Origin of the sequence: Oryzisolibacter propanilivorax, from assembly GCF_900103645.1 — a bacterium.
Classification (GTDB): Bacteria; Pseudomonadota; Gammaproteobacteria; order Burkholderiales; family Burkholderiaceae_C; genus Melaminivora; species Melaminivora propanilivorax.
Genome location: NZ_FNHP01000014.1, coordinates 1 through 54,465 on the forward strand (window position 1 = coordinate 1; position 54,465 = coordinate 54,465).

52 protein-coding genes and 2 pseudogenes are annotated in these 54,465 nt (G+C 69.9%); 23 read left to right on the forward strand and 31 right to left on the reverse strand.

Annotated elements, in window-relative coordinates; all coding sequences use genetic code 11:
• A pseudogene (locus tag BLQ61_RS16315) lies at window positions 1-417 on the forward strand (methyl-accepting chemotaxis protein); the annotation flags it as partial.
• Here the strand turns inward: BLQ61_RS16315 and gph are convergent.
• Window positions 414-1,175, reverse strand: a complete 762-nt coding sequence (gene gph / locus BLQ61_RS16320) for a phosphoglycolate phosphatase (protein ID WP_091572791.1) — start codon at window positions 1,173-1,175, stop codon at window positions 414-416. The pseudogene BLQ61_RS16315 and the gene gph overlap by 4 nt on opposite strands.
• A gap of 199 nt (window positions 1,176-1,374) precedes the next feature.
• On the opposite strand from gph, the gene BLQ61_RS16325 reads away from it, so the two are divergent.
• Window positions 1,375-1,770, forward strand: a complete 396-nt coding sequence (locus tag BLQ61_RS16325) for a hypothetical protein (RefSeq protein WP_091572793.1) — start codon at window positions 1,375-1,377, stop codon at window positions 1,768-1,770.
• 16 nt (window positions 1,771-1,786) lie between these two features.
• On the opposite strand, the gene rpe is transcribed toward BLQ61_RS16325, so the two are convergent.
• Window positions 1,787-2,470 (reverse strand): ribulose-phosphate 3-epimerase, encoded by a 684-nt coding sequence (gene rpe, locus BLQ61_RS16330; RefSeq protein ID WP_091572796.1) that lies wholly within the window; start codon window positions 2,468-2,470, stop codon window positions 1,787-1,789.
• 93 nt (window positions 2,471-2,563) lie between these two features.
• On the opposite strand from rpe, the gene apaG reads away from it, so the two are divergent.
• The 7 genes from apaG to BLQ61_RS16365 all read left to right on the forward strand — a co-directional run bounded on the left by apaG (window position 2,564) and on the right by BLQ61_RS16365 (window position 9,888).
• The gene (gene apaG, locus BLQ61_RS16335; protein ID WP_091572798.1) at window positions 2,564-2,980 is read left to right on the forward strand and encodes a Co2+/Mg2+ efflux protein ApaG; all 417 of its coding nucleotides are present in this window, start codon (window positions 2,564-2,566) and stop codon (window positions 2,978-2,980) included.
• Window positions 2,977-4,962, forward strand: coding sequence for a site-specific recombinase (locus BLQ61_RS16340; RefSeq protein WP_091572801.1), 1,986 nt, complete (start codon window positions 2,977-2,979; stop codon window positions 4,960-4,962). Before apaG ends, BLQ61_RS16340 begins: the two co-directional genes overlap by 4 nt.
• A gap of 232 nt (window positions 4,963-5,194) precedes the next feature.
• Window positions 5,195-6,463, forward strand: coding sequence for a cation:proton antiporter (locus BLQ61_RS16345; protein WP_091572804.1), 1,269 nt, complete (start codon window positions 5,195-5,197; stop codon window positions 6,461-6,463).
• The gene (locus BLQ61_RS16350) at window positions 6,460-7,581 is read left to right on the forward strand and encodes a YbdK family carboxylate-amine ligase (RefSeq protein ID WP_091572806.1); all 1,122 of its coding nucleotides are present in this window, start codon (window positions 6,460-6,462) and stop codon (window positions 7,579-7,581) included. The genes BLQ61_RS16345 and BLQ61_RS16350 overlap by 4 nt, the downstream gene beginning before the upstream one ends.
• Before the next feature lie 226 nt (window positions 7,582-7,807).
• Window positions 7,808-8,785 carry a thiamine-phosphate kinase gene (gene thiL / locus BLQ61_RS16355; RefSeq protein ID WP_091572809.1) on the forward strand — a complete coding sequence of 326 codons (978 nt, stop codon included), beginning with the start codon at window positions 7,808-7,810 and terminating at the stop codon, window positions 8,783-8,785.
• 42 nt (window positions 8,786-8,827) lie between these two features.
• Window positions 8,828-9,340, forward strand: coding sequence for a phosphatidylglycerophosphatase A family protein (locus BLQ61_RS16360; protein WP_091572812.1), 513 nt, complete (start codon window positions 8,828-8,830; stop codon window positions 9,338-9,340).
• 92 nt (window positions 9,341-9,432) lie between these two features.
• The gene (locus tag BLQ61_RS16365) at window positions 9,433-9,888 is read left to right on the forward strand and encodes a CinA family protein (protein WP_245704112.1); all 456 of its coding nucleotides are present in this window, start codon (window positions 9,433-9,435) and stop codon (window positions 9,886-9,888) included.
• Here the strand turns inward: BLQ61_RS16365 and BLQ61_RS16370 are convergent.
• Window positions 9,866-10,681 (reverse strand): YecA/YgfB family protein, encoded by an 816-nt coding sequence (locus tag BLQ61_RS16370; RefSeq protein WP_091572938.1) that lies wholly within the window; start codon window positions 10,679-10,681, stop codon window positions 9,866-9,868. The genes BLQ61_RS16365 and BLQ61_RS16370 overlap by 23 nt on opposite strands.
• Window positions 10,682-10,741: 60 nt before the next feature.
• Here BLQ61_RS16370 and BLQ61_RS16375 point away from each other — a divergent pair, with 60 nt between their 5' ends.
• Window positions 10,742-11,569, forward strand: coding sequence for a BUD32 family EKC/KEOPS complex subunit (locus BLQ61_RS16375; RefSeq protein WP_091572817.1), 828 nt, complete (start codon window positions 10,742-10,744; stop codon window positions 11,567-11,569).
• Between the two features lie 50 nt (window positions 11,570-11,619).
• Here the strand turns inward: BLQ61_RS16375 and BLQ61_RS16380 are convergent, their stop codons facing one another.
• Entirely contained in the window at window positions 11,620-12,921 is a 1,302-nt protein-coding gene (locus tag BLQ61_RS16380) for a UDP-N-acetylglucosamine 1-carboxyvinyltransferase (RefSeq protein WP_091572940.1), read from the reverse strand.
• A 329-nt stretch (window positions 12,922-13,250) separates the two neighbouring features.
• Here BLQ61_RS16380 and BLQ61_RS16385 point away from each other — a divergent pair, with 329 nt between their 5' ends.
• Complete coding sequence (locus BLQ61_RS16385) at window positions 13,251-15,176, forward strand: ABC transporter ATP-binding protein/permease (protein WP_091572820.1); 1,926 nt, start codon at window positions 13,251-13,253, stop codon at window positions 15,174-15,176.
• Between the two features lie 104 nt (window positions 15,177-15,280).
• Here the strand turns inward: BLQ61_RS16385 and BLQ61_RS16390 are convergent, their stop codons facing one another.
• Together BLQ61_RS16390 and BLQ61_RS16395 are read right to left on the reverse strand one after the other, a co-directional pair.
• Window positions 15,281-15,691 (reverse strand): PIN domain-containing protein, encoded by a 411-nt coding sequence (locus tag BLQ61_RS16390; protein ID WP_245704113.1) that lies wholly within the window; start codon window positions 15,689-15,691, stop codon window positions 15,281-15,283.
• A 76-nt stretch (window positions 15,692-15,767) separates the two neighbouring features.
• Complete coding sequence (locus tag BLQ61_RS16395) at window positions 15,768-17,054, reverse strand: THUMP domain-containing class I SAM-dependent RNA methyltransferase (RefSeq protein ID WP_091572822.1); 1,287 nt, start codon at window positions 17,052-17,054, stop codon at window positions 15,768-15,770.
• Window positions 17,055-17,165: 111 nt separating this feature from the next.
• Here BLQ61_RS16395 and BLQ61_RS16400 point away from each other — a divergent pair, with 111 nt between their 5' ends.
• On the forward strand, window positions 17,166-18,989 hold the full coding sequence (locus BLQ61_RS16400; protein WP_091572825.1) for a methyl-accepting chemotaxis protein: 1,824 nt from the start codon (window positions 17,166-17,168) through the stop codon (window positions 18,987-18,989).
• Between the two features lies 1 nt (window position 18,990).
• Here the strand turns inward: BLQ61_RS16400 and BLQ61_RS16405 are convergent, their stop codons facing one another.
• The 7 genes from BLQ61_RS16405 to argS all read right to left on the reverse strand — a co-directional run bounded on the left by BLQ61_RS16405 (window position 18,991) and on the right by argS (window position 25,704).
• Window positions 18,991-19,434 carry an acyl-CoA thioesterase gene (locus tag BLQ61_RS16405; protein ID WP_091572828.1) on the reverse strand — a complete coding sequence of 148 codons (444 nt, stop codon included), beginning with the start codon at window positions 19,432-19,434 and terminating at the stop codon, window positions 18,991-18,993.
• A 36-nt stretch (window positions 19,435-19,470) separates the two neighbouring features.
• On the reverse strand, window positions 19,471-21,003 hold the full coding sequence (locus tag BLQ61_RS16410; RefSeq protein ID WP_091572829.1) for an RNA polymerase factor sigma-54: 1,533 nt from the start codon (window positions 21,001-21,003) through the stop codon (window positions 19,471-19,473).
• Window positions 21,004-21,042: 39 nt separating this feature from the next.
• Window positions 21,043-21,822 carry an LPS export ABC transporter ATP-binding protein gene (lptB, locus tag BLQ61_RS16415; RefSeq protein WP_091572832.1) on the reverse strand — a complete coding sequence of 260 codons (780 nt, stop codon included), beginning with the start codon at window positions 21,820-21,822 and terminating at the stop codon, window positions 21,043-21,045.
• A complete protein-coding gene (lptA, locus tag BLQ61_RS16420) occupies window positions 21,819-22,451 on the reverse strand; it encodes a lipopolysaccharide transport periplasmic protein LptA (protein ID WP_091572834.1) in 633 nt (210 codons plus the stop codon). The genes lptB and lptA overlap by 4 nt, the downstream gene beginning before the upstream one ends.
• Window positions 22,452-22,556: 105 nt before the next feature.
• A complete protein-coding gene (locus BLQ61_RS16425; RefSeq protein WP_091572836.1) occupies window positions 22,557-23,225 on the reverse strand; it encodes a thiol:disulfide interchange protein DsbA/DsbL in 669 nt (222 codons plus the stop codon).
• Between the two features lie 101 nt (window positions 23,226-23,326).
• A complete protein-coding gene (locus BLQ61_RS16430; protein WP_091572839.1) occupies window positions 23,327-24,001 on the reverse strand; it encodes an SPOR domain-containing protein in 675 nt (224 codons plus the stop codon).
• A 23-nt stretch (window positions 24,002-24,024) separates the two neighbouring features.
• On the reverse strand, window positions 24,025-25,704 hold the full coding sequence (argS, locus tag BLQ61_RS16435) for an arginine--tRNA ligase (protein WP_091572842.1): 1,680 nt from the start codon (window positions 25,702-25,704) through the stop codon (window positions 24,025-24,027).
• A 129-nt stretch (window positions 25,705-25,833) separates the two neighbouring features.
• On the opposite strand from argS, the gene BLQ61_RS16440 reads away from it, so the two are divergent.
• On the forward strand, window positions 25,834-26,163 hold the full coding sequence (locus BLQ61_RS16440; RefSeq protein ID WP_245704114.1) for a PsiF family protein: 330 nt from the start codon (window positions 25,834-25,836) through the stop codon (window positions 26,161-26,163).
• A gap of 58 nt (window positions 26,164-26,221) precedes the next feature.
• Here BLQ61_RS16440 and BLQ61_RS16445 read toward each other — a convergent pair whose 3' ends face one another.
• The gene (locus BLQ61_RS16445; protein ID WP_091572847.1) at window positions 26,222-26,677 is read right to left on the reverse strand and encodes a DUF2214 family protein; all 456 of its coding nucleotides are present in this window, start codon (window positions 26,675-26,677) and stop codon (window positions 26,222-26,224) included.
• A 42-nt stretch (window positions 26,678-26,719) separates the two neighbouring features.
• On the reverse strand, window positions 26,720-27,652 hold the full coding sequence (locus BLQ61_RS16450) for a LysR family transcriptional regulator (RefSeq protein WP_091572850.1): 933 nt from the start codon (window positions 27,650-27,652) through the stop codon (window positions 26,720-26,722).
• Window positions 27,653-27,951: 299 nt separating this feature from the next.
• On the opposite strand from BLQ61_RS16450, the gene BLQ61_RS16455 reads away from it, so the two are divergent.
• The 4 genes from BLQ61_RS16455 to BLQ61_RS16470 all read left to right on the forward strand — a co-directional run bounded on the left by BLQ61_RS16455 (window position 27,952) and on the right by BLQ61_RS16470 (window position 31,551).
• Window positions 27,952-30,156: a malate synthase G gene (locus tag BLQ61_RS16455; protein ID WP_091572947.1), complete on the forward strand. Its 2,205-nt coding sequence runs from the start codon at window positions 27,952-27,954 to the stop codon at window positions 30,154-30,156.
• A gap of 120 nt (window positions 30,157-30,276) precedes the next feature.
• Window positions 30,277-30,525 carry a cysteine-rich CWC family protein gene (locus tag BLQ61_RS16460; protein ID WP_091572852.1) on the forward strand — a complete coding sequence of 83 codons (249 nt, stop codon included), beginning with the start codon at window positions 30,277-30,279 and terminating at the stop codon, window positions 30,523-30,525.
• 16 nt (window positions 30,526-30,541) lie between these two features.
• The gene (locus tag BLQ61_RS16465) at window positions 30,542-30,730 is read left to right on the forward strand and encodes a 4-oxalocrotonate tautomerase (protein ID WP_091572855.1); all 189 of its coding nucleotides are present in this window, start codon (window positions 30,542-30,544) and stop codon (window positions 30,728-30,730) included.
• A 44-nt stretch (window positions 30,731-30,774) separates the two neighbouring features.
• Window positions 30,775-31,551, forward strand: coding sequence for a class II glutamine amidotransferase (locus BLQ61_RS16470; RefSeq protein ID WP_091572858.1), 777 nt, complete (start codon window positions 30,775-30,777; stop codon window positions 31,549-31,551).
• Between the two features lie 83 nt (window positions 31,552-31,634).
• On the opposite strand, the gene BLQ61_RS16475 is transcribed toward BLQ61_RS16470, so the two are convergent.
• The gene (locus BLQ61_RS16475) at window positions 31,635-32,390 is read right to left on the reverse strand and encodes a DUF4142 domain-containing protein (RefSeq protein WP_091572861.1); all 756 of its coding nucleotides are present in this window, start codon (window positions 32,388-32,390) and stop codon (window positions 31,635-31,637) included.
• Between the two features lie 311 nt (window positions 32,391-32,701).
• Here BLQ61_RS16475 and BLQ61_RS16480 point away from each other — a divergent pair, with 311 nt between their 5' ends.
• The 3 genes from BLQ61_RS16480 to BLQ61_RS16490 are packed head-to-tail and all read left to right on the forward strand — an operon-like array spanning window position 32,702 to window position 34,839.
• Window positions 32,702-33,307, forward strand: coding sequence for a LemA family protein (locus BLQ61_RS16480; protein WP_091572863.1), 606 nt, complete (start codon window positions 32,702-32,704; stop codon window positions 33,305-33,307).
• An 18-nt stretch (window positions 33,308-33,325) separates the two neighbouring features.
• A complete protein-coding gene (locus BLQ61_RS16485) occupies window positions 33,326-34,234 on the forward strand; it encodes a TPM domain-containing protein (RefSeq protein WP_091572866.1) in 909 nt (302 codons plus the stop codon).
• Between the two features lie 26 nt (window positions 34,235-34,260).
• Window positions 34,261-34,839, forward strand: a complete 579-nt coding sequence (locus BLQ61_RS16490) for a TPM domain-containing protein (protein ID WP_091572869.1) — start codon at window positions 34,261-34,263, stop codon at window positions 34,837-34,839.
• Window positions 34,840-35,031: 192 nt separating this feature from the next.
• Here BLQ61_RS16490 and pdeM read toward each other — a convergent pair whose 3' ends face one another.
• The 13 genes and pseudogenes from pdeM to BLQ61_RS16555 form a co-directional block, all read right to left on the reverse strand.
• Window positions 35,032-35,715 carry a ligase-associated DNA damage response endonuclease PdeM gene (gene pdeM / locus BLQ61_RS16495; RefSeq protein ID WP_425415630.1) on the reverse strand — a complete coding sequence of 228 codons (684 nt, stop codon included), beginning with the start codon at window positions 35,713-35,715 and terminating at the stop codon, window positions 35,032-35,034.
• A gap of 309 nt (window positions 35,716-36,024) precedes the next feature.
• Window positions 36,025-39,186, reverse strand: a complete 3,162-nt coding sequence (locus BLQ61_RS16500) for a ligase-associated DNA damage response DEXH box helicase (RefSeq protein ID WP_139182770.1) — start codon at window positions 39,184-39,186, stop codon at window positions 36,025-36,027.
• Window positions 39,187-39,309: 123 nt separating this feature from the next.
• The gene (locus tag BLQ61_RS16505; protein ID WP_091572875.1) at window positions 39,310-41,106 is read right to left on the reverse strand and encodes an ATP-dependent DNA ligase; all 1,797 of its coding nucleotides are present in this window, start codon (window positions 41,104-41,106) and stop codon (window positions 39,310-39,312) included.
• A 356-nt stretch (window positions 41,107-41,462) separates the two neighbouring features.
• A pseudogene (locus tag BLQ61_RS16510) lies at window positions 41,463-42,473 on the reverse strand (ligase-associated DNA damage response exonuclease); the annotation flags it as partial.
• 410 nt (window positions 42,474-42,883) lie between these two features.
• Window positions 42,884-43,300 carry a F0F1 ATP synthase subunit epsilon gene (locus BLQ61_RS16515; protein WP_091572878.1) on the reverse strand — a complete coding sequence of 139 codons (417 nt, stop codon included), beginning with the start codon at window positions 43,298-43,300 and terminating at the stop codon, window positions 42,884-42,886.
• Between the two features lie 103 nt (window positions 43,301-43,403).
• Window positions 43,404-44,837 carry a F0F1 ATP synthase subunit beta gene (gene atpD / locus BLQ61_RS16520; RefSeq protein WP_175488327.1) on the reverse strand — a complete coding sequence of 478 codons (1,434 nt, stop codon included), beginning with the start codon at window positions 44,835-44,837 and terminating at the stop codon, window positions 43,404-43,406.
• Between the two features lie 46 nt (window positions 44,838-44,883).
• The gene (gene atpG, locus BLQ61_RS16525) at window positions 44,884-45,759 is read right to left on the reverse strand and encodes a F0F1 ATP synthase subunit gamma (protein WP_091572883.1); all 876 of its coding nucleotides are present in this window, start codon (window positions 45,757-45,759) and stop codon (window positions 44,884-44,886) included.
• Between the two features lie 18 nt (window positions 45,760-45,777).
• Window positions 45,778-47,337, reverse strand: a complete 1,560-nt coding sequence (gene atpA, locus BLQ61_RS16530; protein ID WP_091572885.1) for a F0F1 ATP synthase subunit alpha — start codon at window positions 47,335-47,337, stop codon at window positions 45,778-45,780.
• Between the two features lie 47 nt (window positions 47,338-47,384).
• Window positions 47,385-47,933: a F0F1 ATP synthase subunit delta gene (locus BLQ61_RS16535; RefSeq protein ID WP_091572888.1), complete on the reverse strand. Its 549-nt coding sequence runs from the start codon at window positions 47,931-47,933 to the stop codon at window positions 47,385-47,387.
• A 19-nt stretch (window positions 47,934-47,952) separates the two neighbouring features.
• A complete protein-coding gene (locus BLQ61_RS16540) occupies window positions 47,953-48,423 on the reverse strand; it encodes a F0F1 ATP synthase subunit B (protein ID WP_091572891.1) in 471 nt (156 codons plus the stop codon).
• 38 nt (window positions 48,424-48,461) lie between these two features.
• Window positions 48,462-48,710 (reverse strand): F0F1 ATP synthase subunit C, encoded by a 249-nt coding sequence (gene atpE, locus BLQ61_RS16545; RefSeq protein WP_011803767.1) that lies wholly within the window; start codon window positions 48,708-48,710, stop codon window positions 48,462-48,464.
• A gap of 63 nt (window positions 48,711-48,773) precedes the next feature.
• Window positions 48,774-49,637 (reverse strand): F0F1 ATP synthase subunit A, encoded by an 864-nt coding sequence (gene atpB / locus BLQ61_RS16550; RefSeq protein WP_091572893.1) that lies wholly within the window; start codon window positions 49,635-49,637, stop codon window positions 48,774-48,776.
• A 23-nt stretch (window positions 49,638-49,660) separates the two neighbouring features.
• A complete protein-coding gene (locus BLQ61_RS16555; RefSeq protein WP_091572896.1) occupies window positions 49,661-50,113 on the reverse strand; it encodes an ATP synthase subunit I in 453 nt (150 codons plus the stop codon).
• Window positions 50,114-50,278: 165 nt separating this feature from the next.
• Here BLQ61_RS16555 and BLQ61_RS16560 point away from each other — a divergent pair, with 165 nt between their 5' ends.
• Genes BLQ61_RS16560 through lipA form a run of 3 tightly spaced genes read left to right on the forward strand, consistent with a single transcriptional unit; the run spans window position 50,279 to window position 52,312 of the window.
• Complete coding sequence (locus BLQ61_RS16560; protein WP_091572898.1) at window positions 50,279-50,575, forward strand: YbeD family protein; 297 nt, start codon at window positions 50,279-50,281, stop codon at window positions 50,573-50,575.
• 7 nt (window positions 50,576-50,582) lie between these two features.
• Window positions 50,583-51,278, forward strand: a complete 696-nt coding sequence (lipB, locus tag BLQ61_RS16565; protein ID WP_091572901.1) for a lipoyl(octanoyl) transferase LipB — start codon at window positions 50,583-50,585, stop codon at window positions 51,276-51,278.
• 35 nt (window positions 51,279-51,313) lie between these two features.
• Entirely contained in the window at window positions 51,314-52,312 is a 999-nt protein-coding gene (gene lipA / locus BLQ61_RS16570; protein WP_091572904.1) for a lipoyl synthase, read from the forward strand.
• Window positions 52,313-52,396: 84 nt separating this feature from the next.
• On the opposite strand, the gene ptsP is transcribed toward lipA, so the two are convergent.
• Window positions 52,397-54,136, reverse strand: coding sequence for a phosphoenolpyruvate--protein phosphotransferase (gene ptsP, locus BLQ61_RS16575; RefSeq protein ID WP_091572906.1), 1,740 nt, complete (start codon window positions 54,134-54,136; stop codon window positions 52,397-52,399).
• A 34-nt stretch (window positions 54,137-54,170) separates the two neighbouring features.
• Window positions 54,171-54,440, reverse strand: coding sequence for an HPr family phosphocarrier protein (locus BLQ61_RS16580; RefSeq protein ID WP_091572909.1), 270 nt, complete (start codon window positions 54,438-54,440; stop codon window positions 54,171-54,173).
• Between the last annotated feature and the right edge of the window lie 25 nt (window positions 54,441-54,465).

The window sequence follows — 54,465 nt, forward strand, 5'->3', positions numbered from 1 at the left end:
CGCGTGAGCGACATCGTCGGCGAGATCAGCGCCGCCAGCCGCGAGCAAAGCGCCGGCGTGGCGCAGGTGGGCGAGGCGGTGACGCAGATGGACCAGGCTACGCAGCAAAATGCCGCGCTGGTCGAGGAGATGGCGGCGGCTGCCGGTGCGCTGCGCACCCAGGCCAACCAGCTGGTGCAGACGGTGGCGCAGTTCCATGTCAGCGGCGCTTCGGCCGCGCTGCCGGTGCCGCCGCCTGTCGCGGCACGGCCGGCCAGCGCGCCACCCCAGCCGGCACCGCTGGCGCGCACACCCGCCGCGCGCGCGGCTTCGGCTGCGCCGGCTGTCGCCAGCAGTAGCGCAGCCCGCGTCGCGCGGCCCGCACCTCCGGCGCTGCCGGCGAAGGTGGGCGGCGAGGACGACTGGGAGAGCTTCTAGCCGCCTGTGGCGATCGCGCGCGTGCCGGCCGCCAGCTCTGCCAGCGTATCGACATAGCCGTCCGCCGGCACTTCACGCACCGGTCGGCCGTGGTTGTAGCCGTAGCTGACCAGCACCACCGGGCAGCCGGCGGCGCGCGCCGCCTGCGCGTCGTTGCTGGAGTCGCCCAGCATCAGCGTGCGCTCCGGCCGGCTGCCCAGCGCCTCGCAGGTCTTCAGCAGCGGCAGCGGATCGGGCTTCTTGCGCTCGAAGGCATCGCCACCGAAGACCTGTTCGAAATATTCCTCCAGCCCCTTGGCGCGCAACAGCGGCACGGCGAAGGCGGTGGGCTTGTTGGTCAGGCAGGCCAGGCGCAGGCCGGCTTCGCGCAGCGCCTGCAGGCCCTCGCGCACGCCCGGGTAGACCTGCGCGAAACGGCCGTTGATGGCCAGGTAGTGGTGCTGGTAGCGCTCCCAGGCCCGGGGATAGCGGGCCTCCACATTAGCTATCAAATCAGTAGCTAAAAGTCCTGGTGAATCAAGGGCCAGAACCTCCTGGAGCACTGAACGCAGCAAATGCTCGGAACCCTTGCCGACCATGCGCTCGATGGCGCCGGGGGCAATGGCCGGCAGCTGCAGGTCGGCCAGCATCAGGTTCAGCGCCTGGGCAAAGTCGCCCAGGGTGTCGACCATGGTGCCGTCCAGGTCGACGATGGCCGCATCCACCCGCGCCAGCAGGTCGCGCAGATGGGGAGCAGTGGATTCAGGGAGGGTCTGCATGGCGTAACTCCGTGTCTGTGGAAGGCAATAGAAAGCAACGGCAAGGGCCAGGCGGCAGGTGACGGGCTGTGCGCGGCGTCCGACAGCACCCGGGGCCGGGAGCGGACAGCCAGGCCCGGCACTGCGCGCTTAGGCTGTCAGCGCGCATCTTGCCCAGGCGCCCGGCGCCGATTTCACCCAACACCCCAGGAGGATCACCATGGCCCTGCCCCGCTTCACCACCCTTGCCTGCTCCGCTGCCCTGCTGCTGTGCGGCGCCGCCCAGGCGGCCGGCAACAAATCCGGTGACATGCACCACTCGCGCAGTCACTGGCAACAACAGCGTGCGGCCTGTGCCAATCTGCCCGAGGCCAGCCGCGCGCCGTGCATGCGCGAGATGGGCGCCGCCGCGCAGGCGGCCCGTACCGGCGACCTGACCAGTCCGGGCGAGAACACCTACGAGCGCAACGCCATGGCGCGCTGCGAGGTATTCAAGACCCAGCAGGACCAGTCGGACTGCCGCGCGCGCCTGAGCGGCCAGCCGGTGTCGGGCTCGGTGCAAGGCGGCGGCGTGCTGCGCGAGGCGACCACCATGGTGCCGGCACCGCGCCAGTAAGCCGGGCCGCCATGCGTCAGGCCAGTTCGGCACGCATCGCGGCAATGACCGACGCATAGTCCGGCTGGCCGAAGATGGCGCTGCCAGCGACAAAGGTATCGGCGCCGGCATCGGCCACGCGGCGGATGTTGGCCGCCTTGATGCCGCCATCCACTTCCAGCCGGATGTCCTTGCCGCTGGCCTCGATGCGCTTGCGCACCAGTTCGATCTTGCGCAGTGTGCTGTCGATGAAGCTCTGCCCGCCAAAGCCCGGATTGACGCTCATCAGCAGGATCAGATCGAGGTCCTCGATCACCCAGTCCAGCACGTCCAGCGGCATGGCCGGGTTGAAGGTCAGCCCGGCCTTGCAGCCGTGCGCGCGGATGTTCTGGATGCTGCGGTGCACGTGCGCCGATGCGTCCGGGTGGAAGCTGATGTAGTTGGCCCCCGCCTTGGCGAAGGCGCTGGCCAGTTCGTCCACGGGCTGCACCATCAGGTGCACGTCGATAGGCACCGGCACCCCGCCCGGCGTGACCGCGTGGCGCTTGAGCGCCTGGCAGACCATGGGGCCGAAGGTCAGGTTGGGCACGTAATGGTTGTCCATCACATCGAAATGGATCCAGTCGGCGCCAGCGGCGATCACGTCGCGCACCTCCTCGCCCAGGCGGGCGAAGTCGGCCGAGAGAATCGAGGGGGCAATGCGGAAGGTGGGGGAAGTCATGGCGAAATTGTCGCAGCCCCGTCCGCGCCGCGCAGGCCGCCTCGGCTGCGGCCCCGACATCGGGTCGTCACAAGCAGGGTTTACCATCACGCGATGCCGCAATACCAGTTCCAGGCCGCCGTGCAGCCCGAGTACCTGCCCGAGCAATCGGCACCGGCGCAGGGCGTGCACAGCTTTGCCTACACCATCACCGTCACCAACACCGGCACTGTTGCCGCGCAGCTGATCGCGCGCCACTGGGTCATCGTCGACGCCAATGGCCATGTGCAGGAGGTCAAGGGCCTGGGCGTGATCGGCCAGCAGCCGCTGCTGCGGCCGGGCGAATCCTTCCAGTACACCAGCGGCTGCCGCCTGCGCACGCCCAGCGGCACCATGCATGGCAGCTACTTCATGGTGGCCGAGGACGGCGAGCGCTTTGAGTGCCCGGTGCCGCTGTTCGTGCTCGAGGCCAACGCCGGCGCGCCAGGCGGCGACGCCGCGCCCCCCGCCCCCGGCCGGGTGCTGCATTGAGCGCTACGCCGCCCACGCTGGGTCTGCTGCTGGAGAGCCTGGATCCGCACGCCGGCACCGCGCAGCGCCACCTGCAGCTGATCGCCCTGCTGGACTGGATCCGCGGCGACCGCCGCTCGGTCGAGGCGACCACCGCGCGCCTGGCGCTGCTGGTCGAGGCCGCCGAACGCTCTCCCGACCTGGCGGCGCGCGTCGTCGCCTGGTGGCAGGCGCTGACCCAGTCGCTGGACATCACCACGCTGCTGGCCGACTTCGGCTTCGCCCAACGCACCTCCATGGGCAGCGAGCTGATGGAGCGCCTGCGCTACAAGCTGCTGCCGTCCAGCCCGGACACGTTGGACGCCTCCGAGCTGTTCATGCTGGCGCTGCCCAGCGAGTTCGATGCGCGCTGGCTGGCGGCACTCGACGAGGACCTGCTGGCGCGGCTGCGCGCGGTGCTGGCGCCGGCCAGCCTGGAGGACGGCGGCGCCAACGCCTGGCAACTGGCGCTGCTGGACGCCATGACCTACTGCGCCGGGCAGATCCTGTCCACCGGCTTCGCCCCCGAGCTGCGCCTGCGCATGAGCGACGAAGCGCGCGAGGCCCAGCCTTTTCACGCCCTGATCCGCGACGTGGAAAGCCTGCGCGTGGAGGTGCTGCACGCGCTGCGCACCCCCGAGCGGCGCGACGAGGCGGTGCAGCGCCTGCGCGAGCGCCTGGACGCCTGCCGTGCCGCCGCCAGCACGGTGTATGCGCATTTTGAGGAAGGCGGTATCTCGGTGGGCCTGGTGTTCCGCCTGCGCCAGCTGCGCGAGCGCATCCTGCGCGTGCGCGACCTGCTGGACTGCCTGCTGACCCCGCGCCCCGCCGCCTCGGCAGTGCGGCTGCTGGCGCGGCTGGTGACCGTGGGGCGCGAGCGGCGCAGCGTGCGTGCGCTGTTCTCGGCCAGCTCGTCGCTGCTGGCGGCCAAGGTGGCCGAGCGCAATGCCGAGACCGGCGAGCACTACATCACCCGCACTACCGGCGAATACCTGGCGATGGTGCGCATGGCCGCCGGCGGCGGGCTGGTGATGGCCTTCACCACGCTCATCAAGCTGGGGCTGTACGCGCTGGCGCTGCCGGTGTTCTGGGGCGGCTTCATCGCTGGCATGAACTACGCCGCCAGCTTCGTGCTGATCCAGCTGCTGCACTTCACGGTGGCCACCAAGCAGCCGGCGATGACCGCACCGGCCATGGCCGCCAAGCTGGACGACCTGCACGACGACGCCAGCGTGCAGGCCTTCGTGGACAAGGTGACGCAGCTGGTGCGCTCGCAGGTCGCAGCCGTGCTGGGCAACGTGCTGCTGGTGTTCCCGGCGGCGCTGGCGCTGGCCTGGGGCATTGGCTGGCTGCGCGGCGAGCCGGCGCTGGACGCACCGCATGCCCGCCAGGTGCTGCAGTCGCTGCACCTGTTGGGGCCGTCGCTGCTGTTCGCCGCCTTCACCGGCGTGCTGCTGTTCGCCTCCAGCATCTTCGCCGGCTGGGTGGAGAACTGGTTCGTGCTGCGCCGGCTGGACTCGGCCATCGAGTTCAACCCGCGCATCACGCGCGCGCTGGGCCGGCCGCGCGCGGCGCGCTGGGCGCGCTACCTGCGCGAGCACATCTCCGGCTTCGCCGCCAACATCTCGCTGGGCTTCATGCTGGGCCTGACGCCGGCCTTCGCCGGCTTCTTCGGCCTGGGGCTGGAGGTGCGGCACGTCACCCTGACCGCCGGGCAGCTGGGCGCGGCAGCGGCCTCGCTGGGCTGGCAGGCGGTGCACGACAGCGCCTTCTGGTGGGCCATGGCGCTGATCCCGTTCAACGGCGCGCTGAACGTGCTGGTGAGCTTCTACCTGGCTTTCCGCGTCGCGCTGCGCGCGCACAACGTCAGCGGCGTGGACCGTTCGCGCATCTACCGCGCGCTGCGCGCCCGGCTGGCGCGTGCGCCGCTGAGCTTCTTCGTACCCTCGCGCCAGGGCGTCTGATAAGGTGCCTGCTGCGGCGTCCTACATGCCGCAGGCTGCGCCGGCCGATACATTCGGCAAGGAAACACACCTTCGCGCGCACGCCGCCCGCTCTGCAGCGGCGCGCATCCTGCGCGGCCCGTTGCCATGCGCGCCCGCCATCGGGCCGCAACGGCCCATGGGCAGACAACCGTCTCGCCGGATGCGACGGCGGATGCCGATGCCGGAGGGTTCCAATCGGAGATAGTGGTAGATGCATGATTTGATGAGTTTCTGGGCGCAATGGCTGCGCCCGTCGGCTGGTCTGCCGACGGTGCAGTGGTCGCTGTTGCTGGCCGTCGCGGCCCTGGTGGGCTACCTGGTGCAGCGCCATGTCGGCCTGCCCAAAGTGGTTGGCTACACGCTGGTGGGCACAGTCGCCGGGCTGGCCGGGTTTTCCGGGGCGCTGTGGCCGCTGCAGGGCACGGCGCTGTTCCTGGTCGAGCTGGCGGTGGCGGTGGTGCTGTTCGAGGCCGGCGGGCGCATTCCGCTGCGCTGGTTCCGGCACAACCCGATGGTGCTGGTGCAAAGCATTGCCGAGTCGGCGCTGACCTATGCCGCCGTGTACTGGACGCTGTCCTGGCTGGGCGTGCCCGAGCGCGCTAGCGCGCCGCTGGCGCTAGTGGCCATCGCCGCCTCGCCGACGGTGCTGATGCGTGTCGCCGCCGATACCCGTGCCGCCGGCCCGGTGACCGACCGGGCGCTGGTGCTGGCCACGCTGTCGTCGCTGTACGCGCTGGCGCTGGGCAGCGCGCAGGCCAGCGTGCTGCAGCAGCCCGCCGCCGACTGGCGCGAGGCGCTGTACCCGGCGGTGGTGGTGCTGGGCATCTCGATCGCCATGGGGGCGCTCTTGTCGCTGCTGGTGCGCCTGGCGCTGCGGGTGATGAGCCCGACCAGCGAGAACACCGTGATCGTGCTGCTGGCGCTGATCGCTGCCAGCGCCGCGCTGGCGGCGCACCTGGGCGGTTCGGCGCCGCTGGCAGCGCTGCTGGGCGGCATGCTGCTCAAGCAGCTGCATCCGCGCCCCTGGGCCTGGCCGCGCCAGTCCAGCTCGGCAGCGTCCATTTTGAGCATGCTGATGTTCGTGCTGGTCTCCACCGTGGCCGCGCAGGCCGACTGGAGCCTGCTGGTGGCCTGGCTGGTGCTGGCGCTGATCGCCGCGCGCCTGGTGGCCAAGGCACTGGGCGTGGGGCTGGGCAACATCGGCAGCGGCGCCAGCTGGCGCCAGGCGGTGTGGGTCAGCTGCGCCATGGCGCCGATGTCGGCCATCGCCCTGCTGGTGGCCTCGCAGATCGTCGCCGCCGATGCCATCACCGGCCCGCTGATCGCCAGCATCGCCCTGCCCGCCATCTTGCTGATGGAGGTGGGCGGCGCGGTCGTCGCCACCCTGGCGCTGTTTCGCGCCGGCGAGAGCTCGCGCCCCCAGACCGGCGCCGCGGCCGCGCCGCCCGGCAGCGCCGGCAACAAGAAAGATCTGCCATGAGCCTCGAAGCCTTTCAACACTCCGAGCCGCTGACGCTGGGCGTCGAGCTGGAGCTGCAGCTGGTCAACACCCACGACTACGACCTGGCGCCCTACGCCGAGGACATGCTGCGCCTGATGCTCAAGACCCCGCTACCCGGCAGCGTGGTGCCGGAGATGACCACCGGCATGATCGAGGTCTCCACCGGCGTGTGCCACAGCTCCAGCGAAGTGCTGGGTCAGCTGACGCAGATCCGCGACGCGCTGGTGAAAAGCGCCGACAAGCTGAACATCGCCGTGGTCGGCGGCGGCACGCACCCTTTTCAGCAGTGGCACGAGCGGCGCATCTACGACAAACCGCGCTTCCAGGAGCTGTCGCAGCTGTACGGCTACCTGTCCAAGCAGTTCACTATCTTTGGCCAGCACGTGCACGTGGGCTGCCCGAGCGCCGACGAGGCGCTGGTCATGCTGCACCGCATGAGCCGCTATATCCCGCACTTCATCGCGCTGTCGGCATCGAGCCCGTACGTGCAGGCGCACGACACGGCGTTCGACTCGGCGCGGCTGAACTCGGTGTTCGCCTTCCCTTTGTCGGGCCGCGCGCCGTGCGTGCTGACCTGGGAGCAGTTCGGGCAGTACTTCGACAAGATGACGCGCACCGGCGTGGTCAAGAGCATGAAGGACTTCTACTGGGACATCCGCCCCAAGCCCGAATTCGGCACCATCGAGATCCGCGTGTTCGACACGCCGCTGACCATCGAGCGCGCCGCCGCGCTGGCCGGCTTCGTGCAATCGCTGGCGGCCTGGTTCCTGGCCGAGCAGCCCTTCACCCCGGCCGAGGACGATTACCTGGTCTACACCTACAACCGCTTCCAGGCCTGCCGCTTCGGCATGGACGCGGTGTATGTCGACCCGGCCAGCGGCGAGCACATGCCGCTGCGCGAGCACATCGTGCGCACCATCGACCACATCGCGCGCCACGCCACCGGCCTGGGCGCCTCGGGTGCGCTGCACATGCTGCGCGGCGAGGCCACGGCCGGTCAGAACGACGCGCGCTGGCTGCGCGGCAGGATGCAGGACGAGCAGCTGCTGGCCGAGGTCAGCCGGCAGGCGGCGCTGCGCTTTCGCGGGGGAACTTGACCACCCTTCAGTCGCCTGCGGCGCCTTCCCCCAGGGGACGCCGCCCGTGGACAGGCGCAGCCTGATCCACGGCGGCCGCTGGCCTGAGACGCGCCGGTTTTCAGGCGACCACTGCTTTTGACAGCGCCGGGCTGCAACAGCGGGATATGGGCGAGCCATCGAACGCCAGCACGTGTAACCCCTGGGCGCACCCGCCGGTCGGGACGCATCGCGCACAATCGTCCCCATGGGTGAATTCGATCTGATCGCACGCTACTTCGCGCGTCCCGCGCGGCGCTCGCCCCTGGGCGTGGGCGACGACTGCGCACTGCTGGCGCCCCGGCCGGGCATGCAGCTGGCGGTCTCCAGCGACATGCTGGTCGAGGGCCGGCACTTCTTTCCCGACGTTTATCCCGCGCACCTAGGTCACAAGGCGCTGGCGGTGAACCTGTCGGACTTGGCGGCCTGCGGCGCGCGGCCGCTGGCGTTCACCCTGGCGCTGGCGCTGCCGCGCGTGGACGCGGTCTGGCTGGAGGGCTTCTCGCAAGGCCTGCTGGCGCTGGCGGACGCGCACGGCTGCGAGCTGGTGGGCGGCGACACCACGCAGGGGCCGCTGAACATTTGCATCACCGTCTTCGGCGAGGTACCCGCCAGCGCCGCCCTGCTGCGCAGCGGCGCGCGCCCGGGCGACGACGTGTGGCTCAGCGGGCGCACTGGCCAGGCGCGCCTGGCGCTGGATGCGCTGCGCGGGCAGATCCACGCCGATGACGCCCTGCTGACCCTGCTGCGCCAGCGCCTGGAGCGCCCCATGCCGCGCCTGGCGCTGGGTCAGCGCCTGGTGGGGCTGGCCAGCAGCGCCATCGACGTCAGTGACGGCCTGCTAGGCGACTTCTCGCACATTTTGTCGGCTTCGCGCGTGGGCGCCCGCATCGATATCGACGTTGCTACCGATTTGCTAGCTGGATGCCAGCGATTGCAAAGGGCCGGAGGCGGATTTGACCGTGGACTGCTGATGCGCTGCGCGCTGGCGGGCGGCGACGATTACGAGCTGGTGTTCACCGCCCACCCCGACCGCCGCGACGCCGTCGAGGCCGCTGGCGCGGACAGCGGCACGCGCGTGACGCGCATCGGCAGCATCGAGGCGCAGCCTGGCCTGCGGCTGGTGGACCGCACCGGCGCAGCGCTGAACGGGCGCTTTCCATCGTTCGATCACTTCGCGTCCTGACGGCCACTCTCGTTCCTGCCATCCTCCCCGCATCTGCCCTGCATGCCCACCATCACCCCGCGTCCGCCACACCGTTTCCTGCTCGCCCACCCCGCTCACTTCCTCGCCCTGGGCGCCGGCAGCGGCCTGTCCCCCATGGCCCCCGGCACGGTGGGCACGCTGTGGGGCTGGCTGGCCTTTCTGGTGCTGCAGCTGTGGCTGTCCCCTGGCGCCTTGGGACTGCTGATCGCCGTGGCGCTGCCCGTCGGCTGGTGGGCCTGCACGGTGACGGCGCGGCATCTGGACGTGGCCGACCCCGGTGCCATCGTCTGGGACGAGATCGTCGCCATCTGGCTGATCCTGTGGCTGGCCATGCCGATGGGCTTTGTCGGCCAGCTGGCGGCGTTCGCGCTGTTTCGCTACTTCGACGCCGCCAAGCCCGGGCCGGTGGCCTGGGCCGACCAATTGTTCAAGGGTTTCGGCTGGCGCGGCGGGCTGGGCATCATGCTCGACGACCTGGTGGCGGCGGGCTGCACACTGCTGGTTATCGCGCTGTGGCGGCACTTCCTGCCATGACGCTATCGAAACAGGAGCTGGATGTCGTGACAAACAATGGGCCACAGGCCGATTTGACCCATATCTCGGAAGCGCTGCTGGCGCACGGCTGGATGCTGGTCACGGCCGAGAGCTGCACCGGCGGAATGATCGCCTCCGCCTGCACCGACCGCGCCGGCTCCAGCCAATGGTTCGAGCGCGGCTTCGTCAGCTACTCCAATGCCGCCAAGACCGAGCTGCTGGGCGTGGACGCGGCGCTGATCGCGCGCCACGGCGCCGTGAGCGAGCCGGTGGCGCGCGCCATGGCCGAGGGGGCGCTCGCGCGGTCGCATGCCCAGGTCAGCGTCGCCGTGACCGGCGTGGCCGGCCCGTCGGGCGGCAGCGCGGACAAGCCGGTGGGCACCGTGTGGCTGGCCTGGTGCGTGGCTGGGCGCACGCACAGCGAACTGCGCCATTTCGACGGCGACCGCGCCGCCGTGCGCCAGGCGACGCTGGCGCACGCGCTGGCGCGGCTGGCGCGGCTGCTGGATCAGGCGGCGGAGCCTGTCACGCCCCGCAGCACTTCTTGAACTTCTTGCCGCTGCCGCACGGGCAAGGGTCGTTGCGCCCGGGCTGGCCGGCGCTGATGCGCTGCTCGACGCGCGGGCCCAGGCTGTGCCAGATGCGGTACAGGTCATAGACCGCCCAGATGGCCTCGCCGAAGGTCTCCAGGCGTTCCTGGCTGGTGCTGGGCGGGCCGTCCTCGTCGTACATGCACAGCACCGGCTCGCCCTTGTCGTCTTCGGCCAGGTCCTCGATGGTCTGCAGCGAGTCGGCGATCCATTCAGCCGTGTCCTTGTCGCGCGGCGGCTCCCAATCGTCGGACCAGCCATCGGCGACGAACAGAAAGCCCGCCGCCCAGATCTGGCCGAACGCCGGCACCTCCTCTCCTTCCATCTCGGCGCGCTCCTCCTCGGGCAGGCCGGCGATGGCGCCGCGCATGTCGATGACCTCGGGCTGAAAGGCGTCGTCGGCGTCCAGCGCCTCGGGCTCTTCGGCCAGCTGCGCCTGCACCTGGTCCCAGCGCTGCTGCCACAGCTGCACGAAGCGCTGCTGCTGCGCCAGGTCCTGGAAGGGGGGCAGCAGCGGCAGCGGCTCGTCGGGCGCCAGCACCGCGTCGGTGTCGGCGATCAGCACCGGCAGCCATTCGTGCGGCCCGATGGGGCGGCGCGAGCACACCAGCGCGGTCAGCGCACCGTCGCAGAACTCCCAGTGCGGCACCAGCTCGTCGCGCGTGCGCAGGTCGTCCAGCAGGGCGTCGAGCTCGTCGAGCTCGGCCGGGCCGAAGGTGGAGGAAGAGGGGGTGGAGGCGGCTTCGGTCATGGCGCGCAGGGTGTGGCTGAGCAGGGCCGGGCAGTGTAGCGCCTGGCCCATACTCGGCGCATGTCCGACCGCCCTGCCCCTGGCCCCCTGCGCGACCCCGCCGCCTTCCTGGCGCAGCAACTGCCGCTGCAGCGCCAGACCGTCGCGCGCCATGTGCTGGAAGGCGGCGCGGTGGTGTGGCTCAAGCGCGCCGGGCCGCGCCGCTCGCGCACCGGCTACCGCGCGCTGGCCTTGGCGGCGCGCGTGCTGCGCCTGCCGGTGCTGACCCCCGTGCCCACCCCCGGCGGGCGCGCGGCCATCGCCACCGAGGTGCGCCGCCTGCACGAGCTGCAGGCGCGCGGCGTGCGCGTGCCGCAGGTGCTGGCCGCCGCCGAGGACGGCTTCCTGATGGCCGACCTGGGCGCGCCGGGGCAGGACACGCCGTCGCTGGCCAAGGAGCTGAACCACGCCCTGCCCGCCGGGGGGGGCGCCGTGCTGGCGCTGTGGACGCAGGGCCTGGCCACCCTCGCCGACGTGCACGCGCGCGGCGCCTGCCTGAGCCAGGCCTTCGCGCGCAACCTGGTGCGCTGCCCGGACGGGCGCATCGCCTGCATCGACTTCGAGGACGACCCGGCCGCCGTGCTGCCGCCCGCGCTGTGCCAGTGGCGCGACGCGCTGTGCTATGCGCACTCGACGGCGCTGCACCTGGCGCAGGCCGGCGTGCTGCCCGAGGCGCGCGCCGCCTGGCAGCGCTGGCAGGCGCAGCCGCCCTACGGGCCTGAACTGCAGGCGCTGGCGCGGCAGACCGCGGCGCGCCTGGCCTGGCTGCGCCACCTGCCCGCCGACCGCCGCTGGGGACGCGACGCGCAGCGCGTGCGCGCGGCGTGGGAGCTGCTGTCGTCGCTATGAAAACAGCAGCTAAAGGCCCTTGATATATATGGGCTGGAGGCGCTTTTCGCTCACTCTTCGCAGGTCCACTCCACCTGCGCGCCCAGGCTGCGCAGGTTCTCCACGAAGCGCGGGTGCGCGCGCCGGATCGGCAGGGCATTGCGGATCTCCGAGCGCCCCGGGATGCTGGCCGCGACCATGAACAGCGCGATGGCCACGCGGATGATGTAGGGGCTCTCGACCACCGCCGGCGTCAGCTGGCCGCCGCCGAAGGTGACGATGCGGTGCGGGTCGGACGAGAAGACATGCGCGCCGAACTTGGACAGCTCGCTGGTCCAGCCCAGGGCGCCGTCGTAGACCTTGTTCCAGAACATGGCGTTGCCCTGCGCGCGCACGCCCAGGGCGATGAAGATCGGCAGCAGGTCGACGGGGAAGTACGGCCAGGGCGCGGCCTCGACCTTGGTCAGCACGTTGGCGGTGAACGGCGTCTGCACCGTCAAAGGGCCGGCCACGCGTGCGCACGACCAGCCGCCTTCGTGCTCGACGCGCACGCCGAATTTCTCGAACGTGCGGTCGATCAGCGGGAAGTTCTCCGGCGCGCTGTTCTTCACGCGCACGTCGCCGCCGGTGATCGCGCCCAGCGCCAGGAAGGTGGTGATCTCGTGGAAATCCTCGTCGAAGCGGAACTCGCCGCCGCCCAGTTCGCCGCCGCCGTGCACCACCAGGCGCGAGGTGCCGATGCCCTCGATCCTCACACCCAGCAGCTGCATGAAGCGGCAGAACTCCTGCACGTGCGGCTCGGACGCGGCGTTGGTCAGCGTCGAGGTGCCCGGCGCGCCCGCGGCGCACAGCACGAAGTTCTCGGTGGTGGTGACCGAGGCGTAGTCCAGCCAGTGCTGCACGGGCTGCAGTGCCCCGGTGCGGCGCACCAGCAGCGAGCCCTCGGTGCGCTCGACCTCGGCGCCGAAGTGGCGAAACACCTCGACGTGCGGGTCGATTTCGCGCACGCCCAGGGTGCAGCCCTTGATGTTGTCCTCCAGCCGCGCCACGCCGAAGCGCGCCAGCAGCGGCGGCACCAGCATGATGGACGAGCGCATCTCCTCGGGCAGGCGGTGCTGCGAGGCGTCGAAGTGCGTGTGCTCGTGGTGCAGCGTCAGCACGCCGGCCGCCTCGTCCAAGTGCACCTGGCTGCCCAGGGCGCGGAAGATGTCCAGGATCTTGCGCACGTCGGTGATGTCGGGCACGCCCACCAGGCGCAGCGGCGCGCGTGTCAGCAGCGTGGCGCACAGCACCGGCAGCACGGCGTTCTTGTTGGCGGAAGGGGTGATGCGCCCGCGAAGCGGCGCGCCGCCGTGCACGATGAGATTGGACATGGGAAAGGGAAGCGAAAAAGACGCGGCCGCGCGGGCCGAAAACAGCCCGGCACTGTAGCGCCAACGCATGCGCAGACTGTTGCGGCGGGTTTTTTCCATGGGGCGCGCGGCATGGCCCCGCGGCAGGCGGCACCGGCTGCCGCGTGTCGCGCCAGCCGCCGGTGCCGGGCTGGCGCGGCGTCCGACAGTCCTGTAGCGGCCACCGGGCCTATCGTGGCTGCGCGTTGATGCAGCCATGACGTTTGGTTGCAGCCACGCGGCTTTTGCGTTTTTTCGGGTTTGCCCGCTCTCTTTTTTGGCACCGCGCCGCAGTTTTCGGCCTTCGCAGCATGGCTACCCGCTCTTCTGATACCCCATCCCCGGCCCAGCCGCCGGTGGCGCCCGCTGGCGCCGACGATTCGCTGGAAGTCTCCACCCCCGCACTGACCCTGGCCGGCTGGCGCCAGTTCGCCGCCGTCGCCGGCCCGTACTGGAAGGGCGAGCAGCGGATGGCGGCCTGGACGCGCCTGGGCCTGCTGATCCTGCTGATGCTGTGCGAGACCCAGCTGGCGGTGCTGCTGGTCGAGCGCACCGGCGAGATCACCTCGGCGCTGGCCGCGCGCGAGCGTGAGCGCTTTTGGTCCGAGGTCATCGGCTGCCTGATCGTGCTGGGCTTCGCGGTGCCGGTGTATGCCTTCTACTACTACATGCGCGATGCCTTCGCCAACCACTGGCGGCGCTGGCTTACGCACCGCTTCCTGGACGGCTACCTGGGCGGGCGGCGCTACTACGAGCTGGCCGCGCAGGGCGGCATCGACAACCCGGACCAGCGCATCAGCGAGGACATCAACACCTTCACCGGGCGCTCGACGCACTTCCTGCTGATCTTTTTGGGCGCGTTCATGCAGCTGGTGGCCTTCAGCGCCGTGCTGTGGTCGATTTCGCGCTTGCTGGTGGCTTTTTTGGCGGTGTACGCGCTGGCCGGCACCGTGATCGCGCTGTGGGTCTACGGCGCGCCGCTGATCCGGCTGAACTTCTGGCAGCTGCGGCGCGAGGCGGACTTCCGCTTCGCGCTGATGCGCCTGCGCGAGAACGCCGAGTCGATTGCCTTCTACCGCGGCGAGGCGCAGGAGCGCGCGCTGCTGGACACACGCTTCGACGCGGCGTTCCACAACTTCGCGCAGCTGATCCGGCGCCAGCGCTCGCTGAACCTGTTCCAGCGCGGCTTCAGCCAGCTCACCGTGGTCATCCCGGCGGTGATCCTGGCGGACGCCGTGCTGTCGGGCGAGATGGAGGTCGGCCGCGCCATCCAGGCCGGCGGCGCGTTTGCCGCCATCCTGGCCTCGGTGTCGCTGATCGTGGACAACTTCGAGAGCCTGAGCCGCTTCGTCGCCGGCATCGGGCGGCTGCACACGCTGGCGCAGGCGCTGCTGGGCGCGCCGGCCGAGCACGAGCCGCACGAGCCCGCCGCCACGCGCGCCGAACGCCGCGACGAGCGCCGCCGGCGCCGCCAGCTGCGCCGCGCGCGGCGCCAGGCACGGCGCAGTGGCCAGCCCCGGCCCACGGCAGCGGCGGACGAAGCACCAGCGCCCGCGGACACGCGCATCGCCTGCGCCGAGGGGCCGCATCTGGCCATCGACAACCTGACGCTGTATACGCCGCAGGGCACGCGCCTGCTGGTGCGCGGCCTGCGGATGGAGCTGCCGCCGGGCGAGGCCTTGCTGATCACCGGCCCCAGCGGCTGCGGCAAGAGCTCGCTGCTGCGCGCCATCGCCGGCCTGTGGCGCACCGGCGAGGGCCGGCTGCAGCACCCACCGGCGCTGGAGACCTTCTTCCTGCCGCAGCGCCCCTACATGCAGCCCGGCAGCCTGCGCAGCCAACTGCTGTACCCGGCGCAGGCGCTGGACGGCGTGGACGACGCGCGGCTGCTGCAGATCCTGCAGGAGGTGCAGCTGCCCGAGCTGGCGCAGCGCGTGGGCGGCCTGGACGCGGTGCGCGAATGGGACAAGGAATTGTCGGTGGGCGAGCAGCAGCGCCTGGCCTTCGCCCGGGTCCTGGCGCATGCGCCACACACCGTCATCCTGGACGAGGCCACCAGCGCGCTGGACAGCGCCAACGAGGCCGCGCTATACGCCCGCCTGCGCGCCAGCGGCGCCACGCTGATCAGCATCGCCCACCGGCCGGCCGTGCTGGCGCACCACACGCAGGTGCTGCAGCTGCTGGGCGACGGCGGCTGGGCGCTGCACCCGGCGGAAGGCTTCGTGTTCGACGAATAGGGCGCGTACCGGCGCACCCCGGGTGCGCCGTCTCGCAGACGGGTCGTGCCAGGCACTTCACGACCGGGCACTGGGGTGCTGGACTTGGCATGGCCAGGCCCCGATCAGACGCCATCAGGACACGCCGCCGCCACCTGCGCGCCATGTCGCTCGGCCAGGCGCTTGCGCAGGCGCAGCACGGCGCGGTCCTTGGACAGCAGCAGCGCACCATGCGCGGCGGCCAAGTCGATGAACTTCTGGTCGTCGGCGTCCTTGCAGACGCAGCCGGCGCGCGGCGCCTCCTCCAGCAACCGCACGCGGGCGTCGAAGCCGGCCAGCACGGCGACGGCGTCCAGCGCCTGGCGTTGCAGGCGCGCGGCAATGTGTGGGTAGGCCAGCACCAGCGCCAGCTCGCAGCGCATGGGCGGCGTGGCGATCCACTGCAGCCGGCCAGCATCCAGCGCCCGGCGCAGCGACGCGGTCGCCGGGTCGCCGAACATCAGCAGGTCCAGCGCGATGTTGGTGTCCACCACCACCGGTCGGCCTCCATCGGCAGGCCGAAACGGAGCGCAGCCGGCGTGCGCTGCCGGATCGGCGCCGCAGCCGGCGGACTCAGGCACTGGCGTTCCCGTCCGCTGCGCCCGGCGTGGGCTGCGGCGGGCGTACGCGCGCGCTGCCCGCCACCAGATCGAAGCGGAACAGCCGGCACTCGATCGGCCCGTTCCACAGCGGCACGCGGCGCGACTCCTTCAGGCGCATCTGGCCGGGCAGCTTCAGGTCGGGCGTGAGCATCCAGGCCTGCCAGCCGGCGTAGTGCTTCTTCCAGTGCGCGGCCAGCTGGGCGAAGAAGTCGCCGCCGTCCTCGGTCTGCGCGCTCTCGCGGCCCACGCGCTGCACCTGGCCCATGCGCTCGCGCGCGTTGCGCCCGGCGCTGCCGGCGGCGGCGATACGCTCGCCATAGGGCGGGTTCAGCAGCAGCACGCCGGGCTGCTCGCACGGCGGCAGGCGCTGCAGCGCGTCGCCGCCGCGCAGCTGCAGCGCGTGCGACACGCCGGCGCGCTCGGCGTTGCGCTGGGCAAAATCGACCATCCGGTACGCAATATCACTGCCAAATACCGGCGCAGCCGGCGCCACGGCTGCGCTGTTAGCTTCGCTTTTGATAGCGTGCCAGACATGCGACTGAAACGGCAGGAGCTTTTCGAAGGCGAAGCGCCGCGTCAGGCCCGGGGCGATGCGGCAGGCGATCTGCGCCGCCTCGATGGCCACCGTGCCGCTGCCGCAGCAGGGGTCGTACAGCGGCAGCGGCGCATCGCCGTGCGGGTCCCAGCCGGTGGCGGCGATCATGGCCGCGGCCAGGGTTTCCTTCAGCGGCGCGTCGCCCTTGTCCTCGCGCCAGCCGCGCTTGAAGAGGGGCTCGCCCGAGGTGTCGATGTAGATCTGCGCCTCGTCGGCCGTCAGGTGCAGGTGCAGGCGCACGTCGGGCCAGCGCGTCTGCACGTCCGGGCGCACGCCGGCCTTGGCGCGGAAGCGGTCGGCCACTGCGTCCTTGACGCGCAGCGCGGCGAAATTCAGGCTCTTCAGGGGGCTGTACTGCGCGGTGACCTCGACCTTGAAACTCTGGCGCGGTGTGAACCAGGCCTCCCAGGCGATGCCCTGCGCCAGGGCGTACAGGTCGTCCTCGCCGCGGTAGGAGCATTCACCCAAGCGCACCAGCACGCGCTGCGCCAGGCGGCTGTGCAGGTTGAGCAGCAGCGCGTCGCGCCAGGCGGCGCGCAGCAGCACGCCACCGCGGCCCACCAGCAGATCGTGGTCGGACAGGCCCGTCAGGCCGTGCACTTCGTCGGCCAGGAAGCCTTCGACGCCAGCGGCGCAAGGCAGGAAAAGTTGCAGGGTGTTCATAAAGTGCCACAAGCATACGCGTTGCGGCACCCGGGCTTTTGCATGGGCACCCCCAACATCCGGCGCCGCCAGTAGCATCCAGCACGATCTACCAACCAATACGGAAATTCCATGCTCCAAAGTCTGCGCGCCCGCCTGATCGGGGTCAGCGTCGCTGTCGCCACCCTGTCGCTGCTCGGGCTGTCCCTGGTGGTGTACGTGGTCGTCCGGTCCAACATGCTGCAGGCGCTGGACGAGCGCATCGGGGGGCTGACGCAGCAGCATGCCGCCGAGCTGGGCCAGTGGATCGCCGACAGGCAGCAGCTCACCGGTTCGCTGCAGATCGCCGTGCACCAGGAGCAGCCCCTGCCCTTCCTGCAGGCCGCTGAAATGGCCGGGCTGGACCTGGCCTACTTCGTCATGGCGGACAAGCGCCATGCCTTCACACAGCCCCGGCCCGAAGGCTTCGATGGCACCACGCGCGACTGGTACAAGCAGGCGGTGGCCGCGGGCGGGCCGGCGATCACGCCAGCCTACCCGGATGCGGCAACCGGCCAGCTCACGGTGAGCCTGGTTCAGCCTGTCACCGAAGGGGGCCGCACGCTGGCGGTGGTGGGCTCGGACATCAACCTGAGCACGGTGGTGAAGAAAGTCACCGCCATTCGCGCCACCGGCCAGAGCTTCGCCTTCCTGATCGATGGCACCACCGGCGCCATCCTGGCGCACGCCAACCAGGCCCTGGCGCTCAAACCGGTGAAGGAGCTGGCGCCCGAGCTTGATTCCGCGCTGCTCACCGGCTTGGCGGGCCAGCAGGGGCATCGCGAACTCCTCATCGAGGGCAGGCCCCAGCTGCTCTACGCTGCCAGCGTCAAGGGTACGCCGTGGATTCTGGCCGTGGCAGCCGACAAGGCCGATGCCCTGTCCGCACTCGACCGCCTCGGCCGCGTGGCCGGGCTCAGCACGGTGCTGTTCGTGCTGGCCTCGGGCTTGGTGATGGCCTGGGTCGTGGCGCGCATGCTGCGCCGCCTGGCAGTGGTGCGCGATGCACTGCAGGGCATCGCCTCGGGCGAGGGCGATCTGACGCGGCGCATGGATGCTTCGGGCCGCGACGAGCTGTCGCAGATCGCGCAGGCCTTCAACCAGTTCGCCGACAAGATCGCCGCGGTGTTGCTGCGCATGCGCGAAGCCGCCGAATCGGTGCGCAATGCAAGCAGCGAGATCGCCACGGGCAACAATGACCTGTCCGCACGCACCGAGCAGCAGGCCGGCTCGCTGGAAGAGACCGCCGCCGCCATGGAGCAGATCACCGCCACCGTGCAGCAAAACGCCGCCAACGCCCGGGAAGCCGACACGCTGGCGCAGGACGCATCGCAGGTGGCCCGGCAAGGCGGCGCCGCCGTCGAGCAGGTGGTGCACACCATGGCCGGCATCAACAGCGCCTCGCGCAAGATCGAGGACATCATCGGCGTCATCGACAGCATTGCCTTCCAGACCAACATCCTGGCACTCAACGCTGCGGTGGAGGCCGCCCGGGCCGGCGAGCAGGGCCGGGGCTTCGCCGTGGTCGCCGCCGAGGTGCGCCAGCTGGCCCAGCGCAGCGCCACCGCGGCCAAGGAGATCAAGGAGCTGATCGACGATTCGGTGCGGCAGGTCGACGCCGGCAGTCGCCTGGTGCAGGACGCCGGCCAAACCATGGGCCAGGTGGAGCACAGCATCCGCCGCGTGAGCGCCATCGTGGCCGAGATCAGCAGCGCCAGCCAGGAGCAAAGCACCGGCATTGCCGAAATCGGCTCGGCCGTTTCCCTGATGGATCAGGGCACCCAGCAAAACGCCGCGCTGGTCGAGCAGGCCACGGCGGCCGCGCAATCCTTGCGCCAGCAGTCCTACGATCTGGCGCAGCTGGTGGCCGCATTCAAGCTCCCGCAGGGAGCAGCCGGGCAGCGGCTGTTGACCTGACCTATGTGGATGCCGCCGCGGCGGCCAGCAGCAAGCCGCGCACGGCCTCGGGAATGGGGGCCGGCCGGCGCTGCGCCCGGTCGATGAAGACGATACCGGTCTTGCCGCGCGCGACCTCGCGCCCCTGGGACTTCTCGGTCATGCGGAACACCAGGTCGAAGCCGTAGCGGTTGAAGTCCTGCGGCGTCATCTGGATCCGCAGCGTCTCGCCATGGAAAGCCTCGGACTTGTATTGCGCCAGCACGTCGCCCACCACGGTGGACAGGCCGGCCACGTCCGCCTCGGCATAGCCCAGCGACTGGAAGAAACGCACGCGCGCCTCGGACACCAGGCTGAGCAGCTGGGCGTTGTCCAAGTGCCCGCCCTGGTTGACGTGGCTGATGTAGACCTGCACTTCGGTGGCGAAACCGAACTGCGCGGGAAGGTCGAAGACGATGCGGGCCATGAAAAACCTACGGGGAAAAGAAAACGGGAACTCCGGTCAGAGCGTCTTGCGCAGGCTGGCCGTGGGGAGCTTCAGCGCCTCGCGGTACTTGGCCACGGTACGGCGCGCGCACTCGATGCCCTGCTCCTTGAGCAGCTCGGCGATCTGGCTGTCCGACAGCGGCCGGGCCGGGTCCTCGGCGGCGACCAGCTGGCGGATCAGCGCGCGCACTGCGGTGCTGGAGGCGTTGCCGCCGGTCTCGGTGCCCAGGCCGGAGCCGAAGAAATACTTCAGCTCGTAGGTGCCCTGCGGCGTGGCCATGTATTTCGCGGTGGTCACGCGCGAGATGGTCGACTCGTGCAGGCCCAGCTCCTCGGCGATGTCGCGCAGTACCAGCGGGCGCATGGCCAGCTCGCCATGCACGAAGAAATTCTTCTGGCGCTGCACGATGGCCTCGGACACGCGCAGGATGGTGTCGAAGCGCTGCTGCACGTTCTTGATGAACCAGCGCGCCTCCTGCAGCCGTGCCTGCAGCTGCGGGTGCGCGCCGCGCTGTGCGCGCAGCGCGCCGGCGTACTGCTCGTGCACGCGCAGGCGCGGCATCACCGCCGGGTTGAGCTGCACCACAAAGCGCTGCTGCGCGCCGCTGCCGCTCTTGCGCACGATCACGTCGGGCACCACCGCCAGCTGGCGCACGTCGGCGAAGCGCCGGCCCGGGCGCGGCTCCAGCCGGGCGATGAGGGCGATGGCGGCGCGCGTGTGCTCGTCGCTGGCGCCGCAGGCCAGCGCCAGCCGGCGCACGTCGCGCCGCGCCAGCCATTCCAGGGGCTGGTCGCAAATCGCCAGCGCGGCGTCCAGCACCGGCCCCTCCACCCCGCCCTCCTGGCGCAGCGCGCGCAGCTGCAGCCGCAGGCATTCGGCCAGGTCGCGCGCGCCCACGCCGGCCGGCTCCAGGCTCTGCAGCAGGGCCAGCGCCATGGTCAGGCGGTGCATCAGCTCCTCGTGCCGCTCATGGTCCCAGTGCGCGCCCAGCAGGCTGTCGGCCAGCGCCGGCAACGCCTCGTCCAGGAAGCCGTCGTCGTCCAGCGAGCCGATCAGCAGCGCCAGCGCCGCCGCGTCCTCGGGCGACAGGCGCAGCGACAGCGCCTGGCGCGCCAAGTGCTCGGCCAGGCTTTCGTGGTGGCCGGCCAGGTCGATGGCGTCGGCCTGATCGTCGCCGGTGCCGGCTGGGCGGCCGGGCGCGTCCAGGCCCCAGTCAGCGTCGCTGGCGCCCTCGCCTTCCCAGTCCAGCTGGTCGGCGGCGGCCGGCAGCTCGGGCGCGTCGGGGCCTCCTACTTCTTCGGTTTGCGGGTCTTTCTCGGCCTCAGTCTGCTTGGAATATGGGTCTTTAGCTATTGAAACAGAAGCATCCTGCGACTCGGCATGTGCCTCGTCCTCGGCCTGCTCCAGGAACGGGTTGTCGGCCAGCAACTGGCCGACCTCCTGCTCCAGCTCCAGCGTGGACAGCTGCAGCAGGCGAATGGACTGCTGCAGCTGCGGTGTCAGCGCCAGCTGCTGCGAGACGCGCAGGCTGAGCGAGGGCCGGTTCATCGCGCCAGGCGGCCGGCGCCGGGGCGGCGGGCCATCGCGTCACATGCGGAAGTGCTCGCCCAGGTACACCCGGCGCACTTCCGCGTTCTCGACGATCTCCGACGGCGTGCCCTGCGCCAGCACGCTGCCGTCGCTGATGATGAAGGCATGGTCGCAGATGCCCAGCGTCTCGCGCACGTTGTGGTCGGTGATCAGCACGCCGATGCCGCGCGCCTTCAGGAAGCCGATGATGCGCTGGATCTCGATCACGGCGATGGGATCGATGCCGGCGAACGGCTCGTCCAGCAGGATGAAGCGCGGCTGCGTGGCCAGGGCGCGGGCGATCTCCACGCGCCGGCGCTCGCCGCCGGACAGGGCGACGGCTGGCGAGTCGCGCAGGTGGTCCACGCGGAGCTCCTGCAGCAGGCCGGTCAGGCGCTCTTCGATCTCGGCGCGCGCCAGCGGCCGGCCGTCCGGGTCCTTTTGCAGCTCCAGCACCGCGCGCACGTTGTCCTGTACGTTCAGCTTGCGGAAGATCGAGGCTTCCTGCGGCAGGTAGGACAGTCCCAGGCGCGAGCGGCGATGGATCGGCATGTCGGTCACGTCGTGACCGTCGATGGCGATGGCGCCGCCATCGCAGCGCACCAGCCCGACGATCATGTAGAACGACGTGGTCTTGCCGGCGCCGTTAGGACCCAGCAGTCCCACCACCTCGCCCTTTTGTACCGACAGCGACACGTCCTGGACCACCTGCCGGCCGCCGTAGGACTTGCGCAGGTGGCGCGCCTGCAGATGGCTGCCGCCGGCCTCGGCGGACGGGGTTGCGGCGGCCGCGCTCACGGCTTGGCGCCGTCCAGGGCGGGGCTGGAACGCAGCGGCGCGGCCGGCGCCGCTGGCGACTTCGGGGCCGCGGGCGCCTCCTTGGGTGCGAGCACGGCGCGTACCCGGCCGCCCGATCCGCCAGCGCCCTGCGCCTGCGTACCGCCCTCGACGGTGAACACGTCGGTGGCGTTGTTGTAGACGATGCGCGCGCCGGTCAGCTCGTCGCTCAGCGTGCCGGCGCGGTAGCGGCGCAGCTCGCCGCGGCGGATCAGGCGCACCACGTCGGCTTGGCCGTCGTACTCGATGCGCTCGGCCTCGCCCTCGACGAATTCCTCGGGTGCGCCCGGCGCGGTGTCACGCTTTTGCCGGAAAAAAGCGCGCTGGCCCTTGTCGGCGGTGACCACGCCGCTCTGGTAGCCGCTGGCGTCCTGGCGCACTTCCAGGCGCGCGCCGCGCAGCACGATCGAGCCCTTGGTCATGACCACGTGGCCGGTGAACACCGTGACCTGCTGCAGCTCGTCATGGCGCAGCGCATCGGCCTCGATATTCATGGGCTTGTTGCGGTCGGCCTTTTCCGCGTGGGCGGCGGGCACCCAGGCCAGCGCCAGGGCGGCGCACAGGGAGGATAGAAGCAGGCGAAAGGTCATGGGGCACGAATCTTGCGATGATTGTAGCCACGGCATTCTGCCCGGCCGGGCGCGAAAAAAAGGCGCGCCCGCGGCGCGCCCCTGGCAGCAGGCGAAGTGGGCCGCTCAGGCCTTGGGTGCCTGGGCCGCCAGGTACTCGACCACGCGCAGCACGTTATCCATGTCGCCGGCCATGGTGCCGTCGGTGTAGTAGCGCCCGGCCACGCCCATCGAGGGCACGCCCTCGACCTGGTAGTCGTTCTGCAGCTGGGTGGCGCGGCGAATCTGGTTGGACACGGTGAAGGAGTTGTAGACCTCCTTGAACTTCGCCGCGTCCACGCCCTGCTTGGCGACCCACTCGTAGATCAGCTCGTCCTTGTTCAGCGGCAGGCGCTCGACATGCACCGCGCGGAACACCTTGGCGTGCAGCTCGGGCAGCTTGCCCATGCCTTCCAGCGCGTAATAGAGCTTTTGCTGCGGCACGAAGCTGGCGTTGAAGGCCACCGGCACGCGGCGGATCGCCAGGCTCGCCGGAGCGGCCTTCTTCCAGGCGTCGAAGGTCGGCTCGAAGGTGTTGCAGTGCGGGCAGCTGTACCAGAAGAACTCCACCACCTCGGTCTTGCCGGCCGGCGCCTCGGTGGCCACCGGCTTGGACAGCCGGGTGTAGTCCTTGCCCTCCTTGAAGCTGCGCTGCGCCTGCGCCTGCGCCAGCGCGGGCGTGGCCACCAGTGGCAGGCCGAGCGCGGACAGGGCAAGCACCGAGGCGGTGGACTGGGAAAACTCACGACGGTTCATAAGGGCTCTCTTGCGTTCAGGTTCGGCGCACGGCGCCAGACTGGGGAATGGACCGCACCAGGCCGGGAAAGGTTCCCGCGGCATGGCGTTGCCCCCATGCGTCAGCGCTGCACGCGCACCAGCGCCGATTCGACGCCCGCGCCATCCAGCTTCTGCTTGAGTGATTCGGCATCGTCGCGCTTGTTGAACGGGCCCACGCGCACCCGGAACACCGTGCGCCCGCTTTGCTCGCGCTCGCTGACACGCGCCTCCCAGCCCAGCATGGCCAGCTTGGCGCGCTGCGCGTCGGCATCCTGCGGCGTGCGGAAGGCGCCGGCCTGCACGAAATAGTCGAACGGATCGCTGTTGCTGACGGGCGCCGGCGCCGGCGCGGTCGGTTTGGCACGCGGGCGCGTCAGCTCGGCCAGCGGGTCGGCGGCATTCGGATCGGCCTGCGCCGGGGCGGGACGGCTGGCAGCCGCGGCAGGTCGATCTGGAGCGGGGGTGGGTGTGCCGACCACGGCCGGCGCCACGGGCGCGCTGCTGGCGTCAGAAGCTGGCGGCGGCACCGCCGGTGCGGGCGGGCGGGCCGGCGTCTTGCCGTACAGCGGTGCGTTCGGGTCCCAGTTCTTGTTGCGCTGCGCCTCGTCCTGGTCGGACGTGCGCGGACTGGACTTGGTCAGAAAGGGCACCGGCACCTTGGTGACGTAGACCGCCACCGCCAGCGCCGCTGCCAAACCGATGATAGCCCCGATGATGACGCCTACCACCGTGCCGCCGCGTTGCTGCTGTTTCATATGTCTCCTGCCTGCGCCCATGTTCACATCCGGGCCGGCGCCGACACGCCCAGCACCGCCAGGCCATTGTGCAGCACCTGGGCAGTGGCGGCGACCAGCGCCAGGCGCGCCAGCTTCACGCTCTCGTCATCGACCAGGATGCGCTCGGCGTCGTAATAGCTGTGGTAGCTGGCGGCCAGTTCGCGCAGGTAGAAGGTCACGTCGTGCGGCGCATTGCCAGCGGCCGCAGCGGTGAGCATTTCCGGGTAGCGCGCCAGCAGCAGCATCAGCGCCTGGGCCTGCGGGCCGTCGAGGGGCGACAGGTCCACGCCCTGCAGCGTGGCCACGTCCCAGTCCTCGCGCCAGCCGCGCAGCACCGAGCAGATGCGCGCGTGGGCGTACTGCACGTAGTACACCGGGTTGTCGTTGTTCTGCGCCACCGCCAGGTCGACGTCGAAGGTGTACTCGGTGTCGGGCTTGCGCGACAGCAGGAAGAAGCGCACCGCGTCCTGGCTGGTCCACTCGATCAGGTCGCGCAGCGTGACATAGCTGCCGGCGCGCTTGCTGATCTTGACTTCCTCGCCGCCCCTGACCACGCGCACCATGGTGTGCAGCACGTAGTCGGGGTAGCCCTGCGGGATGCCGACATCGGCCGCCTGCAGACCGGCGCGCACGCGCGCGATGGTGCCGTGGTGGTCGGTGCCCTGGATGTTCACGGCGCGCGTGTAGCCGCGCTGGAACTTCTGGATGTGGTACGCCAGGTCGGGCACGAAATAGGTGTAGGTGCCGTCGCCCTTGCGCATCACCCGGTCTTTGTCGTCGCCGTAGTCGGTGGTCTTCAGCCACAGCGCGCCGTCCTGCTCGTAGGTCTTGCCGTTGGCCACCAGGCGCTGCACCGTCTCGGCCACCAGGCCGCGCTCGTACAGGCTGGACTCCAGGTAGTACTCGTCGAACTTCAGGTTGAAGGCCGCCAGGTCCTTGTCCTGCTCGTTGCGCAGGTAGGCCACGGCGAACTGGCGGATGCCGGCCGCATCCTGCACGTCACCACTGGCCGTGTACTCACGGTCGTCGGCGCGCACCGTGGCGCCGGCCCGGTAGGCGTCGGCGATGTCCTGGATGTAGTCGCCGTTGTAGGCCGCCTCGGGCCAGCCGGCATCACCGGGCTTCACGCCCTGGGCGCGCAGCTGCACGCTCCTGGTGAGCGTGTCGATCTGCACACCGGCGTCGTTGTAGTAGAACTCCCGGTGCACCTGCCAGCCCTGCGTCTGGTACAGGTGGCTGATGGCGTCGCCGATGGCGGCCTGGCGGCCGTGGCCGACGTGCAGCGGGCCCGTGGGGTTGGCGGAAACGAACTCCACCAGCACCTTGTCGCCGTGCGGCGCCTGCCAGCCGTAGCGCGCCCCGCCGTCCAGCACCTCACGCACCACCTGCTGCTTGGCCTCGGGCTTCAGGCGAATGTTCAGAAAGCCGGGGCCGGCCAGCTCGATGGCGTCTGTCCAGCGTGCGAAGGTGGGCGTGGCGGCCAGCGCCGCCTTCAGCTGCTCGCCCAGCTGGCGCGGATTGGCCTTCAGGGGCTTGGCCAGCTGCATCGCCGCGGTGCAGGCGAAATCGCCATGCGCGGCGACCTTGGGGTTTTCGAAGGCAGCGCGGGCGCCCGCGCCGGGCTGCAGCCGCTCCAGCTCGGCGGCCAGCGCCGCGAGCAATTCCTGTTTGACACTCAGCATGATGGGGCGGGATTCTACGGGTCGGCCCGGTCGACGCCCGGGCCGGCTGGAGCGTTATGCTGGCTGGCCGCGGCGCCGTGTCGCGGCGCATTCCTTCTTCACCCGCACCTACGGAGAACCTCCCCCATGCTGAAGAAACTGCTTGCCTGCCTGGCCGTCGTCAGTCTTGCCGCGCCACTGCTGGCCACCGCCGCCGATGCGCCCGCCGATACCGCCAAGAAGGCCCCCACTGCCCAGCAGGCGCGCATGGCAAGCTGCAACGCCGAGGCGAAGGACAAAACCCTCAAGGGCGATGAGCGCAAGGCCTTCATGAAGCAATGCCTGTCGGCCCACAAGCAGGAAAAGCAGCAGGACAAGATGAAGACCTGCAACGCCGATGCCAAGGCCAAGTCCCTGAAAGGCGACGAGCGCAAGGCCTTCATGAAGGAATGCCTGTCGGCGCACCAGCCCGCCGCCTGACGCGCCAGCCACCCTGCCGATACCCGCGCGCCGCCCGCCGGCCCGCGGGTTTTGTGCGTCAGCGCGTGCCCACCCCGCGCGCCAGGAACACCGCCAGCAGTGGGATCAGCGCCACCAGGTGCGCCTCGATCATGACGATGCGCCGCGTGGCGCGCAGCTGCTCGGCCGTGGGCAGGCTGCCGTCGGCGCGCACCGCGCGGCGCCAGCGCAGGAAGCGCAGCGTCGGCACGATGGACATGGCGCCGATGACCACGAACAGCGTCACCTTGGCGTGCAGCAGCGGCTGCGACCAGTACCAGCCGGCGCCTTTGATGCCCCACCAGGTGCGCGCCAGGCCGGTGAGCAGCACCGCCAGCGCCGAGATGCCGGACAGCAGATCCACCCGCGCCAGGCGCTCGACCGCGGCGCGGTTGATCCACTCGGCGCGGCACAGCGCAGTCTCGCTGGCTAAAAAGGCGGCCATCATCAGGATGGCCAGGATGTGGCCGTAGGCCAGCAGGGCTTCGGTGGTCACGGTGAAAGATCCTTTGCGATGCAATGACAGACGGGGCGGCGCTCAGCCCGCCGGCCCGCGCGACCAGAAGTCGCTTTGCGCGTAGTGGTGGCGCAGGTATTCGATCCACAGCCGCACACGCAACGGCAGGTGCTTGCGCTGCGGGAAGATGACGTAGATGCCGTTGGGCGGCGCGGCGAACTCGCCCAGCACCTCGACCAGGCGGCCGGCGCTGATTTCGGTCTCGACCTCCCAGGTGCTGCGCCAGGCGATGCCCCAGCCGCCCAGGCACCAGTCGTGCAGTACCTGGCCGTCCGAGCAGTCCAGCGGCCCGCCCGGCTTGAAGTGCACCACCTCGGTGCCGCCCTCGGCGCGCGGCAGCAAAAAGGCCCAGCCGCGCGTCTGCGAGGCGTCGCTGGACAGGGTCAGGCAGTCGTGCTGCGTCAGCTCGTTGGGGTGCTGCGGCGTACCGCGCCGGCGCAGGTATTCGGGCGTGGCCACGCACAGGCGGCGGTTGTCGGCCATGCGCACGCTGACCAGCGACGAGTCCGGCAGGTCGCCCACGCGCACCGCGCAGTCGTAACCTTCGCCGGCCAGGTCCACCACGCGGTCGGACAGGTTCAGCGAGATCGTCACCTCCGGGTGCAGGTCGCGAAAGCGTGGCACCAGCGGCGCCACATGGCGACGGCCAAAGCCCGCCGGCGCGGTGATGCGCAGGTGCCCGGTGGCCTTGACGCCGCCGGCCGAGACACTGGCCTCGGCATTCGCCACGTCGGCCAGCAGGCGCTGGCAATCCTCCAGGAAGGCGCTGCCCTCGTGCGTCAGGGTGATGCGCCGCGTGGTGCGCATCAGCAGCTTGACGCCCAGGTGCTCCTCCAGCGCGTCCAGCCGCCGGCCCATGATGGCCGGCGCCACGCCCTCGGCACGCGCCGCCGCCGTCAGGCTGCCGCGCGTGGCCACGGAGACGAAGGACTCGAAGGCTTTGAGTTTGTCCATGGTGCGACGCAGCGGCTGGGGTGTGGGAGTGGGAAGGCGGATGTCCGCGCCGGGCAATGACATACAGCTATGAATTTTGTAACTTTCCAATGGCTATTGCACGTCCAGCGGCGTAGCCTTGCCGCGGAGTGTGGGGGATTTTTGCAAAAAAGTCATTATTTAAGAGATATATCGCTTCTTTATAAGCTTCTTGATTTGGAATAAAGTCTTGTATAAGACTGGGCCACAGACGCTTCCAGTCCGACTCCGAGCCTGAACAACGACCTTCCCTGACAACTTCTGACAAGGTATTGACCACCATGACTGCACGCACCCAAGTCCATGGCCTGCAAGTGGCCAACGAACTGCACCAGTTCATCAACAGCGAAGTCCTGCCCGGCACGGGCGTGGCGCCCGAAGCCTTCTGGAAGGGCTTCGACGCCGTGGTGGCGGACCTGGCCCCGAAGAACGCTGCGCTGCTGGCCGAGCGCGACCGCCTGCAAAAGGAACTGGACACCTGGCACAAGGCCAACCCCGGCCCGATCCAGGACATGGCCGGCTACCGCAACTTCCTGACGCAGATCGGCTACTTGGTCGAGCCGCCCAAGAGCGCGCAGGCGACCACTGCCAACGTCGACGCGGAACTGGCCAGCCAGGCCGGCCCGCAGCTGGTGGTGCCGATCCTGAACGCGCGCTACGCGTTGAACGCCGCCAATGCGCGCTGGGGCTCGCTGTACGACGCGCTGTACGGCACCGACGTGATCGACGAGGCGGACGGCGCCGAGAAGGGCCGCGGCTACAACCCCAAGCGCGGCGAGAAGGTGATCGCCTTTGCACGCGACTTCCTGGACCAGGCCGCGCCGCTGGCGCAGGGCTCGCACCAGGACGCCGCCGGCTACACCGTCGAGGCTGGCAAGCTGGTCGTCAAGCGCAAGGACGGCAGCACCACGGGCCTGAAAGACGCCGCGCAGTTCGTCGGCTACCAGGGCGAGGCTGCCAGCCCGTCGTCCGTGCTGCTGGTGAACAACGGCCTGCACATCGACATCCGCATCGACCGCTCCACCGCCATCGGCCAGCTTGATGCCGCCGGCGTGTCCGACGTGGTGGTGGAAGCCGCGCTGTCCACCATCCTGGACCTGGAAGACTCCATCGCCGCCGTGGACGCCGAGGACAAGACCCTGGGCTACCGCAACTGGCTGGGCATCCTCAAGGGCACGCTGACCGAAACGTTCAGCAAGGGCGGCCAGCAGATGACGCGCGGCCTGAACCCGGACCGCGAGTACACCGGCGCCGACGGTCAGCCGTTCAAGCTGCACGGCCGCTCGCTGATGTTCCTGCGCAACGTCGGCCACCTGATGACCAACCCGGCCATCCTGTGGGGCGCTGAAGGGCGCGAAATCCCCGAGGGCATCATGGACGCCATGGTCACCACGGCGATCGCCATCCACGACCTGAAGGGCCACGGTGCCAACGGCCTGCGCAACTCGCGCACCGGCAGCGTCTACATCGTCAAGCCCAAGATGCACGGCCCGGCCGAGGTGGCGTTCGCCAACGAGCTGTTCGCCCGCGTCGAGCAGGTGCTGGGCCTGCCCGAGAACACCGTCAAGCTGGGCATCATGGACGAGGAGCGCCGCACCAGCGTCAACCTGAAGGCCTGCATCGCCGCCGCCCCGGCGCGCGTGGCGTTCATCAATACCGGCTTCCTGGACCGCACCGGCGACGAGATGCACACCGGCATGTACGCCGGCCCGATGATCCGCAAGGGCGACATGAAGACCAGCGCCTGGATCCAGGCCTACGAGAAGAACAACGTGCTGGTCGGCCTGTCCTGCGGCCTGCGCGGCCGCGCGCAGATCGGCAAGGGCATGTGGGCCATGCCGGACCTGATGAAGGCCATGCTGGAGCAGAAGATCGCGCACCCCAAGGCCGGCGCCAACACCGCCTGGGTACCCAGCCCCACCGGTGCCACGCTGCACGCGATGCACTACCACCAGGTGAAGGTGGCCGACATCCAGGCCGAGCTGGAGAAGACCAGCGCCGACGCCGAGCGCGACAACCTGCTCACCGGCCTGCTTACCGTGCCCGTCAGCGCCAACCCGAGCTGGTCGGACGCGGAAAAGCAGCAGGAGCTGGACAACAACATCCAGGGCATCCTGGGCTACGTGGTGCGCTGGATCGACCAGGGTGTGGGCTGCTCCAAGGTGCCCGACATCAACGACGTCGGCCTGATGGAAGACCGCGCCACGCTGCGGATTTCCAGCCAGCATGTGGCCAACTGGCTGCTGCACGGCATCGTCACCGAGAGCCAGGTGCGCGAGAGCTTCGAGCGCATGGCCGCGAAGGTGGACGAGCAGAACGCCGGTGACCCGCTGTACCAGAAGATGAGCGGCCGCTTCGCCGAGTCCGCCGCCTATCAGGCCGCGTGCGACCTGGTCTTCAAGGGCATCGAGCAGCCCAGCGGCTACACCGAACCGCTGCTGCACGCCTGGCGCTTGAAAGTAAAGTCGGGCGAGGCCCAGCGCTGAGCCGGATTTGCTACTGAAAAAATAGCTTTCAGCCCTTGATTTATCAGGGCTGGCAGCATTTTTTACCTGAGAACGGCACCCGCAGGTGCCGTTGCCTTTGGCACCCTACACTTGTGCCCCATGTCCTGCACCGACGCCCCCTGCCACTGCCCGCTGTGCGGCCAGGCCAACGGCTGCGCCATCGCCGCTGGCGCGCCGGCGCAGGACTGCTGGTGCATGACCACACCCGTCGCCCGCACGGCGCTGGCACGGCTGCCGCAGGACCAGCGCGGCCAGCGCTGCCTCTGCCCGCACTGCGCCAGCGGCGCCCCGGCAGTGCCGGCCGAGTCGCCGCACCCCGGCGCAACGCCTGTCATTTCCCAACCCTGACCTCCAGGAGACTTCCATGCCCACCTACCACGTTGAAATGTTCGAAGGCCGCACCGTCGAGCAAAAGCGCCGCCTGGCCGAAGAGATCACCCGCGTCAGCGTCGAGGTGCTGGGCGGCTCGCCCGAGGCCGTGGAAGTGCTGATCACCGACGTCAAGCGTGAGAACTGGGCCACCGGCGGCAAGCTCTGGTGCGACCAGAAATAAGCCGGCTTCCATTCCTCGCGTAGCCCCGACCACAAGGACGCACCATGTGCCAGCTGCTGGGCATGAACGCCAACACGCCCACCGATGTGACGTTCAGCTTCACCGGCTTCGCCCAGCGCGCCGGGCGCACGGCCGACCACACCGATGGTTGGGGCATCGCCTTTTTCGAGGGCAAGGGTGTGCGCCACTTCGTGGACCACGCCCGCGCGCTGGACTCGCCCGTGGCCGAGCTGATCCGGCGCTATCCGATCAAGAGCTGCAACGTCATCTCGCACATCCGCAAGGCCACGCAGGGTGCCGTGCAGCTGGCCAACTGCCATCCCTTCATCCGCGAGCTGTGGGGCGCCTACTGGGTCTTCGCGCACAACGGCGACCTGAAGGACTTCCGCCCGCGCCTGCACGCGCACTTCCACCCGGTGGGCGGCACCGACAGCGAACACGCCTTTTGCTGGATGCTGCAGGAGCTGTCCAAAGCGCACGCCGCCATGCCGCCGGTGGCCGAACTGACACTGACCCTGCGCGACTTGGCCGCGCGCATCGCGCCGCACGGCACCTTCAACTTCCTGCTGTCCAACGGCGAGGCACTGTGGGCGCACGCCAGCACGCACCTGCACTACATCGAGCGCTGCCACCCGTTCGCCGTCGCCCAGCTGTCGGACGAGGATCTGCAGGTGGACTTCGAGCCGCTGACCACGCCGGACGACCGCGTGGCCGTCATCGCCACCGCGCCGCTCACGAACAACGAGCACTGGACAGCCTTCGCACCCGGCGAACTGGCGGTGTTCGTGCAGGGCCGTCGGCTGCGCGCCGCACAGGGCTGAGGCCCACTACGGCAGACATGCAAAAAGCGCCGTCCCTGGCGGGAGCGGCGCCTGTAGCGGGCTGGTGAGCCAGCCCGGCCGGCTTACTTCTTGCGGTTGTCCTTCATGTCGTTGTGCAGCGGCGCGTCGCGTGTGGCGTGCTTGTCAGCGCCGTTCATGCTGCGATCCAGTTCCTCGGCCAGCTTCAGGTGCTCGCGCAGCGTGGGCAGCGTCTTGTCGGCGAAGGCCTTGACGTCCGGGTCATGCGCCTTGGACGAGGCCTTCTCGAACAGTTCGATGGTTTCCTTGTGCGCCTTCGGGCCCAGGGCGTCGATATAGCTCTTGTCGAACTTGGCGCCGTCATGCGTGCCCAGCAGCTTGAGCTTGCCCTTCTGTACCAGCGACGGGCCGTCGGGCAGCTTGTGGTTCTTGGCGGCCGCCAGGCTGGCCAGCTGCTGCGACGCGGCGGTGTGGTCGTCGACCATGCGCTTGGCAAAGCCCTTCACGGCGTCGCTCTGGCCTTTCTTCAGCGCCAGCTGTGCGGCCTCGACCTCGTAGTGGCCAGCGTGGGCGGCATCGTCCATGAAGGCGGCATCGGCATGTGCCGGCTTGCTGTCGCTCGGCTTGGGTGCGGCCTGGCTGGGCGATGCCGCAGGAGCGGTGCCAGGGGTGCTGTTGCCGTTCTTGGCGGGCGGTGTATCGGCGTTGCTGCTGCCGCGCGTGGCGGGGGGCGTATCGGGCGAGGTAATGGCCGAGGTGGGCGGTGCCACGCTCGGCGGCGAGCCCTGGGCCCAGGCCGCCAGCCCCAGGCTGGCGCCGGCGATCACTGCGGCAGTGGTGCGAAGACGTGGGAAAAGCATGGGGCGGACCTCCGGTTCGGTGCGGGAAAGGAAAGAAATTGCCTGGGGCCGCCGTGGGTGCGGCCGCCAGACACCTGTCGTGCCTGCATGTTGGAGCGTCTGGCGCCTGCCGGCTGTAGGAACGGCCCGCCTGCCCCTGTGCAGCCAGCACCCGTCGCACGCACCATTCCCCGACGCACGCGCGGTTGGCGCACCAGCACATGCGCAGCCGGCCGACATACCACGCAGCACAGGCGCGGCACATACTGCGCGGGTGCGCCGCTGACCGCGGCCGGTCCATCCGCTTTTTTCCACACCCCACCTTCCACGCCATGCAACGCCTCATTGCCACCCTCGCCATCGCCGCCGCGCTCACCGGGTGCGGCTACAACGACTTTCAGCGCCTGGACGAGCAGACCAAGTCGGCCTGGAGCGAGGTGCTGAACCAGTACCAGCGCCGCGCCGACCTGGTCCCCAACATCGTCGCCACGGTCAAGGGCGAGGCGCAGTTCGAGCAGGACACGCTGACCAAGGTGATCGAGGCGCGCGCCAAGGCCACCTCGATCCAGGCCACGCCCGAGCTCATCAACAACCCCGAGGCATTCAACAAGTTCCAGCAGGCGCAGGGCGAGCTCTCTAGCGCCCTGAGCCGCCTGATGGTGGTGGCCGAGCGCTACCCGCAGCTGCAGGCCAACCAGGGCTTTCGCGACCTGCGCGTGACGCTGGAGGGCACGGAAAACCGCATCACCGTGGCGCGCAACCAGTACATTCAGACCGTGCAGGAATACAACGTGCTGGCGCGCAGCTTCCCGACCAACCTGACGGCCAAGGTCTTCAGCTACGAGCCCAAGCCCACCTTCACGGTGCAGAACGAGGCGCAGATCAGCGTGCCGCCACAGGTCGACTTCTCGCGCCCGGCGCCCGCCGCCAAGCCCTGACCGGTTTTTAAGAGAAAAATGCCTCTGGCCCTTGCAATGCGCTGGCTTGTAGCTATTTTTTTGATAGCTTCCAGCCTGCTGGCGCAGGCCCAGCCGCTGCGCGCCGTGCCGGCCCTGACGGCACGCGTCATCGACGAGACCGCTACCCTCCAGCCCGCCGAGCGCGAGCAGCTGCAGGCGCAGCTGGCCGAGATCGAGCGCACGCACGGCTCGCAGGTGGTGGTGCTGATGGTGCCGACCACCGCGCCCGAGGACATCGCCGCCTTTGCGCACCGCGTCGCCAGCAGCTGGAAGATCGGCAGGAAAGAGGTGGGCGACGGCCTGCTGCTGGTAGTGGCCAAGAACGACCGGCGCATGCGCATCGAGGTGGCCCGCGCGCTGGAGGGGGCGATTCCCGACATCGCCGCCGCACGCATCATCGACAGCGTCATGGCGCCGCGCTTCCGCCAGGGCGACTACGCCGGCGGCCTGCAGGCGGCCATCACGCAGATCGGCGCGCGCATCGCCGGCGAGAACCTGCCGCTGCCGGGCGCGCCGGGCAGTAGTGGCCAAGGCGGCAAAGCGCAGGCCGGCGCCGACTGGCAGGACATGGCCATCTTCCTGTTCTTCGCCGTGATGGTGCTGGGGCCTGTGCTGCGCACCATGCTCGGGCGCGGTCTGGGCGGGCTGGTGCTGGGCGCGGGAGCGGGCGCGCTGGCCTTCTGGTTCACCGCCAGCGTACTGCTGGCCGGCGGCGCGGGCGTGTTGGCGCTGCTCTACAGCTGGCTGTTTGGCGGGCGCGGTCGCGTGCCCATCGTCTGGGGCAGCGGAGGAGGCGGCTTCGGCAGCGGGGGTTTCGGCGGGGGCGGCGGCTTCGGCGGCGGGGGCGGCTTCGGCTCGGGCGGGGGCGGCAGCTTCGGCGGCGGCGGCGCCTCGGGCGGCTGGTAGGCCGCAGGACACACGACGACAGGGCCATGGATTCTTCTGCACCTTCTTCCTCTGCCACGCGCCTGCCCGCGCGCGGGCTGCTGGCGCGGCTGGGCCGGCTGGCGCGCCACCGCTGGGCCGACGCGCGCTTGGGCGCCGCCCTGCCGCCGGACCTGCTCGAGCGCCTGGGCGCGCGCGTGGCGGCCAGCGAGCGGCGCCACGGCGGGCAGGTCCGCATCTGCATCGAGGGCGGGCTGCCGCTGTCGTACATCTGGCGCGCTGCCATCGTGCGCGAGCGCGCCATCGCCCAGTTCGGCAAGCTGCGCGTGTGGGACACCGAGCACAACAACGGCGTGCTGGTCTATCTGCTGCTGGCCGAGCGCGCCATCGAGATCGTCGCCGACCGCGCCCTGGCACGCGCCGTGCCCCCCGAGACCTGGGCCACTCTGGCCGGGCACATGGCCGAGGCGTTTCGCGCCGGGCGCTTCGAGGACGGGCTGACGCAGGCGCTCAGCGAGGTCTCGGCGCTGCTGGTGGCGCACTTTCCGTTGGAAGGCGACGCGGTCGGGCAGCCCAACGAACTGCCGGATGCGCCGGTGCTGGGACGCGGCTGGGGACTGCGCTGACGCCCTGAGGACACAAGCCGGCGGCGGAGTCAGGTGGGCGCATGACGGTGGTGCATGGCGCGCCCATCTGGGTCTCTCGCCCCCGCCAGGGGGAGAGGGAGCAATGCAAGGCCGATCCCTTTGCCAGCCGCCGTGGCGCATGGCCCGCTTCGCTGGCAACCAGAGAGAGATAGAAAAAAGCCGGACCGCTCGCTACGGCAGCGCCCACACCCGCCCGCCGCCCACCGCATACAGTCGCCGCCCTGGCGCGCGCTGCAGCGTGTGCGCGCCGGTGAAGTCGCCGAATGCCGGCAGCAGCACTTGGTGCGGCTCGTGGCAAAAAGCCGGCAGGCGCAGCGCATCGCGCCCGCGCCCGCGCAGCACCACGGCCGGGTGCACGTGCCCGGCCAGCACCACGCGGCCACCGTCCAGCGCCTGCGGGTGGTGGCAGCAGGCCAGCGGCACGTCCGGCCAGGGCTGCCAGGGCTCGTCCACCACGGCGATGCCCAGTTCGGCAGGCGGCTCGCCCGCGTGCCGGTCGTGGTTGCCGCGCACCAGCGTCATGGCGACCTGGGCGTGCGCGGCGCGCCACTGCGCCAGCCGGGTCAGCAGCGCCGGTGTCTGCGCCTCGGCGGCGTGCAGGAAGTCGCCCAGCACCACCAGCCGCGCCACGCCGGTGCGCGCGAGCACGGCGGACAGACGCAGCAGGTTCTCGGCGGTGGTGCCGGCCGGCACCGGCAGGCCGCGCGCGCGGAAGGTGGCCGCCTTGCCCAAGTGCAGGTCAGCGATGAACAGCGTGCTGCCGTCCGGCCACCACAGGGCGTGCTCGGGCAGCGGCAGCAGGCGGGCGCCGGCGGCGTGGATAGCGGGCTCGGTGGCAGCAGGGACAGTGGACAAGGGCGGGGGCAAAGGCGAAGGACGCAAGGGTTGGAGGACAGGCGCCGGGGCAGCGGCGGCTGCCGCACATCTGGGGTTGGAGCCGGGCTTTTCCAGCCGCGCCGCACACTCCCATGCCAGGCCGCTGCGCGCTTTCGGTCGTGCGAGTGCCGGCACGGCAACCGCGGGGTGACGGGATCGACACCCCGGGCCTTGGCGCGTCCCCTGCCCCATCCGCCGGCAGCGTGCGGCCGGCGCCGGCGCCAATGACGTGCCTGGCGCCGCGGCACCGGCCACGCCTGCGCACGTCCGTGCCTTCGATACTCTGCCCTACAGCGGCGGCAGCGGCCGCGAGGGCTTGCGCGCGCGCCGGGGCTTGCGCGCGGCGCTGCCTTCGTCCGCACCGCCGGCGCCCGAGAACGTCAGCGCGGCGGCGATGGCGCCGGCACTGTCCGGTGCTTGCGGGGGCTCTTCCGACGGTGCATGCCTGCCCTCGGGCGCGCCGGGCGAACTGCTGCCTGCGGCCCGCGCTGGCGCGGCCCGCTTGCGCCGGCGCAGCGGCGGATCGGGCGGCACCACGTCCTGCGCGCTTACTGGCGGCGGCGCGCCGCGCGTGTCGGCGGCGGCCTCCAGGTCGCCCAGCATGCGCGCGATGCGGTCAGCCAGCGCCTCGTTGCTGAGCTTTTCGCGGAAACGCTCGACCATCAGCGGGAAAGCCAGCGGCCCGGGGCGCGCCAGGGTGTGCACGCGCAGCCGCTGCGCGCGCATGCGCGCCAGGGCCGCCTGCAGTTGGTCCACGTCCAGCTCCTGACTGAGCACCTCGGCGCGGGCCTGGTGCAGCAGCAGGTTGTCGCCGTCGTACTTGCGGAACACCTCGAAGAACAGCTGCGCCGAGGCCTGCAGCTGGCGCGCGCTGCGCTGCTCGCCCGGGTGGCTCTGGAAGATCAGTCCGGCGACGCGTGCGATCTCGCGAAAGCGCCGGCGCGCCATCTCGGTGGCGTTCAGGCTGGCCAGCACCTCGTGCAGCAGGGCCTGACGTTCGGCTCCATATGCCGAATCATCGGCGCTGACTGGCAATGCACCGCCCATATCCAAGTCTGTGTCCAGGCCTGTGGCTGGGACCGCGCCCGTATCCGTGTCTGCGTCCGTTCCATGGCCTGCTGCGCCCGCCGGGCTGCCCGCGCGTTCCGTGCCGCCCACGTTCCCTGCGCTCGTCGCCTTGTTCCTGGCGCCACCGGCCACCGCGTCGCCATCTGCGCGGTCGTCGGGATACACAGACTCCGCCAGATCCGGCAGAACCTCTGCGCCCACCGGCCCGGCACCTGCGCCGCCGGCAGCACAGGCCTGCGGTGCCCCGGTCGTTGGCTGCAACAGCCCCGGCAACAGCGCCGCCCAGTCGCGCGCATCGGCGCTGACCAGCTCCAGCCCGTAGTCGTTCACGGCGATGGAAAACGTGCCCGGCGCCTGCTGCGCCGCGCGCCAGGCCAGCACGCTGGCCAGGCCCATGTGCACGTGCCGGCCGGCGAACGGGTACAAAAACAGGTGCCAGCCTTCGCGCGTGTGCAGCACCTCGGCCAGCAGGGTCTCGGGCGTGGGCAGTTCGGACCAGCGCGCTTGCAGCTCCAGCAGCGGCCGCACGGCGCGCAGCTCGGGGCTGCGCCAGCGGCCCTGCGCGGCCTGCGCCAGCTCGCGCACCACGAAGTCGGCCAGCACCAGCGACAGCGGCATGCGCGAGCCGCCCCAGCGCGGCACGGTGGCGCGGCTCGCCGGCGCGCGGCGCACGTAGGCGGTCATCTGCTCGATGCGCACCAGCTCCAGCACCTGGCCGGCAAACACGAAGGCGTCGCCCGGCGACAGGCGCGAGACGAAGCTTTCCTCCACGCTGCCCAGGCGCGCGCCGTGCAGGATCTGCACGCTCATGCTGGCGTCGGCCACGATGGTGCCGATGTTGGCGCGGTGGCGCCGCGCCAGGCGCGCCTCGGGCACGCGCCAGATGCCCTCCTCGTCCGGCGCCACGCGGCGGTAGTCCGGGTAGGCGGCCAGCGCCCGGCCGCCGCCCGAGACGAAGTCCAGGCACCAGTCGAACAGCGTGCGCGGCAGATCCCGGTAGGCGCGCGTGCGCCGGACCTCGGCGTACAGCCCGTCGGGCGTGAAGCCCCCGCCCAGCGCCACAGTGACCAGGTGCTGCACCAGCACGTCGAAAGGCTGCACCGGCGAGCGGCGCGACTCGACCTGGCCGGCGCGGATGGCGTCGCGCGCGGCGGCGGCCTCGACGATCTCCAGGCTGTGCGTGGGCACCAGCGTGATGCGCGAGGGCCGCCCGGGCGCGTGGCCCGAGCGCCCGGCGCGCTGCAGCAGCCGGGCCACGCCCTTGGGCGAGCCGATCTGCAGCACGCGCTCGACGGGTGTGAAGTCCACTCCCAGGTCCAGGCTGGAGGTGGCGACCACGGCGCGCAGGCGGCCGCTTTTCAGCCCCGCCTCGACCCACTCGCGCACTGCGCGGTCCAGCGAGCCGTGGTGCAGCGCGATCTGCCCGGCCCAGTCGGGCCGCGCCTGCAGCAGCGCCTGGTACCAGCGCTCGGCCTGCGAGCGCACGTTGACGAACACCAGCGTGGTGCTGCTGGCCTCCAGCTCGGCGACCACCGCCGGCAGCATGCGCAGGCCCAGATGGCCGGCCCAGGAAAAGCGTTCGGGCGCGGCGGGCAGCAGCGTGTCCACCACCAGCGTCTTGTCGATGCGGCCCTGCACCAGGGTGCCGTCCCGGCCGCCGGGCAGCGGCGCCAGCAGCGTGTCCATGGCCTCGGGCAGGTTACCCAGGGTGGCCGACATGCCCCAGGCCATCAGGCGCGGGTTCCACGTCACCAGGCGCGCCAGCGCCAGCTGCAGCTGCACGCCGCGCTTGGAGCCCAGCAGCTCGTGCCACTCGTCGGCCACCACCAGGCGCACCCGGCCCAGCTGCTCCTGCGCGTCGGCGCGTGCCAGCAGCAGCGACAGACTCTCGGGCGTGGTCACCAGCACCGTGGGCAGGCGGCGTTGCTGCGCGCTGCGCTCGGCGCCGGTGCTGTCGCCGGTGCGCGCGGCCAGCGTCCAGCGCGCGAGCAGCGGGTGGGCGCGCGCCAGTTCGGCCAGCGGCGCGGCCAGGGCCTTGAGCGTGTCACCGGCCAGGGCGCGCATGGGGGTGATCCAGAGCACGGTGAGCGGGGCATGCGCGGGGCGCAAGGGAGTTTTTCTTGCTATTTTTTCGGTAGCTACATCGCCTTTTTTTGTCCGGACATGGGCCGTTTTTTCTTCTAAATCAGATGCCAGTGCCTGGAGCGCGCCGAGCCAGACGGCATAGGTCTTGCCCGCGCCGGTGGTGGCATGCAGCAGGCCCGAGCGCCCTGCCGCCATGGCGCGCCAGACCTGCCGTTGGAACGGGAACGGCTGCCAGCCGCGCGCGGCCAGCCAGGCAGTGGCGTCGGGGCGCTGGAGCCGGGGCTGGGCGTCAGGCATGGGGCACCTCTGACCCCATCTCCCGCTGGCGGGAAAGGGAGCAATACGGCGCCGACGCACGTGAGGGCAATGGCTCCCTCTTCCCTGCGTGAACGAGGGAGCCAGGCAGCAGGGGCGCATGCCTCACGGCCCTTCCCCCGGCAGCAGCGCCGCCAGCGTCTGCAGCGTATCAGCCTCTTCCACCGGCTTGTCGCGGCGCCAGCGCAGCATGCGCGGGAAGCGCACGGCGATGCCGCTCTTGTGCCGGCCGCTGCGGGCGATCCCCTCGAAGCCCAGCTCGAACACCAGCGTCGGGCGCACGCTGCGCACCGGGCCGAAGCTCTCGATGGTGGTCTTGCGAATGGCCGCGTCCACCTGCGCGATCTCGGCGTCCGTCAGGCCCGAATACGCCTTGGCGAACGGCACCAGCGTGCGGCCCTCCTCTCCTTCAGGCCGGTCCCAGACGGCGAACGTGTAGTCGGTGTACAGGCTGGCACGCCGGCCATGCCCGCGCTGGGCGTAGATCAGCACCGCATCCACGCTGAACGGGTCGATCTTCCATTTCCACCACACGCCCACGTCCTTGGTGCGGCCGACGCCGTACTGCGCCGCGCGGCTTTTCAGCATCATTCCCTCTACACCCAGGGCGCGCGACTGCGCGCGCTGGGCCTCCAGGTCGTCCCAGCTGGCGCCGGTCAGCAGCGGGCTGAGCTGCAGCGTGGGGTGGGCGGCAGCGACCACCAGCGCTTCCAGGCGCGCGCGGCGCTCATGCTGGGGCAGCTCGCGCAGGTCCTGGCCGCCCTCTTCCAGCAGGTCGTAGGCCAGCAGCGTCACGGGCAGCTCGCGCAGAATCTTCGGGCCCAGCGTCTTGCGGCCGATGCGCTTTTGCAGGTCGGCGAACGGGCGGACCCGGCCGCCGGCAAAAGGCGCCGCCAGCGGAGCGGCACTGGCTCCGCGCGCCGTGCCGGCCCCCTTCCCAAGCGCTGCTGTCGCGCCGGAGCCGGCATGCAGGTTCGCGCTGGCGCGAGCGGCGCTGCCGGGCAGCGCATGCTCCCAGGCGACGATCTCGCCGTCGATCACCGTGCCGTCCGGCAGCGCATCGCCCAGCTGCTGCAGCTCGGGAAAGCGCTCGCTGACCAGCTCCTCACCGCGCGACCAGACCCAGGTCTCGCCGGCGCGGCGCACCAGCTGCGCGCGGATGCCGTCCCACTTCCACTCGACCTGCCAGTCGCCGGGCGCGCCCAGCGCGTCCTGCATCTGCGCCACGGGCAGCTGCAGCGGGTGCGCCAGGAAGAACGGGTAGGGGTGGCCACTGGCCTCGCGCTCGGCCTCCGCGTCCTCCTGCGCGTCTTCGGGGCGCACCAGGCGCGCATAGTCCTCGGCACTGGGGCGCGCGCCGATGTGCGTGTAGCCCATCAGGCGCTGGGCGATGCGCTTCGGGTCCACGTCGCTCACCGCCGCCAGCGCCTGCGTGACCTGCAGCCGGGACACGCCCACGCGGAACGCCCCGGTGATGAGCTTGAAGTAAACCAGCCGCTCGTCCGGGGCCAGCAGCGCCCATTGCGCGCGCAGGCGTGCGGACAGCTCCTCGGGCGGCAGGCCGCGCAGCGGCAGCAGGTGCTGCGCCATCCAATCGGCCAGGCTCAGCTCGTGCGCGCCCTGCGGCGCGGGCAGCAGTAGCGCGATGGTCTCGGCCAGGTCGCCCACCGCTTCGTGGCATTCGTCGAACAGCCACTCGGGCAGCCCGGCGGCCTCGCGCGCCAGCGCGCGCAGCAGGCGCACCGGCACCAGCTGGCGCGGCTTGCCGCCCGCCAGGAAATACACCGCCCAGGCGGCGTCCAACGCGGGCGCGGTCTGCAGGTACTGGCGTAGCGCCGCCTGCTTGGCCAGCAGCGAGGTGCTGGCGTCGAGCTGCTGGTACAGGGCGGCGAACTGCTTCATGGGGCGGGCCCGTCCGTGTCGTGCAGGGGCTGGTCTGCGCCAGGCGTGGAGGGCCCTGCCCCGCTGCCGGCCATGCCGTCGCCGAAGCCGCGGCCCTGCCACGCGCTCACCGGAACGTGCGCCGCGGCTGCGGGCCCTGTGTCCGTCTGCGGCGTGGCGCTGACGCTGGAGGAGGCGCCAGCAGCGTTGTGCCGCAGGCCCGCTTGCCGGAAATCGCTGCGCTCCGTGTCGACTCCGGTATGGCCGCCCGCATCGGCACTGGCAATCGCGTCGCCATCTGCATCTGCATTGACGCTGCTGCTGGCTGCGCCATCGCTCGACACGCTGCCACCAGGCGCCGCCGGACCCGGCTCACGGCTGCCTTCGTCCTCGTCGCCGTATTCGGTCTGGAAGGCCTGCGCGTCCAGGCCCTGCTCGCGCAGCCAGCGCACCAGCGTCGGCACGCTGCCGTGGGTGACGAAGACGCGCTCGGCGCCGGTGGCGCCGATGGCCCATTGCAGGCCGGGCCAATCGGCGTGGTCGGACATGACGAAGCCCCGGTCCACCCCGCGCCGGCGGCGCGCGCCGCGCAGCTGCATCCAGCCACTGGCGAAGGCATCGGAGTGGCGCGCGAAGCGCCGCATCCACGGCGTGCCCTGCGCCGAGGGCGGAGCCAGCACCAGCGCGGTGCGCAGCAGCTGCGCGTCCACGCCCGGGTCGGTCACGCGCAGCGTGGGCGCCAGGTCGACCCCGGCGGCGCGGTACACGGCGTTCAGCGGCTCCACGGCGCCGTGCACCACGATAGGCCCGATGCTGCGGTCCACGCCGTGCAGGATGCGCTGCGCCTTGCCGAAGGCATAGCACAGCAGCACCGACGGCCGCCCTTCGGCGGCGTTGGCGCGCCACCAGGCGTTGATGCCGGCGAACAGCTCGGCCTGCGTCGGCCAGCGGTAGATCGGCAGGCCGAAGGTCGATTCGGTGATAAAGGTGTCGCAGCGCACCGGCTCGAACGGCGCGCAGGTGCCATCCTCGGTGGTCTTGTAGTCGCCGGATGCCACCCACACGCGCCCGCCATGCTCCAGCCGCACTTGCGCCGAGCCCAGCACATGCCCGGCCGGGTGCAGCGAGATGCGCACCCCGCGGTGCTCGATGGCCTGGCCGTAGGCCAGCGTCTGCAGGTCGATGTGCGCGCCCAGGCGCGCGCGCAGGCTGCCTTCGCTGTCGGTGTGCGCCAGGTAGTGCGCCGAGCCGGTGCGCGCGTGGTCCGAGTGCGCGTGGGTGATGATGGCGCGCTCGACCGGGCGCCAGGGGTCGATGTAGAAGTCGCCGGGCGGGCAGTACAGGCCCTCGGGGCGGGCGACGATCAGCTCGGGCGTACGGGTCGCCATGTCAGGCCGCTTTCCGTATCCGGCACGGGACACAGTGCGCTGCAGATTGCGCCAGGGGCGACCGGCACGCCTTGGAAGGTTTCCGAGTCGGATGCCGCGGCGGCCGGCGGGAGCCGCTGTATTTCAGCAAAAACCGGCCCGTGCCCTTACGGAAAAATGGTCTATAGCTATCAAATAAGTAGCTAAGAGCGGGTGGCAGCGCCCGCAGACGGCAAAGGTGATGAGCCATGCCGCATGCTAGGTCGCGCCGCCCTGCGCCGCAGTGGCCGGCCCTCCGCGTCGGCCTGTCGGCCGGCCCTTACGCGGCCGGCCGGGAACACGGGCAAAAGGACAACAAAAAACCGCCCGAAGGCGGTTGTTCGATGCGACATCGAGCGCAGCGACCTGAAGTCCGGTGCACCCCGTGCCAATCAGCGCTTCTCGCGGAAGCGCCGCAGTGCGGCCAGCTGGGCGGCCATGATGGCCAGTTCGGACTGGGCGCGTGCCAGGTCGAGCTCGCTCTTGGCGTTCTTCAGCGCGTCCTCGGCGGCGCGCTTGGCCTCCTCGGCCTTCTGGTCGTCCAGGTCCTTGCCGCGGATGGCGGTGTCGGACAGCACGGTCACGCGGTCGGGCTGCACCTCCAGGATGCCGCCGGCGACGAAGACGAATTCCTCGTTGCCGTCCGGCAGCTCGATGCGCACCGAACCCGGCTTGATGCGCGTGATCAGCGGCGTGTGCCGGGCGTAGATGCCCAGTTCGCCCGCTTCACCGGGCAGCGCGACGAAGCGCGCCTCGCCGGAGAAGATCGACTCCTCGGCGCTGACCACATCGACGTGGATGGTGTTCATCTGGCTGGTTCTCTCAATGGGTGGAAGGCTGGGCGGCTGGCGCTGCGGGCGGGTGGCGGGACAGGCTCACGCCTGCTCTGCCGCGACCCGCGCACGGCTGCGATCAGGACGCCAGCTTCTTGGCCTTTTCGAAGGCCTCGTCGATGGTGCCGACCATGTAGAACGCCTGCTCGGGCAGGTGGTCGCACTCGCCGGCCACGATCATCTTGAAGCCGCGGATGGTCTCCGACAGCGGCACGTACTTGCCCGGCGAGCCGGTGAACACCTCGGCCACGTGGAACGGCTGCGACAGGAAACGCTGGATCTTGCGCGCGCGGGCCACGGTCAGCTTGTCCTCGGGGGCCAGCTCGTCCATGCCCAGGATGGCGATGATGTCGCGCAGTTCCTTGTAGCGCTGCAGCGTGCCCTGCACCTGGCGGGCGACCTGGTAGTGCTCCTCGCCGACGACCTGCGGGTCGAGCTGGCGGCTGGTGGAGTCCAGCGGGTCCACGGCCGGGTAGATACCCAGGGCGGCGATGTCACGCGACAGCGCCACGGTGGAGTCCAGGTGGGCGAAGGTGGTGGCGGGCGACGGGTCGGTGTAGTCGTCGGCAGGCACGTACACGGCCTGGATCGAGGTGATCGAGCCGACCTTGGTGGAGGTGATGCGCTCCTGCAGGCGGCCCATTTCCTCGGCCAGCGTGGGCTGGTAGCCCACGGCGGAGGGCATGCGGCCCAGCAGGGCGGACACTTCCGTGCCGGCCAGGGTGTAGCGGTAGATGTTGTCCACGAAGAACAGCACGTCGCGGCCCTCGTCGCGGAACGACTCGGCAATGGTCAGGCCCGTGAGGGCCACGCGCAGGCGGTTGCCCGGCGGCTCGTTCATCTGGCCGTAGACCATGGACACCTTGGACTCGCCCAGGTTCTCCAGGTTCACGACGCCCGAGTCGGCCATCTCGTGATAGAAGTCGTTGCCTTCGCGGGTGCGCTCACCGACGCCGGCGAACACGGACAGACCCGAGTGCGCCTTGGCGATGTTGTTGATGAGCTCCATCATGTTCACGGTCTTGCCCACGCCGGCGCCGCCGAACAGGCCCACCTTGCCGCCCTTGGCGAACGGGCACACCAAGTCGATCACCTTGATGCCGGTCTCCAGCAGTTCCTGCGCCGGGGCCAGCTCGTCATAGGCCGGCGGCTTGCGGTGGATGGAGGCCGTCAGCTCCTGGCCGACCGGGCCGCGCTCGTCGATGGGGTTGCCCAGCACGTCCATGATGCGGCCCAGCGTCGCCTTGCCCACGGGCACGGTGATCGGGTTGCCGGTGTTGCTGACCATCAGGCCGCGCTTCAGGCCGTCCGACGAGCCCAAGGCGATGGTGCGCACCACGCCGTCGCCCAGCTGCTGCTGCACTTCCAGCGTCAGCGGCGAGCCGTCGAGCTTGAGCGCGTCGTACACCTTGGGCATGTGGTCGCGCGGGAATTCCACGTCCACCACGGCGCCGATGCACTGGACGATCTTGCCCTGGGTGCTGGCGTTCGCTTGCATGTTCTCTTGAGCCATTGTTTGCTCCAAAAATTGTGTGAAACCGGTGGCGGGCCTGGAGCCGTCAGACGGCCGCGGCCCCGGCGACGATCTCGGACAGTTCCTTGGTGATCGCGGCCTGGCGTGTCTTGTTGTAGACCAGCTTGAGCTCGTTGATCACGTTGCCGGCGTTGTCGGTGGCGGCCTTCATGGCCACCATGCGCGCGGACTGCTCGCTGGCCATGTTCTCGGCCACCGCCTGGTAGATCAGCGACTCGACGTAGCGCACCAGCAGCTCGTCGATGACGCTCTGCGCGTCGGGCTCGTAGATGTAGTCCCAGCTGGCGGCCGCCTGCGCGCCCTTGCCGGCGTGCAGCGTCTCGGAGGACAGCGGCAGCAGCTGCTCAACCACCGACTCCTGGCGCATGGTGTTGATGAACTTGGTGTAGCTCAGGTACACCGCGTTGATCTTGCCCTCGGCGTAGGCGTCCAGCAGCACCTTGACGGGGCCGATCAGGCGCTCCAGGTGCGGCGTGTCGCCCAGGCCGGTGACGTGCGCCACGACCTGCGCGCCGATGCGGTTCAGGAAGCCGAAGCCCTTGTTGCCGATGGCCACCGCCTGCGTCTGCATGCCGGCGCCCTGCAGCTCGCGCAGCTTGGTCGTCACGGCACGCAGCACGTTGGTGTTCATGCCGCCGCACAGGCCCTTGTCGGTCGTCACCACGATGACACCGGCCACCTTGGAGTCGTTCACCTGCATGAACGGGTGCACGTACTCCGGGTTGGCCTGGCCGAGGTGGGCGGCGATGGTGCGCACCTTCTCGGCATACGGGCGGGCGGCGCGCATGCGGTCCTGCGCCTTGCGCATCTTGGACGCGGCCACCATTTCCATGGCCTTGGTGATCTTCTTGGTGTTCTCCACCGATTTGATCTTGCCGCGTATTTCCTTGCCTGCTGCCATTGCGAATCCCCGTCCGGTTTAGGCGAACGACTTCTTGAAGGAGGTGATCGCCTGGTTCAGTTCAGCCTCGTCCTTGCCTTCCTTGTCGAAGGCGCGGTTCTCGTCCAGGCGCTGCAGCAGCGCCGCGTGGCTGGTCTTGAGGTACTGGTGCAGGCCCGACTCGAAGGCCAGCACGCGCTTGACGTCGATGTCGTCCAGGAAGCCCTTGTTCACCGCGTACAGCGTGGCGCCCATCAGGCTGACGGGCAGCGGGCTGTACTGGGGCTGCTTGAGCAGCTCGGTCACGCGCGCGCCGCGGTCCAGCTGCTTGCGGGTGGCCTCGTCCAGGTCGGAGGCGAACTGGGCGAACGCGGCCAGCTCGCGGTACTGCGCCAGGTCGGTACGGATACCGCCGGACAGGCCCTTGATCAGCTTGGTCTGGGCGGCACCACCGACGCGCGACACCGAGATGCCGGCGTTGATGGCGGGGCGGATGCCGGCGTTGAACAGGCTGGTCTCCAGGAAGATCTGGCCGTCGGTGATCGAGATGACGTTGGTCGGCACGAACGCGGACACGTCGCCGGCCTGGGTCTCGATGATCGGCAGCGCGGTCAGCGAGCCGGTCTTGCCCTTGACGGCGCCCTGGGTGAAGGCTTCGACATAGTCGGCGTTCACGCGCGCGGCGCGCTCCAGCAGGCGGCTGTGCAGGTAGAACACGTCGCCAGGGAAGGCTTCGCGGCCCGGCGGGCGACGCAGCAGCAGCGAGACCTGGCGGTAGGCCACGGCCTGCTTGGACAGGTCGTCATAGACGATCAGCGCGTCCTGGCCGCGATCGCGGAAGTACTCGCCCATGGTGCAGCCGGAGTAGGCCGACACGTACTGCATGGCCGCGGACTCGGACGCGGCCGAAGCGACGACGATGGTGTATTCCATGGCGCCCGACTGCTCCAGCGCGCGCACCACGTTCTTGATGGTGGACGCCTTCTGGCCGATGGCGACGTACACGCAGGTCACGCCCTGGCCCTTCTGGGCGATGATGGTATCGATGGCCACCGCCGACTTGCCGGTCTGGCGGTCGCCGATGATCAGCTCGCGCTGGCCGCGGCCGATCGGCACCATGGCGTCGATCGACTTGATACCGGTCTGCAGCGGCTGGTCGACCGACTGGCGCGCGATCACGCCCGGGGCGACCTTCTCGATCACGTCGGTCATCTTGGCGTTGATCGGGCCCTTGCCGTCGATCGGCTGGCCCAGCGCGTTGACCACGCGGCCGATGAGTTCGGGGCCGACGGGCACTTCCAGGATGCGGCCCGTGCACTTGACGGTGTCGCCCTCGGAGATGTGCTCGTACTCGCCCAGGATCACGGCGCCGACCGAGTCCCGCTCCAGGTTCAGCGCCAGGCCGAACGTGGGCTGGCCTTCGGCCGTCGCGGGGAACTCCAGCATCTCGCCCTGCATCACGTCCGACAGGCCGTGCACGCGCACGATGCCGTCCGTCACCGACACCACGGTGCCCTGGTTGCGGATGTCGCTGCTGGCAGCCAGCCCTTCGATGCGGCTCTTGATGAGTTCCGAAATCTCTGCGGGATTGAGTTGCATGACTCTTTCCTTCTCTTTCCTTGATGGGCCGGGAACCCCCGGCTGCTTCAGGCCGTGAGGGCCGCTTTCATGTGTTGCAGTCGCGCCTGCACGGAGGTGTCCAGCACCTCGTCGCCGGCCACCACGCGCACGCCGCCGATCAGCGACTCGTCCAGCTGCACGGACAGGTTCAGCTTGCGGCCGAAGCGGTGCTCCAGGGCGCCCGACAGCTCGGCCAGGGCCTGCGCGTCGATGGGGTAGGCGCTGTAGACCACGGCGTCGGTGGTGCCATTGCGCGCATTGACCAGCGCGCGGAACTGCGTGGCGATCTCAGGCAGGGCCTGCAGGCGGCCGTTGTCGATGACGGTGCGCAGGAAGTTGCGGCCCTGCTCGGGCAGCGGCGCACGCGCCACGCCGGTCATGACGTCGAACACCTGCGCGGGCGACACCTTGGGGTTGTCGGCCAGCTGCAGCAGCTCGGGGTTGGCGGCGATCGCCGCCAGCTCGTCCACCCAGGCGGTGGCGCCGGACAGGTCGGCGCCGGCGCCCTGGGCGTCGGTGCAGGCCTGGTACAGCGCCTCGGCGTAAGGGCGGGCAATGGTGGCGAGTTCTGCCATGGATTTGCTCCTTCAGCCCTTACAGCTCGGTCTTGAGGCGGTTCAGGAGGTCGGCGTGCACGCTGGCGTTGACTTCCTTGCGCAGGATCTGCTCGGCACCCTTGACGGCCAGGGCCGCCACCTGCTCGCGCAGGGCCTCGCGGGCCTGCACGGCCTGCTGTTCGGCTTCTGCACGCGCGGCGGCGACGATCTTGTTGCCTTCGTCGGTGGCGCGCGCCTTGGCCTCTTCGATGATGGCCTGTGCGCGGCGCTCGGCATCGGCCAGGCGCGTCGCGGTCTCGTTGCTGGCGGCGGCCAGTTCCTGCTTGACGCGCTGGTCGGCGGCGGCAAGCTCGGTCTTGGCACGGTCGGCAGCGGCGAGGCCATCGGCGATTTTCATAGCTCGCTCATCCAGCGCCTTGGCGATCGGGGGCCACACGAACTTCATCGTGAACCACACCAGGATCAGAAAGACAATGGCCTGAACGAACAGGGTCGCGTTGATACTCACGGCAACACCTTTCTATTCTTCGGCGTTGAAGGAGTGCTTTAGGCCAGGACGAAGGGGTTGGCGAAAGCGAACAGCAGGGCGATGGCCACGCCGATCAGGAAGGCCGCGTCGATCAGACCGGCCAGAATGAACATCTTGGTCTGCAGTTCGTTGATCAGCTCGGGCTGACGGGCAGACGATTCCAGGAACTTGCCACCCATCAGGGCGATACCGATCGAGGCGCCGATGGCGCCCAGACCCACGATCAGACCACAAGCCAGAGCGACGAGGCCGAGAATGTTTTCCATGATGACTCCTAGGATGAAAAGAAAGAAAGGTTGAAGGGGAAAGGGAAAGGAAAAAGCTCAGTCTCAGTGAGCGTCATGCGCTTGGCCGAGGTAGATCAGCGCCAGCATCATGAAAATGAAGGCTTGCAGGGTGATGATCAGGATGTGGAAGATCGCCCAGATGGAGCCCGCGATGATGTGCCCGACGGGCAGCAACACACCGGAGAGCGACATCGCCGCCGCACCGCCCATCAGGGCGATCAGGCAGAACACGAGCTCGCCAGCGTACATGTTGCCGAACAGTCGCATGCCGTGCGAGACCGTCTTGGCAACGTATTCGATGATCTGCATGGCGAAGTTCACCACGCCCAGGATGGCGGCGAACAACGGGTTCTTGCTGGTGCCGAACGGCGCCGTGAACAGCTCATGGATCCAGCCGCCCAGGCCCTTGATCTTGATGCTGTACCAGAAGCACAGCAGCAGCACGGCGCTGGACAGGCCCAGCGTGGTCGACAGGTCGGCCGTGGGCACGACGCGCAGGTAGGCATGGTGGTCGCCGGTGGCGCCCTGCCACAGCACGGGCAGCAGGTCCACGGGCAGCATGTCCATGGCGTTCATCAGGAAGATCCAGACGAACACGGTGAGCGCCAGAGGGGCGATGAACTTGCGGCTCTCGGCGTTGTGGATGTTGGCCTTGGCCTGGTTGTCCACCATCTCGACCAGGATCTCGACCGCCGCCTGGAAGCGGCCGGGCACGCCCGAGGTCGCCTTGCTGGCGGCCGAGCGCAGCACCAGCAGCATCAGCACGCCGATGACGATACCGACGACGATCGAGTCGATGTTGACCACGGAGAAGTCAACGATGAAACCCTGCTTGACGTTTTGCAGGTGCTGCAGGTGGTGAACGATGTATTCACTTGCAGTCGGGGCATTCGCATCTGCGGCCATCGGGCTACTCTTTTCCTCAAATGTCAAACGGTTCGTCGGGCACCGGGGCGCGCCAGCAGCGCGATCCAGTACGTCTTCATCACCACCACCATGCCGGCCAGCAGCGCCAGCCAGCTCAGGCCCGGCACCAGCCTAGGCGCCGCCGCCAGCATGGCGACGGCCAGAGCCATCTTGACCAGTTCCCAGCCCATCAGCGCCGACATCGCCGCCGCTGCCGTGGTGCGCCGGCGCCGCATGGCACGCGCCAGCAGCGCCGTGGGCAGCGCGATCGCCAGACCACCGTAGCCGGCCGACCAGCCCACGCGGGCCTCACCGGACACGCCCCAGGCCGCCAGCGCCACCAGCACGGTGGCCAGGGCTTGCAGCGCCACGATGCGCCAAGGCGAGAGCAGGGAATGACGCTGGCGCCACAGGGCAGCTTCCTCGGGGCTCAGGGCCTTGAAGTCTTCTTCCTGGCCCTCAGCTTCGGTCTGCAAGTGCACTGACTCCCATTTGCCGCACCTGTCCTACACGCCAGGCTGGAACTTTCACAAAGCCTCGCATTATAAGTACAAACCCCCGACCGCCTGCAATGGGCTGGCCGGGTTTCGGGCTTGCATGTGCACATGCGTGTTGCGTGCCAACCCCAAAGGAACTAGGCCATGGATACTACCCCCGCATCCGGCGGCGCCGATCCGCGCAAGGATTCGCTGATCGAATACCCCTCGCGCTTCCCCATCAAGGTCATGGGTGCCAAGCAGGAAGGCCTGGTCGATGCAGTCATGGCGCTGGCGCGGCAGTTCGATCCGAACTTCGACGCGGCCACGGTGGAGCTGCGCGACAGCCGTGCCGGCAACTACCAGGGCGTCACCATCACCATCACCGCCACCAGCCGCGAGCAGCTGGACGAGCTGTACCGCGCGCTGACCAGCCACCCGCTGGTCAAGGTGGTGCTGTAGGCGCGCCATGCTGCAGCTGCGCCACCTCGGCCGGGCGGACTATGCCCAGACTTATGCCGCCATGCAGCAGCACACCGCTGGGCGCACGGCCGACACGCCCGATGCGCTGTGGGTCTGCGAGCACGATCCGGTCTTCACCCAGGGCCTGGCGGGCCGCCCCGAGCATGTGCTGGCACCTGGAGCCATCCCCGTGGTGGCCACCAACCGCGGCGGCCAGGTGACCTACCACGGGCCTGGCCAGGTCGTGGCCTACCCGCTGGTGGACCTGCAGCGCGCCGGCTACTACATCAAGGAATACGTCTTTCGCATCGAGGAGGCGGTGATCCGCACCCTGGCGCATTTCGGCGTGACCGGGCACCGCGTGGCGGGCGCGCCGGGCATCTATGTGCGGCTGGACGATCCGTTCAGCCACGCCATGCTGGCCCAGCGCCCGCAGCTGCGCGCGCCGGGCGACGCGCCGCCGCTGCCCGACTTCATTGGCCTGGGCAAGATCGCCGCGCTGGGGCTGAAGGTCTCGCGCCACTGCACCTACCACGGGGTGGCGCTGAACGTCAGCATGGATTTGGAACCTTTTGGGCGCATCAATCCTTGTGGTTATGCAGGGTTGCAAACCGTCGATCTTTCTACAATCGGCGTCCACGCCTCTTGGGACGAGGCCGCGGCGGTGCTCGGTGAGCAACTGGCACGGCGACTGGCTCCCTGAGTTCTGTCCGCCCTTTTTTGCCCGAGTCCCCTGCCATGAGCACATCCGAAGTCGTCCGCGAGGCGCAACCCGCCGAGGCCTACAACCCGCTGGCCAAGCAAAAGGCCGGCGCCAAGCTGGCGCGCATCCCCGTCAAGGTCGAGCAGGCCGAGGTGTTGAAGAAGCCCGAATGGATCCGCGTCAAGGCCGGTAGCCCGAGCACGCGCTTCTACGAGATCAAGAGCATTCTGCGCGAGCACAAGCTGCACACGGTGTGCGAGGAAGCTTCCTGCCCGAACATTGGCGAGTGCTTCGGCAACGGCACGGCGACCTTCATGATCATGGGCGACAAGTGCACGCGCCGCTGCCCGTTCTGCGACGTGGGCCACGGCCGCCCGGACCCGCTGGACCAGGACGAGCCGTTGAACCTGGCGCGCACCATCGCCGCGCTGCGCCTGAAGTACGTGGTCATCACCAGCGTCGACCGCGACGACCTGCGCGACGGCGGCGCCGGCCACTTCGTCGAGTGCATCCGCCAGATACGCGCGCACTCGCCGGCCACGCGCATCGAGATCCTGACGCCCGACTTCCGCGGCCGCGACGACCGTGCGCTGGAGATACTCAAGGCAGCGCCGCCGGACGTGATGAACCACAACCTGGAGACCGCGCCCCGCCTGTACAAGCAGGCACGCCCCGGCTCGGACTACCAGTTCAGCCTGAACCTGCTGAAGAAGTTCAAGGAACTGCATCCCGAAGTGCCGACCAAGAGCGGCCTGATGGTCGGCCTGGGCGAGACTGACGAGGAAATCCTGGAGGTCATGCGCGACATGCGCGCGCACGGCATCGACATGCTGACCATCGGCCAGTACCTGTCGCCGTCCAACTCGCACCTGCCGGTGCGCCGCTACGTGCACCCGGACACCTTCAAGAGGTTCGAGCGCGAGGCCTATGCCATGGGTTTTTCGCACGCTGCCGTGGGTGCCATGGTGCGCTCCAGCTACCACGCCGACCAGCAGGCGCACGCCGCCGGGGTTGGCGCCGGAGACGCGGCGTAGACGCCTCTCAGGCCCTGTTTTTTGAAAGAAAACAGCCTCCAGCCCTTATTTTTAAAGGGCTTGATGCTATTGTAGTAATAGCAATCAGGCGAGGGGCGCACCCAGCAGCAGCGCTGGCTCCTCGGCCGCCAGCACCTGCGCCGACCAGCCGGCCAGCTTGCGCGTGTCGGCGCGCAGCACCTCCTGCTTGACGGTCAGCACCTGCGCCGGGTGCATGGAAAAGCTGCGCAGGCCCAGGCCCAGCAGCAGCCGGGTCATGGCCGCGTCGCCAGCCATCTCGCCGCACACGCACACCGTCTTGCCGGCGCGCGCGCCGGCGGCGATCACGTCGGCCACCAGGCGCAGCACCGCCGGGTGCAGCGGGTCGTACAGCGGCGCCACGGCCTCGTCGGCACGGTCGATGGCCAGCGCGTACTGGATCAGGTCGTTGGTGCCGATCGACAGGAAGTCGAAGTGCGCCAGGAACTGCTGCACCATCAGCGCCGCCGCCGGCACTTCGATCATCGCCCCCAGCTGCACCGGGCCATAGGCCAGGCCACGCGCGTCCAGCTCGGCGCGCGCCAGCTGCACCTGCGCCAGCGTCTGGCGGATCTCCGACAGGTGCGCCAGCATCGGGAACAGCAGCCGCACCTGGCCATGCGCCGCCGCGCGCAGGATGGCGCGCAGCTGGGTGCGGAACATGGCCGGGTCGGCCAGGCTCCAGCGGATGGCGCGCAGGCCCAGCGCCGGGTTCAGCGAGCTGTCGCGGTGGCTTTTGTCCAGCGGCTTGTCGGCGCCCACGTCGACGGTGCGGATGGTCACCGGCAGGCCGCGCATGCCCTCCACCGCCTCGCGGTAGGCCTGGTACTGCGCCTCCTCGCCGGGCAGGCGCCCGCCGCGGTCCATGAACAGGAATTCGGTGCGGAACAATCCGACCCCGACCACGCCGGCCTTCAGCGCGGCAGCGGCGTCCTGCGGCTGCTCGATGTTGGCCAGCAGCTCCACCGGCTGGCCGTCCAGCGTCACCGAGTGCGTGTGCTGCAGCCGCTGCAGGCGCTCGCGCTCCAGGTCGATCTCGCGCTGGCGGAAGCGGTATTCGTCCAGCACCATCGGCGAGGGGTCGACGATGACCACGCCGGCATCGCCGTCGATGATGACCCAGTCGTCCTGGCGCACCAGCTGGCTGACGCCACGCGCGCCGACCACCGCCGGAATGTCCATGCTGCGCGCGACGATGGCGGTGTGGCTGGTCTTGCCGCCCACGCCGGTGACGAAACCGGTGAACACGCTCTGCTTGAACTGCAGCATGTCGGCCGGCGACAGGTCATGCGCCACCAGTACCAGCGGCGTGGTCTGCTGGCCAGCGCCGGCCGCCAGCCGCGGCGGGCAGACGACGGCATCCGGCGCGCCGCGCATGTGCCGCAGCAGGCGCTCGACGACCTGCTCCAGGTCGGCCTTGCGCTCGCGCAGGTAGTCGTCCTCCATCTCGTCGAACTGGCGGCTGAACAGCTCCAGCTGCGTGGTCAGCGCCCATTCGGCGTTGTACAGCCGCTCGGTGATCCACTGGCGCACGCCGCCGATCAGCGTCTCGTCCTGCAGCAGTAGGATGTGCACGTCCAGCAGCGCCGCGAGCTCCTGCGGCACGTCGGGCGGCATCTGCGCCTGCAGGCGCTGCAGCTCCTGCGTGACCGCATCACGCGCGCGCCGCGCCCGGGCCAGCTCGGCCTCGACCTGTTCGGACTCGATGAAGTAATGCACCACCTCCATGCGGCTGGCGGCAGCCAGCACCGCGCGGCCGATGGCAATGCCGCGGGCGACGGCCAGACCATGGATGGAAAACGTCATGCGCTGCTGCCTTTGCTGCGTGCCTGCGGGGCGCTCACTCGCCTTCGCCGAACTTGTCCTCGATCAGCGCCACCAGCGCCTGCATGGCCTCGCGCTCGTGCTCGCCGTCGGTCTCCAGCTCCACCCGCGCGCCCAGGCCCGCGGCCAGCATCATCACGCCCATGATGCTCTTGGCGTTCACCCGGCGCTCGCCGCGGCTGATGAACACGTCGCAGGCGAAGCTGCCGGCCAGTTTGGTCAGCTTGGCCGACGCGCGCGCGTGCAGGCCCAGCTTGTTGGAGATGGTGAGGGTCTGTCGGATCATGGCAAGGCAGGGGAAAGGGGAGCGC

What these genes read in the sequence shown, in the direction of transcription:
- BLQ61_RS16560 (WP_091572898.1), top strand. Translation starts at nt 50,279, where the DNA reads ATGGATACTACCCCCGCATCCGGCGGCGCCGATCCGCGCAAGGATTCG.
- atpD (WP_175488327.1), bottom strand. Translation starts at nt 44,837, where the DNA reads ATGGCTCAAGAGAACATGCAAGCGAACGCCAGCACCCAGGGCAAGATC.
- BLQ61_RS16430 (WP_091572839.1), bottom strand. Translation starts at nt 24,001, where the DNA reads ATGAAACAGCAGCAACGCGGCGGCACGGTGGTAGGCGTCATCATCGGG.
- BLQ61_RS16490 (WP_091572869.1), top strand. Translation starts at nt 34,261, where the DNA reads ATGGATTCTTCTGCACCTTCTTCCTCTGCCACGCGCCTGCCCGCGCGC.
- BLQ61_RS16380 (WP_091572940.1), bottom strand. Translation starts at nt 12,921, where the DNA reads ATGTCCAATCTCATCGTGCACGGCGGCGCGCCGCTTCGCGGGCGCATC.
- BLQ61_RS16410 (WP_091572829.1), bottom strand. Translation starts at nt 21,003, where the DNA reads ATGAACCGGCCCTCGCTCAGCCTGCGCGTCTCGCAGCAGCTGGCGCTG.
- gph (WP_091572791.1), bottom strand. Translation starts at nt 1,175, where the DNA reads ATGCAGACCCTCCCTGAATCCACTGCTCCCCATCTGCGCGACCTGCTG.
- BLQ61_RS16370 (WP_091572938.1), bottom strand. Translation starts at nt 10,681, where the DNA reads ATGACCGAAGCCGCCTCCACCCCCTCTTCCTCCACCTTCGGCCCGGCC.
- BLQ61_RS16450 (WP_091572850.1), bottom strand. Translation starts at nt 27,652, where the DNA reads ATGGACAAACTCAAAGCCTTCGAGTCCTTCGTCTCCGTGGCCACGCGC.
- BLQ61_RS16325 (WP_091572793.1), top strand. Translation starts at nt 1,375, where the DNA reads ATGGCCCTGCCCCGCTTCACCACCCTTGCCTGCTCCGCTGCCCTGCTG.
- BLQ61_RS16515 (WP_091572878.1), bottom strand. Translation starts at nt 43,300, where the DNA reads ATGAACACCATCCACGTCGATGTGGTCAGCGCCGAGGAGTCGATCTTC.
- BLQ61_RS16345 (WP_091572804.1), top strand. Translation starts at nt 5,195, where the DNA reads ATGCATGATTTGATGAGTTTCTGGGCGCAATGGCTGCGCCCGTCGGCT.
- BLQ61_RS16400 (WP_091572825.1), top strand. Translation starts at nt 17,166, where the DNA reads ATGCTCCAAAGTCTGCGCGCCCGCCTGATCGGGGTCAGCGTCGCTGTC.
- BLQ61_RS16470 (WP_091572858.1), top strand. Translation starts at nt 30,775, where the DNA reads ATGTGCCAGCTGCTGGGCATGAACGCCAACACGCCCACCGATGTGACG.
- lipA (WP_091572904.1), top strand. Translation starts at nt 51,314, where the DNA reads ATGAGCACATCCGAAGTCGTCCGCGAGGCGCAACCCGCCGAGGCCTAC.
- BLQ61_RS16485 (WP_091572866.1), top strand. Translation starts at nt 33,326, where the DNA reads ATGCCTCTGGCCCTTGCAATGCGCTGGCTTGTAGCTATTTTTTTGATA.
- atpE (WP_011803767.1), bottom strand. Translation starts at nt 48,710, where the DNA reads ATGGAAAACATTCTCGGCCTCGTCGCTCTGGCTTGTGGTCTGATCGTG.
- BLQ61_RS16365 (WP_245704112.1), top strand. Translation starts at nt 9,433, where the DNA reads ATGCTGGTCACGGCCGAGAGCTGCACCGGCGGAATGATCGCCTCCGCC.
- atpB (WP_091572893.1), bottom strand. Translation starts at nt 49,637, where the DNA reads ATGGCCGCAGATGCGAATGCCCCGACTGCAAGTGAATACATCGTTCAC.
- lptA (WP_091572834.1), bottom strand. Translation starts at nt 22,451, where the DNA reads ATGACCTTTCGCCTGCTTCTATCCTCCCTGTGCGCCGCCCTGGCGCTG.
- rpe (WP_091572796.1), bottom strand. Translation starts at nt 2,470, where the DNA reads ATGACTTCCCCCACCTTCCGCATTGCCCCCTCGATTCTCTCGGCCGAC.
- atpA (WP_091572885.1), bottom strand. Translation starts at nt 47,337, where the DNA reads ATGCAACTCAATCCCGCAGAGATTTCGGAACTCATCAAGAGCCGCATC.
- BLQ61_RS16395 (WP_091572822.1), bottom strand. Translation starts at nt 17,054, where the DNA reads ATGAACACCCTGCAACTTTTCCTGCCTTGCGCCGCTGGCGTCGAAGGC.
- BLQ61_RS16455 (WP_091572947.1), top strand. Translation starts at nt 27,952, where the DNA reads ATGACTGCACGCACCCAAGTCCATGGCCTGCAAGTGGCCAACGAACTG.
- BLQ61_RS16505 (WP_091572875.1), bottom strand. Translation starts at nt 41,106, where the DNA reads ATGAAGCAGTTCGCCGCCCTGTACCAGCAGCTCGACGCCAGCACCTCG.
- BLQ61_RS16465 (WP_091572855.1), top strand. Translation starts at nt 30,542, where the DNA reads ATGCCCACCTACCACGTTGAAATGTTCGAAGGCCGCACCGTCGAGCAA.
- ptsP (WP_091572906.1), bottom strand. Translation starts at nt 54,136, where the DNA reads ATGACGTTTTCCATCCATGGTCTGGCCGTCGCCCGCGGCATTGCCATC.
- BLQ61_RS16360 (WP_091572812.1), top strand. Translation starts at nt 8,828, where the DNA reads ATGCCCACCATCACCCCGCGTCCGCCACACCGTTTCCTGCTCGCCCAC.
- BLQ61_RS16350 (WP_091572806.1), top strand. Translation starts at nt 6,460, where the DNA reads ATGAGCCTCGAAGCCTTTCAACACTCCGAGCCGCTGACGCTGGGCGTC.
- BLQ61_RS16535 (WP_091572888.1), bottom strand. Translation starts at nt 47,933, where the DNA reads ATGGCAGAACTCGCCACCATTGCCCGCCCTTACGCCGAGGCGCTGTAC.
- thiL (WP_091572809.1), top strand. Translation starts at nt 7,808, where the DNA reads ATGGGTGAATTCGATCTGATCGCACGCTACTTCGCGCGTCCCGCGCGG.
- BLQ61_RS16405 (WP_091572828.1), bottom strand. Translation starts at nt 19,434, where the DNA reads ATGGCCCGCATCGTCTTCGACCTTCCCGCGCAGTTCGGTTTCGCCACC.
- BLQ61_RS16480 (WP_091572863.1), top strand. Translation starts at nt 32,702, where the DNA reads ATGCAACGCCTCATTGCCACCCTCGCCATCGCCGCCGCGCTCACCGGG.
- BLQ61_RS16425 (WP_091572836.1), bottom strand. Translation starts at nt 23,225, where the DNA reads ATGAACCGTCGTGAGTTTTCCCAGTCCACCGCCTCGGTGCTTGCCCTG.
- BLQ61_RS16475 (WP_091572861.1), bottom strand. Translation starts at nt 32,390, where the DNA reads ATGCTTTTCCCACGTCTTCGCACCACTGCCGCAGTGATCGCCGGCGCC.
- lipB (WP_091572901.1), top strand. Translation starts at nt 50,583, where the DNA reads ATGCTGCAGCTGCGCCACCTCGGCCGGGCGGACTATGCCCAGACTTAT.
- BLQ61_RS16385 (WP_091572820.1), top strand. Translation starts at nt 13,251, where the DNA reads ATGGCTACCCGCTCTTCTGATACCCCATCCCCGGCCCAGCCGCCGGTG.
- BLQ61_RS16500 (WP_139182770.1), bottom strand. Translation starts at nt 39,186, where the DNA reads ATGCCTGACGCCCAGCCCCGGCTCCAGCGCCCCGACGCCACTGCCTGG.
- apaG (WP_091572798.1), top strand. Translation starts at nt 2,564, where the DNA reads ATGCCGCAATACCAGTTCCAGGCCGCCGTGCAGCCCGAGTACCTGCCC.
- BLQ61_RS16460 (WP_091572852.1), top strand. Translation starts at nt 30,277, where the DNA reads ATGTCCTGCACCGACGCCCCCTGCCACTGCCCGCTGTGCGGCCAGGCC.
- BLQ61_RS16375 (WP_091572817.1), top strand. Translation starts at nt 10,742, where the DNA reads ATGTCCGACCGCCCTGCCCCTGGCCCCCTGCGCGACCCCGCCGCCTTC.
- BLQ61_RS16580 (WP_091572909.1), bottom strand. Translation starts at nt 54,440, where the DNA reads ATGATCCGACAGACCCTCACCATCTCCAACAAGCTGGGCCTGCACGCG.
- atpG (WP_091572883.1), bottom strand. Translation starts at nt 45,759, where the DNA reads ATGGCAGCAGGCAAGGAAATACGCGGCAAGATCAAATCGGTGGAGAAC.
- argS (WP_091572842.1), bottom strand. Translation starts at nt 25,704, where the DNA reads ATGCTGAGTGTCAAACAGGAATTGCTCGCGGCGCTGGCCGCCGAGCTG.